Source organism: Pantoea sp. AS142, assembly GCF_037152305.1.
GTDB lineage: Bacteria > Pseudomonadota > Gammaproteobacteria > Enterobacterales > Enterobacteriaceae > Pantoea.
In genome coordinates, this window is the sequence record NZ_JBBCMO010000003.1 from 1 (window position 1) to 57,414 (window position 57,414).

Sequence of the window (57,414 nt, forward strand, 5' to 3'; positions counted from 1 at the left end):
ATATGCCTTCCGCAAAGACGCAAAAGACGGCATCCCTGCCGGCTCAGCACGGGCCATCCCTGGCCCGTGATGCTTTGCTCCAGGCATATGTCCCCCATCGCTTTGAGTTTGGGAGTGGCCTGTGGGTTGGGTGAGCGCCTGGAACTGATGGCATAGAGCAGGTTAGGTTGAAGTTGCTGGCAGGATGAGCGCAGGCTCAGGGGGCATATGCCTTCCGCAAAGACGCAAAAGATGGCATCCCTGCCGGCTCAGCACGGGCCATCCCTGGCCCGTGATGCTTTGCTCCAGGCATATGTCCCCATCGCTTTGAGTTTGGGAGTGGCCTGTGGGTTGGGTGAGTGCCTGGAACTGATGGCATAGAGCAGGTTAGGTTGAAGTTGCTGGCAGGATGAGCGCAGGCTCAGGGGGCATATGCCTTCCGCAAAGACGCAAAAGACGGCATCCCTGCCGGCTCAGCACGGGCCATCCCTGGCCCGTGATGCTTTGCTCCAGGCATATGTCCCCCATCGCTTTGAGTTTGAGAGTGGCCTGTGGGACGTTCTGGCGCGGTTTTAAATGCGGACTTTGTGGCGGGGGAATAGGGTTTGAGGGCAGGACGAGTCTATTTTCTGTGAATGCTCAGGAGCCAGTCCCCCTCGTTTTCGTTTATCAGTCGTGAGTGGCGGGCAGCAGCCCGCCTTTTTATTATCTGGAGGAGAACAACATGGTGAGTCTGAAATCGTTTAAGCAATATTTCAGTCGGCAGCCGCTGACGGCGGAAGAGGTTGAGATAGACAGTGCGCTGCTGGAGCGTCTTGTAGAGTGCTTTGGCGGGCGTGACAATATTCAGCAGGTGGACGCCTGTTTAACCCGGCTGCGGGTGAAGGTGACGTCGCTGAGGGCGGTGGATACGGCAGGATTACAGAAGGCGGGGGCGATTGGCGTGGTGATTCTGGGGCAGGAAGTTCATGCGATCTTTGGTACGCAATCCGACCAACTGCGTCAGTTGCTGGAAGCCCGATTCTTTAAGCCGCTTCAGCAGGAGTAAAAAAATGGATAACCGTCACCGGTTATCCAAATAAGCCCCTGCATAAGCGCTTAACAATGATCACAATGAGGGCCGCGACGGGTCACCACCAGGCTTCGACCTGTACGCCGAAGTTCCAGGTGTTGTTACTGGTGTTGTCTTTGAAGCTGTGTCCATCTTCTGAGTCATTCAGGTAAGAGGCAAACAGACGCAGTTCCGGGCGTGACATAAATTCGGGACCCGCTGCCAGACCCAGCGCCAGCGTATATTTCTGACCCGCCTGCTTGTAGTCACTGCCGACTTTGTTTTCATCTTTCTGCCAGAAGCTGCCGACTTCGCCGATGCCGCGGACATACTGTGTGAATTGATACTGACCCCGACCCACCAGCGACAGCAGGGTGCTTTTGCTGGTCTGCGCGGTGACGTCATCAGCTGAACCCCAGGTAAAGACTTGATTCAGTGAAAACTTGTCGGTAACTGGCAGCAAACCGGTGTTGATTATGCGATAGCCGGTGGCATTGCGGGTATCGTTCCACATGTCATACCAGCCGCCGCCCTGCGAAATCATGTTTTGTGCCAAACCTTTATTGGCGTACTGCAGGACCAGTTTCTGATAGCCGCCCCAGATATCCTGACTGATCTCACTGGTCAGCATTACGCCGTTTTCAGCGTCATAAAGACCACCATACGCTTCCTGCTTTTTGGTGGTGTTCGGCATAGCGTAATCCACACCGAATTCGGTCCAGGCACCATTCCAGGGTTTCCAGCCGGCATAACGGAGATCGAGGTAGTTAATATTGACGTCGTTATCGCCATCGACCCGGTAATCCACGTCATTGGCATCGCCACGGATCCAGGCAAATGAGATAGCGCCAGGGCCCAGCGTGTAGTTCTCAATACCGGCACCCGAGCCGGAGATGTTCCAGTATTTGGTATCAATAATGTGCAGGTCGTGACGCTGGTAGTAACGTTTACCGCCCCAGATCACGGCATCCTTGTCACCCGGTACCAGCCCTTTGATCTGCAGATTTAGCTGACGCAAGCCAAACTGTGCATCGTCGCCGAAGGTGGTTTCATTATCGTTAGACCCGTCGGAGAACATACTGACCATGGTGTCGACGTAGAAACTAACGTCATCCTTTTTATAGACCTCGCTGCCCAGCTCAATCTCGCCGTAGGTGTCGGCTTCGTTGCCGAGACGGCCTATCTTGTTCTTCTGATACTCTTCAATACCGCCATCCTGCGATACACCCACGCCACCACGCAGATAGCCATGGAAATCAATATTGTCGATGGCGGCATAGAGCGTCGGGGAGGTCAGGGCCGCAGCAAGCGCCACAGCAGCAGTACGTAACCTTGTTTCCATGTTATCCTCAATTTTATTTGTAATACGTTCACATGACAGCGGAAGTAAACGCTTTTTGTCAGAGGCGTGACAAATAAAATCGCGATAATGTGTGATGTACTGCAAATAAAATGGCGGTATTTGTAACGATTAGTGAATCCGATCACCAAATATTATTGTGTGAAGGTATTACTTTTTATTTTTATTTGTGCAATGTGACGGCGATAACCTGGTGACACAGCGGCTGTGGTACCATTCGCTCATCGGTAATCAGGGATGCGAATTATGAAATCAAAAAATGCCACCTTAGAGGATGTCGCCCGTCATGCTGGGGTGTCGTATCAGACGGTTTCGCGGGTTTTGAATAAGTCAGCAAACGTCTCAGAATCAACGCGGCGCAAGGTAGAACAGGCTATTGAGACCCTGCGCTACGTGCCCAACAGACTGGCACAGCAGCTGGTGGGTAAGCAGAGTACGACGCTGGGTCTGGTGACGACATCGCTGGCCTTGCATGCGCCCTCACAGGTGGCTGCTGCGGTTAAACGTTATGCCAATGCAGCTGACTACCAGGTACTGATTGCCATGATCGATGAGAACGTCAATCAAAGTCTGCAGGATTGTATTAATGAACTGAAGTCGCAGCGGGTCGATAAGGTGATTATCAACGTCCCGCTGGAGAGCCGGGATGCTGAGCAGGTCGTACAGGAGAACAACGATATTCTCTGTCTTTTTCTTGATGTCGATCCCTATAGCGCAGTGTTTAACGTTTCGTTTAATCCGGCTGATGGCACCCGTGCCAGCGTGAAATATCTTTATGAGCAGGGGCATCGGGAATTTGCCCTGCTGGCCGGGCCTGAGCAGTCGGTTTCCGCCAACCTGCGGTTAAAGAGCTGGCTGGATACGCTGGAAAGCTATCGGCTTAAACCGGTCAGCATCAGCCACGGTAACTGGGATGCCCAAAGTGGTTATAACGGCGTGCTGCAACTGCTGCGTGAAGCGCCGGAGTTCAGCGCCCTGCTGGTAGGCAACGATCAGATGGCGCTGGGTGTGTTGAGCGCACTGCACCAGCGCGGTGTGGCGGTGCCGGGGCAAATTTCGGTAATTGGCTACGATGACACCTATGAAAGTGCCTTCTTCCAGCCGGCGCTGACCACGGTATCGCTCGATCTTGATTTACAGGGCAAAGAAGCGGTCGCGCGTCTGCTGCTGGCCAGCGAGCAGGATGAGCAGCGCTCCTCTTCAATCCTGCCGGCAAAGCTGGTGTTGCGAAGCTCGACTGGCATCGCCGGGCAGCATCAGCGCGATTTGAAGCAGATTGCAGAACAGTTGCGGTTGATCGCCAGTCGCCTGGAGTAGCCCTGGCCCAGGTGAATATTTAAAAACGTAAGAATCTACTGCTGCTATGCTCAGATCAGGATAACTATTCAGAATGTCGGTGAAATTAGCCGATGATGAAAGGGCATTCTGTGAGCTGATGTTCTGAATCGTTGTTACGCAACCGACACGTTTAGTCCGATTTCTCTACCTTCAGGGAGTGACACTATGCTGTGGCTTGAACAGGGGCTATACCTCAGGGTTGAAGAGTTAGCGCATGGCCCCAGGCCGCTGCCGCTTTCCAGTGGCTTCACTATGCAGACGGCTTATCGTGCGCTGGGCTGTTTTAACCCCTCCGAAACGTCAGATGCTTATTACATTCTTTCAAATGACCGCGATGAAATATGGTTCATCTGTAACCGGCATCTGAGAACCGTTTTCCTTGATGCCAGTAACGCGGCCTTACGGGTGAAGATGCAGGAGCCAGCAGAGAATCTGCCGGTACTTTCTGCCGCACATGATGATCATATCGTATCCTTTTAACGTTTAGTCTGATCCTGTCCTTTACCGACTGTGTTCTGTTACGTTTCAGAGAGTAAGAAGGCCGCCATCGCTGGCGGCCCTGATTATGCATAAATAAGCGTTAGTGGCGATGCTGCCGGTGACGCTGACTTCCAAAAATCGCCTGTTATCGCATAAAATCTTTCTGTTCCAGGCACCTCCATGTCTTTCACTTGCGACAGGTATTTATGTACATAGCCAGTAATGACGTTTTCCCAGTCAAGTCTGCTGAGTTGACATAAAAGGCCTTGAGCCACGGCGCTTCTGGTGCTTTATCGCGCCTCTCGGGTTTGTCCGCTAATTAATCGGACGACACACAGGTGAGGGATGCTCATATCGATTCCCTGGCCTTACGGTCATCAACATAGATTGCCTGTGCCGCTTCCCTGGGGTGTTTTGTCCAGCTCGCCAGCTCGCCAGCGCGACAAAGGGATCCTGTGAGGTTCCGCACTGCGGGGTAATTTTAGGGCGGGGAATACCTAATCCCGGCTATGGCACCTATTCTGCGGGCAAGGCCGCAGTACGATCGCCCGGAGATTGAACCGCAAGCTGGCACCTCACGGCATCAGGGTTGATACCTTCAGCCCCGGCCCCCATTGATACGCCAGCGTTTGATCAGGCCAGCGATGATGTCAGGCAGACACTGCACGCACAGATACTGGCAAAGCGCTGGGGTAATGCCGATGACGTGGCGGCTGTACGGCCCTGTTCTGACCTCGGACGAAAGCAGTGACGTTAGCGGCGCCGGCCTGATGATTGATAGCGAGATGTCAGCATAACAACCTGCGCGGATGGACTTAACGCAGATCGCACAGGTCTGTGTGGGTCGATTTGTGGCTCATTCATCCACTCTCTGCCAGAAGTACACCGTGTCAGCCGTGATCTGGTCAGAGAGGGAATTTTGCTCGCCTGATAATTGGATTAATCCCCCCTGTTTTCGTGATGGCGGATCATCAGGCACGTGCGCCGCAGGAACATGAAATTTTATGCAGACAGGAAAATCTATCCTGCATCGTCAGCAATATGAGTGGATATTTCCGCTCATCCGAATACGGTGCAGGTCGCACTGGCGCACTGGCGCACTGGCGCACTGGCGCACTGGCGCACTGGCACACTGGCACACTGGCACACTGGCACACTGGCACACTGGCTGAGGTCTGGTATGAGCGGACGCTTCACCACAACCAGGCTTTGGCACACTGTGAGCAACGTAAAGTTGCTTTGTGTCATTCGTGCGTATTCTCTGCTTTATGGCAATCACCGCTTTACTCTATCGCTGAATAATCTCAACCCGGTGGTTTTGTCCGTCATCCACTAAAAGAATTTTGTCGTCAGGCAACCGAATGTCATCCACTGTGACCTGATACTCACTTTCACCACGGGAAATAGTGATGCGATACTGACTCTGCCCGTGTTGATAGGTCATGCTAAACGAAGGCCAGTCATCAGGTAACTGCGCATGGATAATAAGCGTTTCACCGTGACGTTTTATCCCGAGCAACTCTTCCGTTACCAGACGATAGGCCCAGCCCGCTGAACCGGTATACCAGCTCCAGCCCGCCCGCCCGGTATGAGGAGGAACGCTATACACGTCCGCACTCATGACATAAGGCTCTGCTTTGTATGTGTTAACGCCGTCAGGCTGCAGTGTATGGTTTATTGGGTTGATCATTGACCACAGTTGCCAGGCCCTCGTTTTTTCCCCCATACGGGCAAATGCCATAACAGCCCAGATTGCACCATGCGTGTACTGGCCGCCGTTCTCCCTTACGCCCGGCAGATAACCCTTTATGTAACCCGGGTCAGGACCATGGCCATCAAAGGGGGGCGTTAACAGTTTGATCAAACCTGCATCTTTATCTACCAGACAGTTGTCCAGCGACCGCATCGCCTCGGCACTGCGTGCAGGATCAGCCGCGCCGGAAAGAACGGACCAGCTTTGGGCAATTGCATCAATACAGCACTCCTGCGATCCTCGTGATCCCAGCGGCGCGCCATCGTCAAAATATCCGCGCAGGTACCACTCACCATCCCAGGCTGAAGATTCAAGATTTTTTTGCAAGTTAAGCGCTTCTGAATGGCATAAGGCCGCCACGTGTAGATCCTGGCGCTGTTCAGCCAGTGCCGCGAAATGCTGTAAAATATCGTAGAGGAAGAAGCCAAGCCAGACGCTTTCCCCTCGGCCTTCGATGCCGACCAGATTCATACCATCATTCCAGTCGCCAGCGCCCATCAGCGGCAGGCCATGCTGGCCGAAGTGTAATCCCCGTTCAACGGCTTTGACACAGTGCTGCCACAGCGTCTCTTCGATATGGCTTATAACCGGCGTTTCGTAAACAGATTCTTCGCCGGGTTTGGGCAGACGGCCTTCGAGATAGGGAATGCGCTGTTCCAGCACCCCGATATCCCCCGTTATATCCACGTAGTGACAAACCGCGAGCGGGAGCCACAGGTAATCATCCGAACACCGCGTGCGCACACCATTGCCGTGCGGAGGATGCCACCAGTGCTGAACATCCCCTTCAATAAACTGCCGTGAGGCACACAGCAGGATCTGGCTGCGCAGTCGCTCTGGTGCGACGTGGCTCAGTGCCAGCGTATCCTGCAACTGGTCACGGAAACCAAATGCACCGCCGGACTGGTAATACCCGCTGCGTGCCATGATGCGGCAGGCTACCGTCTGGTACAACAACCAGCCATTCACCAGCAAATCAACGCAGCTATCGGGTGTTTGCACCACGATTTTATCAAGAATCTTGTGCCAGAAATGATGAACCTGGTCCAGCGACTGGCGCGCGTGATCCTCATTCAGAAAATGGGCAAGCGTCTCCTGTGCCTGCACCGGGTTGCCTGCCACGCCGAGGACAAAAACAAAGGTTTTCTGGTCACCATCAATAATGGTGGCTGTTGACTGTAGCGCGGCACAGGGATCCAGACCGGCCCCTGTCTGGCCTGAGAGCCTGCGCATTTTGATGGCAGCCGGCGCATGCAGTGATCCATTACGTCCCAGAAATTCACGACGGTTTCCCGTTACCGTACTCAGGGGGTCATTGACGGCGAAAAAAGCGGTACGTTCACCGCCGTTAGAACCGTAAAAGTTATTCGCCATTACCGCGTTACCGCCAGCCAGGGTGTGCGAATGCGTAATGATATGCGCGGCAGAGTGCGTGCGTGTTGCCCCGAGTGTCCACTCCACGTAGCCGGTAACAGCTAATTTACGCGTGCGGCCCGAATGGTTACTGAGCTTCAGGATCGCAAGCTTAACGGGTGCCTGTTCGTCCACCAATATGGTCATTTCGCTGTCTACCCCGTTTTCACGGTGGGCAAATACGCTGTAACCAAAACCATGGCGCGTGAGATAGTCGCCTTGCCCGCGCACGGGCAAGGTCATGGGTGACCAGCACGCGCCGTTCTCTTCATCGCGCAGGTAAAACGCTTCGCCGCTTCTGTCACTTACCGGATCGTTTTCCCAGGGCGTTAAGCGGTATTCATGGGCGTTTTCAAACCAGCTGTAAGCCTGCCCGGCTTCAGACATTACGCTGCCAAAATTTTCGTTTGCCAGCACGTTTGACCAGGGCGCTGGCGTCGGTTCGTTTTCTCTTAAGAGGATCTGATACTCCCGTCCATCCTGAGAAAATCCGCCGTAGCCGTTGAAATGACGTAACGGGTCCAGATTCGGTATCCAGTCGGTATGGTGATTGTTAGCTGTTGTTATCTCCGGCACAAATGGCCTGGCGATTTTATTCGTCGCACCAATACGCTGGTTAAGTTGTTCTTTGATGCCGTCAGCACGATCATCCAGACTCAGACACGCTACGCTCATCAGCAACTGCTTATCCTCGACGCTCAAATGCTCGCCGTTACGTACAAAAATCCCGCCGGGTTTATCCAGCAGGCTGGCTTCTGAGCCCGCATAGATTAAATCCATAATCTGCGTCTGTAACACCTGCTGATAGCCGCCGGCGCTGTTATTCAGAATCACGAGATCCACCTCCAGCCCTTTCAGCCGCCAGTATCGATGCGCCTGAATCAGTGTGGCAACTGAGGCGATTCTTTCTTCACTGGTGATGATGAGCAGAACAATCGGCAAATCGCCTGAAATTCCCCAGCCCCATAAGCCAGACTGACCACGCCGGTTGCGACTGATAGTCTTTTCGTCACTGCGTAATTCCTGACAGGGATAAAGTACCGCGCTGGCGAGGCGGTTAAATAAGGTTGCGTCGTCTTCACTGGCATTCATCTGCCGTAATACGACCAGACTGTGGGACCATGCCAGTTCAAAAACACGATCGGTGATCGGATGATCGCGATATTTTTCCATCAACGCGAGGCTTTGCTGACGGTTTTCGCTAATGCCATAAACGATATCAATGGTGACCGGCTGTCCGGGCTGGAGCCTGACCGCATGACATATCGACAGTATCGGATCCAGCACGGCGCCGAAAGTATTGCTGAGCGGCCCGTCCGTATTGACTGCCTGGGCATCAGCCGGATTTCTTCCGCGGCCAAGAAATTTGGCTCTGTCGGTTTCAAACGATACGTTCCCGGAACATTCGCCATGTACCACCATCATATGAAACAGGTACGGGCTTTGTTCATCCGGCGAGCGTGAACGTCGGTGGCACAGGATGGCATCACGCGCGGGAACTGTCTCCGTCTGGATAAACAGGTTGCTGAATGCCGGATGCGCCTGATCGCTGGCGTCCGGTGCCAGCACCACTTCGGCATAGGTCGTCAGCTCTAACGTTCGCGGTGCCCGACCATGGTGCACCAGAGTGACGCGACGTAGTTCGATGTCATCTTCCGGGGAGACGACAACCTGGGTTTTAACGCTAATAGCGCCGAGCTCGCGTCTGAATTCAGCGCCCGCATCGGTAAAAATAATTTCATCATTGCTGATGTCCGCGCTGCCACCCATAGGTTGCCAGGTATTACTCCACACCTCATGGGTCAGCGGATCGCGGATATAGCAGAATGTTCCCCAGTTATCACGCGTAATATCGCTGCGCCAGCGCGTGAGAGCGATGTTTTTCCAGCGACTGTAACTTCCACCGCCGGTTGTTATCATCAGATGATAATGTCCGTTTGAGAGTAATTGTATTTCTGGTGTCGGACTGTCCACATGGCTGAAAATCCGCGGCTCATAACGTACCGGCTTAACCCTTCCTTCATGGGACTCAAAATGACGACGCGGACTATAGAGATCGACTGCATCGGGTACGCGTTCCTGTAATAGCAGGCTGGCCGACCTGAACGCAGGACTCGACATGAATCGCGTGGCCATCGGTGCATCAAGCAGCAGATGCCCCAGCGCCTGAAAGGCCATTCCCTGATGGTGCGCCATCCAGGACTGCACCACTAAAAAAAGCTGACCGGTTGCCAGACGCGATGGCGTATAGTCAAGCGCTTCATAAAAACCATACTCGCCGCGCGCACCGTTCTTTTCCAGAATGGACAGGTTTTCGCAGGCTTTCTGCGGGGAAACCAACAGCGCCAGCAGCGTGGCATACGGGGCTACCACCATATCGTCGGCGAGGCCGCGTCGGAGACCCAGACCGGGTACGCCAAATGCCTGATACTGATAATTGTGTTGAACATCAAACGCATGATAGCCAGACTCGGACACACCCCATGGCACACCACGCTCTTTGCCCCAGTTTATCTGCCGTATTACCGCGGATTTGCTCATCGTATCCAGCAGACTTCCGTGCCATGTCGGCATCACCAGATTCGGCATCAAATATTCAAACATTGAACCGCTCCATGACATCAGGGCGGTTTCTCGATCTATAGTGGTAAACAGTCGGCCGAGTGCATACCAGCTTTTAAGCGGAAGCTGATTCGTTGCAATAGCGACAAAACTGGTCAGGCGAATTTCAGAGGGCAGAAGATCGTAGTGGCTTTTGTCGAGCGTAGTGGTATCACAGTTGTAACCAACACTCAGCATGCTGGTAGCACTGTTGTAAAGAAACGCAAAATCCATTCGTGCATGGTCAGCTAACCGTTGTTCGAGTTCACTGATAATGTCCAGTCGTAGCCTGGCCTGCGTTATCACGGCAGCCGGAACGGGCACTCCATCAATGGTTATCGCGCGGGCCAGCTCACTCAGCGCTGGCAATGACTGTGCATGATACGTCGCGGGTAACCACCCAAGCAGCGTTGACCATTCATCGCAAAGTTGCTGCAGTTGAGTGACCAGATGCGCCGTCCAGCGCTCAATGATATTGCTCTCCTGATGACTCCGTTGAGTCAGATCGGTGCAATGCGCCTGCATTTTTCTTAGTTCACTGAACAGCTGGCCGGACGGTAATGCTGCTGCGCTTAAACACTGTATGCGCAGCAGTCGCAGACTGGCTGGGGCGTGAGGACGCCAGTATTTCTCCAGCACACTCAGGGTATCGTTCAGCCCCTCCACGATAAGCTCAGAGTTTAAGACCGGCTGACGGCGCATAGCTGTCAGTCCTTCACGCAGCGTCAGTAAATGACCGGCCATATTGCCGCTATCGACACTGGAAACATAACGCGGGCTGAGCGGAGCCAGCGTGCGGGTGTCATACCAGTTATACAAATGTCCCCGGTAGTGCTCCATCTTATCCAGCGAGTCAAGCGTCTGTGTGATGCGCTGCAATGCCTCCCCGCCAGGAAGGTAGCCAAAATCCCAGGCCGTAAGGTTAGCCAGCAGGGAAAGCCCGATGTTGGTGGGAGAAGTACGATGTGCAATTTTTGGCTCCGGGATTTCCTGATAATTGTCGGGAGGAAGCCAGTTTTCTTTTGCCGTCGCAAATGTCTCAAAAAAAGCCCAGATTTCCCGGCTGGTCTGACGCAAAAGTTGTTTTTGCTCCGGCGCGGGCAGGAAAGTTTTACGCGCAGGCGGGCGGCTCAGCCAACTCAGCAGCAGCGGCGCGAGGCACCACGACAGGCCGATGAGCAGGGCGATTGTCAGCCATTGTGGCGCAAAAACCAGGGTAAGCACCATGATTGCCACCCCACAAACCACATTCATCCACATAGCCCGATAAAAACGAAAAACAGAAAAGGGGATGAGGCTATCTGGCGTGTGGCTGGACCACTCTGTCAGATTGCGCTGGCTAATGCCAAGGCGCCAGAGTGTCACTGCGATTGCGTACAGCGAATAGCCCGCTTCATGCGGCAGTAAGACAAAATTGAGCCCAACACGGGAAATACGCTTCAACGCTCCGGCCATGACAAGCACCAGGTGCGGCTTCAGGGGACGACGAAACGGCTTTTTGACAAGATCAAGAATGATGCATAACGCGGCAGGCAGCAGCCAGATCAGGGTCAGGACGCCTGACCAGTAGAACGGATTGGGCACCCACAGCAGTCCGCAAAAAAGCAGCACCAGTAAAGAGGGCGCGACCAGACTGCGGCGCAGATTATCAAACAGCTTCCACCGGGACAGCGCGGACAATGGGTTTCTATCCTGTTTGCCATCCGCCTTTCTGACACGGAGTTTAAGCCAGTTAAGCAGTTGCCAGTCGCCACGGATCCAGCGCGTGCGGCGTGCAACATCGGACAAATAATTGTTCGGGTACTGCTCGTAAAGTAAGACCTCGCTCAGCAGCCCGGAACGGGCATAACATCCTTCAAGGAGATCGTGGCTGAGAACCAGATTGTCCGGGCAGGTGTTGGAGGTGGCCTGCGCAAAGATATCAAGGTCATAAATGCCTTTCCCAACAAAGGAGCCTTCTTCAAAAAGATCCTGATAGATATCAGAAGACATCATCGAATAAGGGTTATTACCCGGTACGCTGCTGCGCATTGCAGCATATCTGCCCTGGCCGTCCCGGGGCATTTCCTCTGCCAGTCCCGGTTGTAGAATACCGTAGCCTTTGACGACTCTCTGACGAACCGGATCATACTCTGGCTTGTTCAGTGGGTGCGCCATCGTTGCCACCAGTTTATGCGCCGTATCACGTGGCAGGAGGGTGTCACTATCCAGCGTGATGACATACCTGATGGTCCCAGGTAAGCGGTTCGCGGGCAAGTCCGCAACGCTGGAAAATTGTGTGTCAGGCTGGCGTAGCCAGCTGTTCAGCAACGCCAGTTTGCCCCGCTTGCGTTCATAACCCATCCAGATCTTCTGTGAAGCGTTCCACTCGGGCGAACGATGTAGCAAATAAAAACGCTGACGGCAGCAAGGGTAGCGCCTGTTAAGCGTTTGTATGTCTGACATCGCCTGACTTAACAGCGCGGATTGTTCTTCTGTATTTTCAGTTGTCGAGTCAGCGAAATCAGTAACCAGCGCAAAACAGAGATTATCATCCTGATTTCCAAGCCAGCACACTTCAAGACGGGTGAGGAGACTGTCAAACGTTTCCCGGCTCGTCAGCATGCAAGGGATGGCAACCAGGGTCGAAGACGTAACCGGAATTCCGCCGGAAAAATCCATTCTCGGCAGCGGCCGGGGAACGCGAAAACGGGTCGTCGCTTCACTCAGCACATCGCTTACCAACTGACTCACCGCAATAATCAGGGGTAAGGCCAGCGGTATCAACCACCAGGCCATTCCCGGACCCGCTGTTTTAAATAAGATTGCGGCCGTCATCGCCGTGGTCAACAGGCTCATGCTCCCCAACCAGGACAACAGGGGAAATCTGTTGAAATTGTGCCGCAAACGTTTGAGGCCAGAGGTATTGACTGACAGATGACGTTCCAGCTGAGGTCGTCCTTCGCCCATCAGATAGTAACCAATATGGTATTGCGGCATGCCGGGTTCTGTTTTGCCCGACAGCGCCAGTAGGCGGTTTGCCACTTCCGGCTCACTGAATTGACTCCCCCGGGCCAGAATCTCAATCACATGGCGATAATGATCGCGGGTATCAAAATGCATGCGGGAGTAAATGCCTGCGGGATCCTGACGTAACGTCTGCTCCACCACACTAATGCTCTCGGCGAAATCGGCCCAGTTGGTTTCATTGATCAAGCGTAAACCAGCAATACTGTTGCTGACAGAGAGCTGACTGGCCGCAAGCTGCTGGTTAAACCGATGTATCAGCGCCTGGGTAGTGAGGCTTTGTTCGGCAAGCCGTTGCTCAACCCAGCTAAGGGGTAGCGCCAGCGCATTTCCATGTCCGTGCAAACGACGAACCAGTTCAGCGACAAAGGCACTGCTCAATGGCGGGCGAGCACGCGCCATGTCAGCAATGACCATGATTAAGTCGGCTGGCGCCTTTTCCGCGCATTCGGTCATCCGAGTTACCCACATATCAGCAAGGCTGCGTTCTTGCTGAGCCTGAACCACCTCAATACTAACCCGGCGGAGATTTTCAATCAGCGCCAGGCGCAGCATGCCGGGTAAAGCCCAGACTTCTCCTAACATCAGCGGCGTCACCTGCTGGTAGGCGGTAATATAGCTGGTCAGGCTGGCGATATCCCAGCGCCCGTCACCATGCACCACGGCCTCCGTGGCAATATCATAGATACGCGGACAAAGGTGCGGCGAGGTGAGTGAGGGAAGACCCTTACCAAAGCTGGGCGGCAAATGCTGACGGACATTGCGTATTTGCTCCTCAATCAGATAGTAGTTGTCCAGCAGCCACTCGCCTGCAGGCATGATGCTCGACTTTTTACCCTCGTTAAGCGCGTAACAGTTTTGGGTAATTACGGCTTCGTTGTCACTGAGGCGTTTGAGCAGGTAGTACGGCATTTTTTCCGCGGACAGTTTGTGCGTATGCGCCAGTTTTTGGCCGTAGCGCTCAAGCTGAGGCGTTGAGAACAGATCTGGACGGGGAATGCTTTCACCCGTGTTATCGCTGGACGAAAAATCGGCGTATCCGGGCGCTGTTGCCGGGATACGGGAAGGGCGAAACCATGCCATGGGATTCATTTTCATAGTGTTGCTCTAGTGCGACATTAACGCGCAGAAGCAGTTGAAAAATCAGTTCAGAAACGTTCTCTCAGGATGTGCATCAGGCATCAGGGATTTATCAGCTGCTGGTCCAGGTATTCACTGCAGGATATTGAAGATCGTTAGTCACCCAAGTCGGGAGCTAGCATGGTGAGATAAACAGGGCTTTACACCCCGGACAAAGCATCGCCTGTTTCAGCCGCACTTTTGAGGCAGGCTGGTCTGAAGTTAAACCACAGGCAGGACAGACGATCCTGGACGTACCACTCATGAGCTTCCTTGCGTAACTGAGAAGAGACATGGTGATTAACCTTTCGAGGAATAAAACTCATACTATCATTAATGATTAAATTTTAGTCGATCTGTTTTATTTTATTGTTACTGGCCAGACGGTGGCCTGCTGGGAATAATTAACTGTTCTGAAGGCGTTAGTCTTCTCTCCCATTGATTAACGCCAACGGGTGTTGAAAACGTTCGCTACTGACACAAACCAGACATGCACTGACAGAACAGCTCAGGGATGAAAATCAGCGTTCGTCATCGTGAAGGCACCCGCATTGAGAATGTTTGCCTGGTTAACCTCAGTCGCATTAAACGAACATGGCCAGACGCGATGCTTTTGCATGACCACCTTATTCCTCTCACCCGCGAGGGTTAAACCTATCAATTTTAAAATTGAGTGGCGAAATCAGCCAGCGGAAATAAAAATACTAATGTTCTGGTTTATTTCGAAAAGCGGTCCGCGGCTAACAGATGCCGTTGCCCGTCATAAATTACCATCATCACGATCGTCTCAGAGGCTGGAGCTCCAGTCGCCAGCCTTAAGCGCAATCAGTTCACGCCTGACGGGTTTTGTGACCTTTGTCATCACAACACGCCGCCATCGGGCGGCGGGTTAATCGGGTTCGCTAGTGTTAAGAGTTCACGAAATTTTCTTTACCTGTCATGAAGTTAATCAGTCAGGTTTTATAAACATTGATTTACAGTGTGGGCAGAGCAAGGTTTGCTTTTTGCCTATTTTTTTTATCGACTGCTGCGACTCTTTTCGACATACCGGACAGATAGAGGAAGACGTTATTTCGGTAATTTGGTCCATAATTCGATTGAAGAAGGACATTATGTTTGGCCTTAAAAAAGAATGAGATCTACTCTACCACCTCTGGTTATTTTTTATACAACTAATAAACGTTTATGGGCTTGTGGTTAAATCTCAGCCCGACAGATAACCGATTCCCGCACAGTAATATCAGCAATGTCCACTTCAGGCACAGAGCGGACTGCATACTAAGCCGATGTTTGTCATGAATGAGAAGCAGAGTTGCCGACAATAATGTGTGCGTTAAGGGGCAGCAACAATGAAAGCCCTGCAACAATCCGTTGAAACGCCCATCCCCAATGCCGGTCAGCATGTCCCCCATCCGGCAAACCAGCTTAACTTATGCCATGAACACGGTTGCGGCCGTTGCGTTTCGCCTCGTATAGTGCTCTGTCAGCCTGCTTCTTAAGACGCTCAGCCTGATCCGCCTGACCGTTAGAAATTAGCGTGCTGTAACCGGCGCTTAGGGTGATTACACTTTGAGAAAGCCTGGCGCTTTCATGAGGTATCCCCGCGTTCATAACCGCTTTCACCGCGCGTCGGGCCACTTTTTCGGCATCGGCTTTGTCAGTAAAGGGCAAAATAATGGCAAACTCCTCGCCGCCGTAGCGTGCCACTACGTCGCCCGGCCGGTGAATGATCCCTTTCAGAATGGTGCCCACCTTTTGCAGGCACGCATCGCCACCCACGTGTCCGTACGTATCGTTGTAAAGCTTGAAAAAATCAATATCAAACATGATGAGGGAGACTGGGTTGCCTGACTTGCACGAGTGCTGCAGGGCCTGTTCCAGCATAGCGTCAAACTGACGGCGATTCGCCAACCCGGTCAGCCCGTCAATCAGCGCCAGATATTGCAGCGTATGGTTGATGGTGGTCAGTTCATCCCTTACCTGCGTCAGTTCAAGCTGGTTTCTGACATTAGCCTTTACCTGCCTGAGCACAAACATACCCATGCCGGTAATTAACATAAGCAATACCAGGTTCAGCACAACGTCGGCAGCGTTGGATGAGAGCCACTCCGTACGGATCGCATCACGGTCATATCCCGCCGTGACAATTAGGGGATATTGCTCAAGACGGGCGTAGCCATATACCCGCTCAACGCCATCCAGTGCTGAGCGCCACGTGGCGCTGCCGCTGACAGACGTTTTCAGGACCGTTGTGAACAGCGGGCTGGAGGAAAGGCTGCGGTTGATGGCCGTTTCCGGCAGAGGGCGGATATACAATACTGAAGTGTCAGCCAGTATCAGCGCCAGGACGTCTCGCTCACCCAGCGTATAGTAGCTGTAGAACTGCCGGAAGTAGTCAACCATTACCGTTGCCAGCGCAATGCCGGCAAAATGGCCCGCCTTATCGTTCAGGCGCACCGATACGGGAATGACCAGGTCGCCCGTAGAGCGGCTTCGGATAACGCGACCGATATGAACGCCGGTATCGGTGTGTGTCCGATGCCAGATAAAATACTCTCTGTCGGCATTGTTCCCTTTTGCAGGCATCGAATGACCCGACGTGGCAACCCATTTACCCTGCGCGTCATAAATAAACAGTCCATGCAGCTGTTGAAGTTTCCCCTGCTGCTCTTTCAGTTGCCGGGTAAAGGCGGGCGTTGCCGCATAGTTAAGCCCGTTAAGGCTAAGCTGCCTGACCGCGTCAGCCAGCGTAATATCCACCTGAAGAAAGGCGTCTTGGGCCTGTTTTGCCAGCGAAACCGAGAGGTTACGGGCATCATCCTCACGTACCTGTTCATTGTGCAGCCAGGAACTCCACAGCGTCCATATATTAACGCCCACGACGGCAAGTACGGTCATCAGCAGGAAAAAAGCCATGGTCCGGCCAAGGGAATTCTGGATAGAAGGGGTCATGAGGCCGTCAGTTTCTTTATTCACAATGTTTAAATTCCGACACAAACCGATACTGAAACATAATTTATGAATAAGGTAATCACAAGTGGGCCTGCCAGGATGCGCGGGTTAATCTTTGCCTTTAACATCCCAAAGACAACGTATTGCCTTGCCAGGCATATTTCTTTGCTCCATCTGAGGATGGGGCATAAACAATGCTTTCTGCTGCTGGCTTATAACAGGTCTCTGTGAATCTCAAACGCTGCTAAGCGCCAGTAAACGTTGTAAAGAGCTCGTCAGTAATTAATAAACAGATGAAGAATTCAGATTAAAACTGCACCTCACATTAAAGGGCAGCCAGGATTGCAGCTTCCATTTTTTCCGGGGGAGTCATCGGTGCAAAACGCCTGAGCGGCTTACCGTCGCGTCCGATCAGGAACTTAGTAAAGTTCCACTTGATACGCCCACCCAGCACGCCGGGCAGCGCGTTTTTTAGGTATTGAAAGACCGGGTGCGTGTCAGCGCCGTTGACCTCAACCTTCCCAAACATCGGGAAGCTCACGCCATAGTTGATGTGACATGTCTGCGCGATGTCATCGGTGTTGCCGGGCTCCTGCTTACCGAACTGGTTGCAGGGAAAACCCAGCACAACCAGCCCCCGGGCACCATATTTTTTGTAGAGACCTTCAAGGCCTGCGTACTGTGGTGTAAATCCACAATGGCTGGCAGTATTAACCACCAGAACCACCTTGCCTGCGTAGTCAGCCATAGGGATGAGCTGGCCCTGCAAACGGGTGGCAGTGAGTTGATAAAAAGGCATCATGTTGCAATCCTCAGAGCGGTACCCGGTTTACGTTAACATTGCCACACCGCGCGAAACGGCACAGGCATATATTGGGGCATGTAGAGCAGGCACTCAGTCCTGCCAGAATGCAGGAAAATTGATATCTCTGGGCTGGTACACACGCTTCATCCAGCGGGCCAATGAGCAAAATCATTCTTTACGCCGGGTTAAAGAATTTGCATGGATTTGACATTCAGACAACGATCTATTATTCAGCCATTATCGCGAAAACCAGGATAAAGGCTCATTCCACCATCGATAAAGAGCGTGGTGCCATGAACATAGTCAGACAGGTCACTGGCCAGCCAGACCACAGCATTCGCTACGTCTTCAGCCGCGCCGATGCGGCCATAAGGAATGAGCTTCAGCAGTTGTTTGCCAGCCTCACCCTGCGTACTCTCCTCGTTGATGGCAGTGGCAATGGCGCCGGGTGCGACGGCATTGACTCGAATACGCGCTTCACCCACTTCCTGAGCAAGCGATTTCATCAGCATGTCAACGCCGCCTTTAGACGCTGCATAGTTGACGTGTCCGGCCCAGGGGATTAGCTGATGAACTGAGCTCATATGAATAATCTTACCTGCGGCTCTGCTGATTTCCGGGCGATGCGCCTGGCGTTTAAATTGTCGCAATGCAGCCCGTGCGCAAAGGAATTGCCCGGTCAGGTTCACGTCCAGAACGGTGTTCCAGTCTTCAAGCGTCATCTCAATGGAAGGGGCATCTTTCTGAAGGCCAGAGTTGGCCACCAGGATATCCAGCCTGCCAAATTCAGCAATGGTCTGGTTAAAAAGATCTTCTACGTCCGCCTCTTTCGATACGTCTCCTTTAACGGCGATCGCACGGCCTCCATCTGCCCGGACTTTTTCAACCAACGCTTCAGCCGGTTTTGCCTGGCTGTGATAGTTAACGACGACACAGGCACCTTCTTTAGACAGTGCTTCTGCGCAGGCATAGCCAAGGCCGGAACTGGCGCCGGTAACCAGCGCAACCTGGTTTTTCAGGGAAAAGATCATAAGTTTTCCTTATTGTGTAAATGATAAGCTTCATTAACCCGGCCGGGATTCTCCAGGGATTGAATATTGATGAATCGCTGACATCAAGACATTCAGGCATCCATAGCCTGACGACTTAGCTATCAGGATGCGCATAGGGCCCTGAGTCACTGAATTATAGATGCGAAAGACGGTGTTATCCGTCCTTCTAATGGGTCGCGGTATTTGCGGAGGGTGAGTACCGGAAAATCATTGGCAAAGGGTTGTGGAGGTGGTGCGGTTACCGGGATAAGAGCTTATAAAGTGATCCGCACGCGATGGAAACCCTAATCAGAACGATACGTCACAGGGCGAGACTGAAACATTACTGGTATCGTTGCGACCTGAAACACCGTCACACCAGGTACTCAGCATCCCATCTGGGGGAAATGCATTTAGCATCATCACCTTCAATCCTTGTGGTTGTTATGAAAAAAGGAAATAAGCATGATAAAAATAGAAAAAGCAGATCCCTGTTCACCTGAGTCTCTGCTATTGGTAGCAAAACTATCAGCAGAGCTTGCGTCAATTACGGGTGACAATGGCAAAAGCAACTTCACAATGGACTCTATAAATAATGAGAGATCGCTATGGGTAGTTGCGATGAATAATCAGTGTGAGGCGATAGGATGCGCAGCTATCAGACCGATAACAGAAAATATAGCCGAACTCAAAAGGATGTTTTCCGATCGTAGCTGTCCCGGTATTGGTAATGCTTTGCTCACTTTTCTGGAAAAATCCGCTTTGGATATGGGATACAGCCAAATCTGGCTTGAAACCCGATATGTCAACCATAAGGCTATAAATTTTTATCAGAAAAAGGGTTACAAACGAATAGAAAATTATGAGCCTTATGTAAATCGCGAAGAGGCGGTATGTTTTGCGAAAATATTGACAGACGGAAATGATATTTATCGAGGATAAGTTCGCTATGCCCATTAGCAGAATTAACATCACGCCTGGCCTGGCCTGGCCTGGCACCCAGTAGCCAGACTGCTGCCATGGCGTGTGGTTCTTACCGATAAATAACCGTCAATATGGCCCTCACGTAATGCTTGCCAATTAAGGTCTTCTGGTTGAGGAATACAGCGATACGGATACACTGCTGATAAGGAGATTGTGCAAACTCGGATGTGTCGTCAGTTTTTCTCATGCTCATTCATGTCCAGCCTCTCATTTTTGAGAAAAATAAAAATGAGAGATTTCACGTGATTGATGGGGATTCTTACACATTTAATCTCTAATTAAATTGATGACTTGCTGAACACCCTTATCCCGCAATGTCTGGATTGACCGATCAATAAAATCATTAAAAATCATTATGATGAAATATAGTATTGAAAATTTTAAACGTAAAATTTGTTACGTTCTTTCATTTACGATCCGGCAAAGTACGTTTTTGGACGCCGGGAATGGGGTTTTATCCGAACATTTTTATTTCAGACAAACACTGATAAATATAATGTCGATAGGCGAGTGAAGGAATTGTGTCCGCTTTTAACGTCGATTTTTTATTCATCGTCGGATGATGTGAGCCCGGGCATTGTTTTGGCAGGGTAAGCCTTTCTTATTAATATCTCACTGGCATTGATTATTTATATTACTCCATAGGGCAGGGGCAGCCATGTCTAATTCTTCTTTTCAGTCCGAAATACCCAAGGCGCGTATTAATTAAAATTTGATTTGCATACGGATGGCGCGAGTAAGAAAACCGCTCTCCCCCTGAAATTACGGGTGGCGGGCGATTTCAGTAATGGTCATGAGTCTGCACCACTGTCTGAGCGCATAAAAGTAAATCTGAATAATAATGACTTTGACTCAGTGCGTTCCGAATATTCTCCTAAGGTCAATCATACCGTTAAAACACACTTACCGGTGACGGCCGTGAAGACAACATCAGTCTGACTTTCCAGAGCATGAATGATTTCTCCCCGGAGCAGACCTCCCGGCGAATATCTCAGCTGAAGGCCATGCTTTCCATGCGCTATTTACTTCGTGATTTAAAGGCCAGTCTGCCAGATAACCAGGCGTTCCGAAAATAGCGTGAAAAAATTCTGTTCGACTCAGCCTTAAACGCAGAACTCAGAGCCGAACTTTCAGCCCTGGCACCTAAACAGTCATAACGGTCACGATGTTTTAACGGATTACCAGGAAAGATGTTGATGTCGGTTAAAATGAGAATGCCGTGGGTGGCGAAAGTGTGGTGTCAGAACGTCCAGCAGCCGGGATTTATGCGTCCCTTTTTGAAAAAATCAATCTTGATCCGGTCTCTGAACTGATTGCGCTGGACATCTGGCAGGACGCACAGGCGATACCGCTGTTTGTTGAAGGTAACAAACCGCCCGCGGCGCTGGCATCCACCGGACCTGCTTCACACCTGCCGCATTCGAGGCGTGACAGCGTTATGTGCAAACTGAGCAAAGAGACAGTCTGCAATCTCTCTATAAAATCAGGCGCAGATAACGTGATGTGTGAGAATTTTTTTAAAATTTAGCTGCCACTCTTTGCGGTTATCAGGTTCGGTCAGTTGCTGCGCCCGTATGGGTCCATAAGGGTCTTCGGGCGGAAATCAATTGAATTCCGCTAACTGAATAACTGGACTTTTGACGTGCCCGATCGTGGAATAGGCAAGATAACAGCGCCTCTGATATCACCTGCTATAGCGCATGATCTTCCAGGCTGTTTAACATCCGTTTTTTACCTCGGACGCATGAAGGCGCGCTGCTTCATAAAAAACCTTTACTGCCGAACATGAATTTCCTTCATGTTCGTTGAGATTTAATCACTTTTTTTCAACCGGGTATTCAGGCATAAAGTAAGAATTGTTAATAACTTTGAGTCATATGAATGTTTGTTAAGGGATAGTAAAGTTGCATAACCCTGAAGCAACGAATCATATCAACGACCAGGATACCCGATAGCGATGAACAACGATTTAGCTTTTAACCTCAAGCGCATTCGTTTCGACGAAAACTATAACCCTTCTAAAAATACGCGGGCGACAACTAACTTTGCCAATTTAGCACGCGGCGAAAAGCGTCAGGAGAACCTGCGCAATGCCCTGGTGATGATCGATAATCGTTTTAACGCGCTGGCGCATTGGGACAACCCAAAGGGCGATCGGTATTCTGTGGAACTTGAAATTATTTCTGCTGAGCTGACTCTTCGTGCCGGTAGCAACGACGAGTCGTTCCCGGCGATTGAGATTTTAAAAACATATATCGTGGATCATCAAACCGGTCAGCGCATTGAGGGTATTGTCGGGAATAACTTCTCATCCTACGTGCGTGATTATGATTTTAGCGTTGTGCTGGCAGAGCATAACAAAGGGCAGACCGAATTCAACATGCCTGATGATTTTGGCCAGCTGCATGGCATCATTTTTAAAAGTTTTGTTAACTCAGCGGTTTACAAAGAAAACTTCAGTAAATCACCGGTTATATGCCTGAGTGTATCAAGTAAAAATACCTACGTGCGTACCGGTAATCAGCATCCGGTACTGGGTATTGAATATCAGCAAGATGAACCTTCGCTGACTGACTTTTACTTCGGGAAAATGGGCCTGAAAGTGCGTTTCTTTATGCCGCAGGGAAGTGTTGCGCCTCTGGCATTCTATTTCCATGGTGATCTGCTCAGCGATTACACCAATCTTGAACTGATCAGTACCATCAGCACCATGGAAACATTCCAGAAAATCTATCGCCCTGAAATTTATAATGCGAATTCTGCAGCCGGACACTGCTATCAGCCAACGCTGCAGCATCAGGATTATTCTTTAACCCGGATTGTTTACGATCGCGAAGAGCGCAGCCGACTGGCCGTTGAGCAGGGCAGGTTTACTGAGGCGCATTTCATTAAGCCTAATCAGACAATTCTCGCGCAATGGTCTGCTGAATCCGTTCTTTGATTAATTAAAAATAGAAGGTCACCTGCTATGAAAACCTTATTACCGACATCCACTGCGGGCAGCTTGCCTAAACCCTCGTGGATTGCGCAGCCAGAGGTACTCTGGTCACCCTGGAAGTTGCAGGCCGACGAGTTAATTGACGGCAAAAGAGATGCGCTGCGTCTGTGTCTGGACGATCAGGTACGGGCCGGTATTGATATTGTGAGTGATGGCGAGCAGACCCGTCAGCACTTTGTTACGACTTTTATCGAGCACCTCAGCGGCGTGGATTTTGAAAAGCGTGAAGTGGTTCGTATTCGTAATCGCTATGATGCGAGTGTCCCGACCGTGGTGGGAGAAGTATCACGTCAGAAGCCTGTTTTTGTTGAAGATGCAAAGATTTTACGTCAGCTGACCGATCGGCCGATTAAGTGGGCGTTACCGGGGCCGATGACAATGATCGATACCCTTTATGATAATCATTATAAAAGTCGCGAAAAGCTGGCCTGGGAATTCGCAAAAATTCTGAATCAGGAGGCCAAAGAATTAGAGGCAGCGGGCGTTGATATTATTCAGTTTGATGAGCCTGCCTTTAATGTCTTTTTCGATGAAGTGAATGACTGGGGTATTGCCGCGTTAGAGCGCGCCATCGAAGGTCTGAAATGTGAAACCGCCGTTCACATCTGCTACGGCTATGGCATTAAAGCGAATACCGACTGGAAGAAGACGCTGGGTACAGAGTGGCGTCAGTACGAAGAAGTTTTCCCAAAATTGCAGCGCTCGGCTATCGATATTGTCTCACTGGAGTGTCAGAACTCGCGGGTTCCGATGGATTTGATCGAGTTAATTCGCGGTAAAAAAGTGATGGTCGGTGCCATCGACGTGGCAACCCAGGCAATTGAGACACCTGAAGAAGTGGCAAGTACGCTGCGCAAGGCGTTGCAGTTTGTGGATGCTGAAAATCTCTATCCTTCTACCAACTGCGGCATGATTCCACTCCCCCGTCAGGTTGCGAATGGCAAACTGCATGCGTTAAGTGCTGGCGCAGAGATTGTCCGCAGAGAGATTCTGGGAAGATAATCTTTTCCAGAGCAGATTCAGTCCGGCTGGCGATTTGATTATCGAAATACGATCAAACGCCGGACTGAGTCAAAACCCCTCAGCCTGGCGTTAATGGGCAGAGCGATAAGTGCCGCTGCAGAGTCAACGCTCCATTACTCATCCCGAGAATTCTCCAGGGATCTGCTTTCCTCAGTTGCAGTCGCTTCACTCTTTTCCGCTATTGTGACCTATCTGTTCTCTCGCCTATCTCGCCAATTGCTGCTGAAAAAATTATCGACCATCCTGCTCTGCTGCCAGCAGTGTGGTGCTTTATCTGCCGTCGGATCGGGGCACAGTACTGCATAATCAGGCCGACCGGACGACAGGCGGTGAAGAGATCATCTGTGAGATTGATGAAGATGTCTCACACGGATTTATGCTGAAGACCGTCCTCAGACGGGCCGCAGTACAATAACCGCATATCGACAGGCATCATTCGTTTTATTTCTGAAGACGCAATCAGCCGGATCGCCCAGTTCCAGACAGTCACCCGCTGACATCTCGTAAGTAATTAAACCCGCCTCAAAGGTCAGTGCGCCGTCCAGCACCCATATCAGCTGACGTCTGGAAACATAGGAGATAGCAGGCATCGGCACAGCGGTATTTGCCGGTAGATCGACACTGACCAGATCGACCGGCATCTCTCCCGGTGAAACGTGGCGACGCAGATAGCCAGTTTCAGGATCCTGCCATACCGGCTGATTTTCGTGTCTGACCAGCGTCCCGGTTTGCACTTCGGTCTGGGCAAGCAGTTGTGAGATAGTCATGTCAAAAGAGCCTGAGAGGCGCGCTAACAGAACAGCTGTCGGGCTGCTCTCACCACGCTCAATCTTGTGGATCATCGCCCGAGACACACCTGAGTTATCAGCCAGCTCAGTGAGTGACCAGCCGCGTTTTTCTCTTTCCGCTTTCACCTTCTGACCGATACGCGTATTCAGGCTGTCTTCTTTGATGGACATTTCATCTAACATAATGGATAACTATCATAGTGTACAATTCATCTACTTTAGTAAATGTGCAAAGGGGTGTCCATCATGATTATTCGTGCGGCAAATGAAAGCGATGCTGAAATTATCGCGGAAATTTATAACGATGCAGTGCTTAACACTACAGCCATCTGGAATGAAAGCCGCGTCGACGTGGCTAACCGCATCGAATGGATAAACAGCCGTCAGCAGGCTGGTTTTCCTGTGATTGTGGCAGCAGACGATGATGATACCGTGCTGGGATATGCTTCATACGGTGACTGGCGTCCCTGGGATGGATACCGTCACACGGTTGAGCATTCTGTTTATGTTCATAAAAGTTCAAGAGGAAAAGGCATGGGAGACGCCCTGATGCGGACGCTAATCCAGCTTGCCTGTGAGGGCAAAAAGCACGTGATGGTGGCGGGTATTGAATCCGAAAATAGGGTCTCCATTGCACTGCATAAAAAACTGGGATTCACAGAAGCTGGCAGAATGACAGAGGTTGGAACTAAGTTCGGGCGCTGGCTGGATCTGACGTTTCTGCAGCTTCGTCTGGATGACCGCAAAGATCCCTGACCATTGGCTATTGAAAGCGATTGCTGTGCCGGGCAGCATGACGGCGTGAATTAAGCAGGACAGGGATGCTGGCTGCGTTGAATCGCAGCCTGTTATATCGATTTTTACGCAGATTACCTGAAATGCGTGAAGTAATAGTAAATTACTGCGCTAACCGATATAACTGGTTGATCATCCCTTATCGCAGAAATAAAAGATGGCGTTTTCGAACGAATTAGTCCTGATCTTCACCACCTATTTTGTCGCTACTGCCAGTCCTGGACCGAGTAATATGGCGATAATGGGGATGGCAATGAAAAAGGGCAGAGGTGCCGCCCTGGCGCTGGCTTCGGGTGTCGTAAGTGGTTCGATGCTCTGGGCGCTGCTCGCAGCGTGCGGCGTCCTGACTGTGCTGAACACCTTCGCACAGTTGCTGATTGTTTTGAAAATTGGCGGAGGATTTTATCTGCTATGGCTGGCGTTTAAAGCCGGGAAGTCTGCTTTACGACGGAGTGAGCGCAGCGATTTTAAAACCCGCGACGAGCGGGTCGCTTATGGCAGGCTGTTCGGTCAGGGTATCCTGATGCATATCGGCAATCCTAAAGCGATTCTTACCTGGGTGGCAATGATGTCGTTTGCGCTGAAGTCGAATGGGGCCGCCCCGACGCTACCTTTACTCATCGGCGGTTGTGCGGCGATTTGCGTGGTTGTGTTCGGCGGTTACGCTCTGCTGTTCTCAACCGCCGTGATGAGCGCGTTTTACCGTCGCATTCGACGCGGACTTGATGCGCTCTTAGCCTGCTGCTTTACGCTGGCAGGGCTGAAACTGATTTTCAGCCCTGCCAGGTTCGTTTAATGGGTACGGGGGGTTGTCTGCAAACGCAACCGATCCGGCAGGGAGCCAGCGTCGGGTTGTATTGATGCGGGCCCGATAGCCCTTCATCTGACCCTAAAGAAGTTAGCGCAACAAGCAGTCATGTTTCAGGCAATCTCTGAATTCGAACCAACAAGGCGATGAAATGAAAGGCACCTGTCTGTGTGAAACCGTTATTTTCGAAATATCAGTCACCCCTGCATTTTATTACCGCTGTCACTGCTCCCTTTGCAGAAAGCAGAGCGGGACCGGCTTTAACCTGGCAACGTTAGTAAAAGAGGGTGACTTTACCTGGATATCAGGTGAAAGCCAGATAAGCTCATGGCGTAAACCGACAGGTTATCGCAACGATTTTTGTGCCAGCTGTGGCTCTACAGTGCCTAACCGCTTGCGTGACAGGCCCTATGTGTGGCTTCCGGTTGGATTACTGAATGATTCTGCCGATATGCAGTGCATCGGGGATTATTGTACCGATGACGCCATGCCCTGGGACTCAACCCGTTCAGAGACAAATCATGCCGGACCCGTTCAGTCTCTGAAATCTCTTTTAACAAGCCTGAAGCTACTTGATTAATCGCAGCACTTTTCTTAGTGATGCGTCAGTTTTAAGCCCCAGTATTCAGAGCAGGCTTTAACATCGTCCGGAGAATGAAGCAGAAGTTTTGACAGGCTGGCCTGGTCGTAAAGCGTCTTATGGCGCTTTCGATTCTGCGGAGCAGTAAGGATAATATATTTCAGCATCGCCAGATTCACATGCTCGCTGCTCACCCCGAGACCGCCAATTCGGGGCCTGGATGAATAACACCTGCGGATATACCGTAGCAGTGCCACGGGCACTTTTACCTCAAGAAGAATCAATCCTGTGGCACGAGCGAGGCGCGCTTCAATGCATTTTGTGTAATTACCCTCCATAACCCACTTTTCCTGACGCACTGCCTCCGCGTGTAATTGAAAAAAATCTGCCTGTGCTCTGGGAATCCAGTGACTGCCCGGAAAATGGTGAAGTTGATCAAGATGAACCGCCGGTAAATCCGTTTTGCGCGAAATTGCATCAGCTAAGGTGGATTTTCCGCTGTTCGACGGGCCAATAATACAAATGCGTGGCCCAAGCGCCTCTAAAGAAAGTGCATGATTCACAACGTTTCCTCTGCATTATCCTTATAAAAATATGCGTGCGTTATGCTCTGCTGACTTTAACGCTATCCGACATAATCTGACATTCTAAGATGATGTGTTGCCACCCCAGTTCGGTTATCCACCGATAATTAACTTCATAGTCATCGCCGTCAGGCGTGTGATAAGCAGACAAAGTATCTGCGATTAAGATCAACCTGTGAATAAAAAACGCCAGCCTGATGAATCAGATATCGTCCGTAATGCTGCCAATAATATGGGCAACGAGGTCTGCTGCAGTGCCATCAGGATCCCGATCTGGATCATAAATGGTTACCGTGATGCCACCACAGCCAGAGTGTCCAAACAGCGTCTGGCAGAGAGAAATAAACTTTTCAGACGTCAAGCCCGCCGTTCCATGAGCGTTTTCGGTAAAGTTTGGTTACATCTTGCCGATTAATTGTTCAACCAAAAAAACCGTAGAGGGCATTATGGCTTTAATCAATGGACTTACCGATGGGGTGACAAGAGACTCTGTCGCTTCCAGCACAATCAAATTATCTCCAAACGTCAAAACCGAATCCATTACCGGGAAAACGCTGCCTGACACCGTAGTGGTGATCTCTCAGGAGGCGAGAGATCGCCTGATGCAGGTCGTGCCTGAGCCCATTTCAGCGGAACAGCAGACTGAAAACCTGCAAGATCTGAAAGATTTGGTGAGGGGCAAGTCAGCCAGCCAGGGGCCGACGTTCAACCTTGGCTATGCGCTGTTTAATGACCCCAATACCAGCTGGGATGCCAGGACATTCCGGCCGCTGCTGGACATGACGGCAGATAACACCCAGGTCAGCATGGATGACTTCGCGAGCGCGCTTCATCAGGTACTGGCTGAAGGTCAGGTGGGGCGTAATCAGTACGATGACAGTGATACCTCTGAAGCGATGGCAATGACGCTTACGCAGGTGAAACTGCACAAATTGATTGAGAAATATGTCCCGGAGGATAAGCGGGACCAGGCGACCGGTATTGTTGATGAGATGATCGACAGTAAAGTGGCATTCCGGGAAGAGAGATTGCTGCTTGGGGCGCAGCAGATGCTGGATATCGCGCATCAATATGGCACCAGCGAAATCGTGGCGGGTGCGCGTGATGACCTCGACCAGGTAAAAAGCGGCACTGCGCGGCCACAGATTGAATTGGCCAGAATGATGGAGGCGACAAAGTCGGGCAGTGACATGAATGCTGTATTTAACACCTTTGCCGACGTGATCCGTGCCACGCCTAACCCGCACAACAAAGCACAGCCCTCTATCGATGCCGCACTAAAGCAGTTGGCGGTTTATCGCCAGCAGTGGCAGGCGTTCACTGAAAAATACGCTTTATAATGTCGCTATAATCCTGCAAGTGACGGTACACTCGTGGCTAAGAAACGCGCCACAGAGCCGCATTTGCAGGATAGCCAGACTGACGTTATCCCCTCACGACCAGCAATTACTTATTGTTATTACAGTACTATTTAACGACCCAGCCTGAAACTGTCTTTCTGATCTCAACCATCCCAGGAAAAAAGGAGAGATTACACATTTACAAATTTAAATGTGTAAATATAATACCACCTCTTCACATATCAGAGGATTTTTAGTCATGTCGTCACTTTTTACCCCCCTGAATCTGGGTAATCTTCAACTTCGGAACCGCATAGTACTGCCGCCGCTGACGCGTTGCCGCAGCGAACAGCCGGGCAACATTCCCGGCGATATAATGGTGGAATATTACCGCCAGCGCGCCAGCGCGGGACTGATGATCACCGAAGGCACCCAGATTGAGCCTCGCGGGCAAGGCTATGCCTGGACGCCAGGGATCCACAGCGACGCGCAGATTGCCGGCTGGAAAAAGATCACAGAGGCGGTACATCAGGAAGGTGCCACGATTTTCTGTCAGCTCTGGCATGTTGGTCGCGTCTCGCACAATGAACTTCAGCCAGGCAAGCAGGCACCCGTTGCGCCTTCAGCCATGACAGCCGATAACGTCCGGGTATTTATTGAAACAGGGCCAGGAGCCGGGATATTAACTGCGCCCAGCGCACCACGGGAATTGACCACCGCTGAAGTTAAAGAGATCGTGGAACTCTACCGACGGGCAGCAGAGAATGCCAAAGCAGCCGGTTTCGACGGCGTGGAACTGCACTCCGCCAACGGTTACCTGATTAACCAGTTTATCTCTGAGCACACTAACTTCCGTACGGACGAATATGGTGGATCAGCTGAGAATCGTCTGCGTTTTCTGCGTGAAGTCGTTGAGGCGGTCAGCTCGGTATTTGGCAGCCACCGTGTTGGCGTCAGGTTTGCGCCGCTGTTTTCAAGTACCGACGAAGAGCGCGTCTATCTCGGACTGGTCGAAAGCGATCCCCACGCGACTTACATCCGTGCCGCGCAACTGCTCAACGAACTGGAAGTTTGCTATCTCTCAATAGCCGAAGCGGATTGGGATAACAGTCCGGATATGCCTGAGAGTTTCCGTATTGCGCTACGGGAAACGTTTCGCTCACCGATTATCTATTCAGGTCGTTACACGGCAGAAAAAGCACAGCATATGCTGGAAAAAGGCTGGGGCGACCTGTTTGGTTTTGGCCGCTCATTTATTGCTAATCCTGACCTGCCGGCGCGGATTAAATCAGGCTTTCCGCTGAATGATGTCGATCACGCCTCCCTGTATGGCGGCAGTGAGAAAGGCTATACTGACTATCCTGTTTACCTATCCTGATGTTCTGTGAGGCGGCATGTCCCCCGAAAATGCCCTGAAGCTACTGTCTAACCCAACCCGGGTGGCAGTGCTAAAGTGGCTTAAAAATCCTGACGAAGCGTTTGCGGGTTATTCCCAGCTCTATCCTTTCGATCAGTATGGCGTCTGTGCCAGTCTCATCCAGGACAAGGCGGGCTTATCACAGCCCGCCACCTCGTTATGCCTGAAAGCACTTCAGAGCGCAGGGCTGGTAGAAGCCAGTAAAGTGGGGAAATGGACCTACTATCGCCGCGTCGAACCACGTATTCGCAAAGTCACCGAAGCGGTGACGCAATCGCTGCAGGCGCTTTTGTAGCGACGGCATTTTCAATACCTTTGCCTGACCGGGCTGCCATTGCAGGTTTGCCCGGACAGCCAGACCCTGAACGTCTCCCCGATTTTCTGACTCTGTTCCATGCAGTCTGCTTGACGAAACTGCCTGCTTACCTTACAACTAAACCCGTCAGGGGAGTCTCGCCAGAGAGACTGAGAGGCTAATAGCGCACCGCGCGGCTTAGCGACCCTTAGAACCTGACCCAGTTGATACTGGCGTAGGAAGACGGGTATCTCATCAGATACTTGCCGCAAGGGTGCAGTCGCGCCGCTCTTGCCTTTTCCCTTCTGGTATCACGGGTCTTCGTTAACTGATAACGAGGCGAATGTGACCCACTTAATCCTGAATCTCTCTTCTGCTGTCTGGTGGACATTTTGAGCCGCTGGTCGGTGGTCGGCAGCGGCGTTGCCGGGCTTTGTGTCGCCACGCTGCTGGCGGAACAGGGAGAAACCGTTGAAATCATTACTCAGCCTGACTGCCGTGCGGCCTCGCACTGGGCAGGGGGCATGCTCGCGCCCTGGTGCGAAGCAGAAAGTGCACCTCCACAGGTGATCGAATGGGGCCAGCACGCTGCCAGCTGGTGGGCGAAACGTGTAGAGGGCGTGGAGCAGCAGGGCACGCTGGTGGTTGCGCCGCCGCGCGACAGCCGCGAACTGACGCGCTTCGCCAGCATGACGGAGCAGCATCAGTGGGTCGCGCCTGGTGAGGTTGAACCGGCGCTGGAAAACCGCTTTGCCCGCGGCCTGTTTTTCGCCGGCGAGGCGCATCTCGATCCGCGCCGCGCGTTGCAGCAACTGCACGATAAGCTGCAACAGGCGGGGGTGCCCATTCACAGTGGTAAACCCAGCGGGAAAATCATCGACTGCCGTGGCATCCACGCTGCTGACCAGCAGCCGTCACTGCGTGCAGTGCGTGGCGAAATGTTCATCCTGCACGCGCCCGAAATTCAGCTCTCCCGTCCTGTCCGGCTTCTCCACCCGCGCTTCCCCTGCTATCTGGTGCCCCGTGCCAGTGGCCACTTCATGCTGGGTGCGACCATGGTTGAAAGCCACGACAGCAGCCCGATCAGCGCCAGGGCAATGATGGAGCTGCTCAGCGCCGCCTATAGTCTGCATCCGGCGCTGGCAGAAGCTCGGATCACAGAGAGCGGCACCGGTCTCCGGCCCGCTTATCAGCAGAACCTGCCACAGGTCCGCTACGAAAATGGCCGTTTTTTCCTCAATGGGCTTTACCGCCACGGTTTTTTGCTGGCCCCGATTATGGCTGAAAAACTTATGCTGCAACTCACTCAGGAGATTAGTTATGCGAGTGGAACTTAATGGCCGCACGATTGAAACCGGTGCAAATACGCTGGCTGAGCTGTTGCAGGAGCAGCAGATTGATCCGCGCACGGTCGCCACCGCGCTGAACGGCGAGTTTGTGCCGCGCAGCTGTTATGCCAGCCAGCAGCTTGAGGCGGGAAACCAGTTGGAAATCCTGTCACCCATGCAGGGAGGTTGATCATGTTCTACCAGTTTGTTCCGCAATCCCGATTTCTGCTCGGTACCGCTGGCTATCCATCACCGGACATTCTGCATCAGGCGATAGACGCATCTGGTGCGGAGATTATTACCGTCAGCCTGCGACGGGAAGGCAGCGAGGGCGGGGCGTTCCGTACGCTACTGCAACGGCTCAATAAACGTATTCTGCCCAATACCGCGGGCTGTCACACAGTGAAAGAGGCAGTGACGACGGCACTGATGGCACGTGAACTGTTCGATACAACATGGATAAAGCTGGAAGTGATTGGCCATGCCGACACACTACAGCCCGATCCGTTTGCGCTGGTTGAAGCCGCGCGCATTCTCTGCGCTGACGGATTTCAGGTCTTTCCCTACACCACCGATGATCTGATTGTGGGCGAAAAATTGCTGGAAGCGGGCTGTGAAGTGCTGATGCCCTGGGGCGCGCCGATTGGTTCAGGCCAGGGGCTGCGCAATATCGAGGGGCTGCGCACTATGCGTGCATGGTTTAAAGATATACCGCTGATTATTGATGCAGGGATCGGCGCACCAGGCCAGGCGGCACAGGCTATGGAGATGGGTTTCGATGGCGTGCTGCTTAACACTGCGGTGGCAAAAGCGCGCGATCCAGTGAGAATGTCGGGTGCCTTTGCCGCCGCGATCTACGGGGGGCACGAGGCGTTTCAGGCAGGATTGATGGAGCAGCGCGATATGGCGTCAGCCTCCACGCCAGTTTTTGGCCTGGCACAATTCAGATAAGGAGTGGCAATGTCACGTTATCAGCGACAGACAATGTTGCCGGAAATGGGTGAAGCGGGCCAGCAACGGCTGAGCAGCGCAAGGGTGCTGGTGGTGGGGGCGGGCGGGCTTAGCGCGACGCTGCTGCCCTTACTGGCAGGCGCAGGCGTAGGTTTTATTCGCCTTTACGATGGCGATCGGGTTGAACTGCATAACCTGCATCGGCAGACGCTGTTTGGGGTGGACGATGTGGGGCAGCCGAAAGTGTTTTGCGTCCAGCGTGCGCTGGGGCAGCGAAATCCAGACTGTCAGGTGGAAGCGCATCCACAACAGCTGAACGCCAGTGAACTGCCACAGGTGCTGGAGGGGATCGATCTGGTGGTGGATGCGGCGGATAACTTTGCTATCACTTATCTGCTCTCCGACACCTGCTCTCCGCGAGGTTTGCCACTGATTTGCGCCTCGGTGCTGGGACGTAAAGGCTATGTCGGTGGATTCTGTGGCGGTGCGCCCAGCTATCGCGCGGTGTTTCCGCAGTTACCCGTGGTCTCGGGTAACTGCAACACCGCAGGCGTGATGGGACCTGCGGTGGCAACGCTGGGCGCAATGCAGGCGCAGATGGCGCTGAGTGTTTTATTAAAACTGACGCCATCGCCGCTAGGCTGCATGATTCATTGCGATTTTGTTGACTGGCACGTGCGGCCGTTCCGCTTTGACGATGCGCCCGAGCCGGACGTGCCGGGCACGCCTTTTATCGATCGACTCATGCTCACGGAGGAAGATTGCATTGTGGAGTTGCGTAGTCGGGAAGAGGCGCCGGTCAGTGTGGCCGATCGGGTGATACGGATTCTGCCGCAGCAGATAGCGTCCTGGCAGCCGCCTGCCGATCAGCGTGTAGTGCTGGTTTGCACCAGTGGAATGCGTGCGGCACAGGCGGCTGAAAACCTTGCCGCCCGTGGGATAACGCGGCTGGCGTTGATGGCGGCCAACATGCTTTAGCATGTCAGTTTAAATCACCTCCACCAGCTGAAATGTCTCGAAGATCAACTCCATTTCAGTGTGGAAATAGCCTGCGCGCTGAAAGTAGCGCTGATGTTCCTGCCGCCAGTAATCGAGGCTGAGATCGCCTTCGCCTTCCAGCATCGCCATCTCTGGCGTCACGCGATCAAAGCGCGTCAGGAACAGCCCGGTGGTGCGGAGCACGCAGACCGGCTGCTGTTCGCGATTCAGGATGATGCTGTAACCACCCGGTTGAGGCAACCTTTCCTGCTCCTGCCAGCTACGCAGTGAACCGCAGCTGGCGACTTTTTTGCCGGCAATGATCAGTGTGGTCAGCTCACTGGCGAGTTCAGGGGAGTCACCAAACGTGTCGACCATCGCGTCAGGGTATTTATCTCGCAGTTGTTCCAGCGTCATTGCCATCAGAAAGTCCTCGAATCAATGCGGGCGCGCCAGACATAACCTGAGGTTATCGCAACGCAGGCCAGCGGCATCGTTAGATAAATAGCAGCAGTCACCACGGCAGGTTACTCTCTGCCGTTGTTCTGCAAATAGTGGCACAGCTTAACCGGCCGCCCTGCCGGAAAACAGGCAAAATTATCAAAATAGTGAGGTCGTCCGAATCGCTGACGCTGAAAGCTACGCCTGCCACCGACACACACCAGAAATTAGCTAATCAAAAAACTCGCCCAGCGCTCAATGTCGTCCCCGCTGCTGATATCGGGCTGTACCAGGCCATTAACCATAAAGGTTGGTGACACATGAATGCCGTTCTGACGGGCATATTTGCAGTGCCATTTAATGGCGTTCTGCAAATCAGGCTGATCAAACGCGGCCAGGGCATCCACGCCACTGTACGCTTTCAGGCGGGCCAGAATCTGATTCGGCGTGGCATCGCGGTTAGGTCCGGTGCAATGATCGGTGAATTCAAACTCTTCACGATGATCGGCCACCGCCTGCATCACTTTCTTTGCCGCTGCTTTACTTTCGCATGCGGCGGCAAGGATATAGCGCACAATCAATCCTGAATAGAGGTGCCAGGGTTGTGACTGCAGACGGATCTTCAGCGTGATCTTCTCTTCACCCGCGTGCGCCAGTAAAGCGTCGAATTTATTGAATGCGCGGACCGAAAAAGGACAGGTAGGTTCCAGAAAGACTTCAAATATCATGGGGCCGTGGCCCCATACCAGTGCATCAGCGTGCTGACTCATTGGCAACTCCTTAGCGATTATCGGGGAGAAAAGGGTATTTACTCTGGCAAATCCTACTCACTTCAGCCAGTTAAGAATCAGCCGCAATTGTTACAAAATTCAGCAATCAGTTGCTGACCTGCGCGTAACAGGCGACAGGCAGTACCATTAATCGTTAGAATTATCGGCTTTGGCATTCTCAACAGCTGGCCCTGCATCGCCGCTGATGAGCAGCTATAGTTACCAGCAGAGTTTGCTTTCTCAAATTACCAGGGCATGTCTGCTACTTCCTTGCTGCCTGTCTGCCCTGAGTCGATGGGCGTTAGAAGAGGTTAATTTTGCATACCGGTCTCACCTGGAAAACTCTCCATCGCGTCATCAATCAGACGATCTCAGACATGCTGGATGAACAGCAGACCCTTGATGTGCTGTCACTTCGCGCCCGATTGCATGAACTGGCTGAAAATGAGGAGGATGAAGTCATGGTGCTCTGTTACTGGCAGGCGAGCAAAATTCTGTTGCGATTACCCACTTCCGTTACAGCCAGTCAGTTAATGGTTGCCGCACGTCACGCTTTTCGCACCCCGATGGATCACGATCTGCTTTAGGTCGCTGACTGGCTCGCGGCAGGATAAATCCTCACTTCGAAGAGCCTGTTGTGGCGGCGCTGGGTCAGCACGATGAATGATCGTTTCCCTCGATCAAAACAGTTACGCCCGCCTTGTTTGTCGATCTATCGCCAATTTATTGCCATTCTGGAATCAACAAATACTAACGTTAATGATAATTTTTTCAGGACTGAGGATAGTATTTCCTGAATGCTGTGAAAATTAACTCTGATCAGTAAACGTCGTGGATCTATTTTCTGTTTAGATAACTCAACGACTTTTTTATCATTCGAATAGATTATTTGCATCAATGTAGCATCAATATAATAAGACCATGTTGTGATGTTGTCGCATGGCTATAAATACATATCTCTCCCTCAGGTAGCTAATTTTAGCCAGTTTGTATGTTGTGAAAAGAGACAGGTTTAATGAATACCAGAAAACGACCTATGCCCGTGACGCTGGCTGGGCTTATGATTTCTGGTTCCGCATGAGCAACACTTGTAGAGGAATATCACCGATCACGATTAATCCGGGAGCATCAACGGGCACCCAGGGTGCCGGTGGTTGCGTGCCATTTACCGGTGAAACTACCGCTATCTCCTGTGCCATTTCGCGTACCCGTAAAAATCAGATCGTTAATTCAGGTAAATGGGCGAAAACTTATTTCGAAAAACGCAGTGAAACGACCGAAACGCCATTTACGATTTCTGTAAAGGATTGGCCTTCCTCGGTGAAAACCGTGGCTGAGCGGTTCGATGGTGATAAAGATGGGCCTGCAGAATCCATAAGGTCAGCGGGTACCGCTGAATGTCACGACCGATCAACTGCCGTTGCTGACGACGGTCTCATCACCTAATCAGGCGATGTCAATGGCGTTTAACACTCACTCTATTAAGACTGACGTGCAGGTTATGACGGGTAAAGCGGACAGCACCGTGACCTTCAACCCGGTTTATAACTAAGGTCTTCAGACTGTGCATCACGGGTTCGGGCCGTGTAATTCACGCGAACTAAGCCACACTTCACCGCTTAAGCGCTGACGTACCCTCAATCTGGTTCATCATCTGCAACAATCGTTAAAACCCGGCACACCCGACCCACTGTTTTGTCTAATCTCTGTTAAAATTGAACCTCTGCGCCACTTTGCAGGATGCGTGTTCGGGAGAAACTATGTTGTGGATTTGGAATGCCCTGATTGTTCTGGTCACCGTTATCGGAATGGAGATAACGGCTGCACTGGCACACAGATACGTTATGCATGGCTGGGGTTGGGGCTGGCATCTCTCACATCATGAACCGCATAAAGGCTGGTTTGAGGTTAACGACCTCTATGCTGTGGTGTTTGCCGGCCTGTCGATTTTGCTTATCTACCTGGGCAGCACGGGCGTATGGCCGCTGCAGTGGATCGGCGCGGGTATGACGCTCTACGGCCTGCTCTATTTTATTGTGCATGACGGCCTGGTTCATCAGCGCTGGCCATTTCGTTATGTTCCGCGCCGCGGTTATCTGCGCAGATTATATATGGCGCACCGCATGCATCATGCGGTGCGTGGCAAAGAGGGCTGTGTCTCGTTTGGTTTTCTCTATGCACCGCCTCTGTCAAAACTCCAGGCGACGCTGCGAGAACGTCACGGTGTTAAACGGGGCGCTGCCAGAGGCAAGCGGGGCGTGGAGCGTGACGCGCCATCCGGGAAGTAACCGCGAGACCCGATGCTGCCACCAGCAGTGCCAGTTTCTCTGGCGTGCTGGTGGACTGACGCTGATCCCACGCCTGTGAACCCGCCTGGACCACCTTCATACCGATTTTACGATAGACCTGTTTTGCGGTAGCAATCGCCCACGCTGAACGCAGCGGTAAACCCGGCAGGCCAGCCGACGCCGATCGATAATAGGGCTCTGCCGTTTCCACCAGCCGACGGGCAACGCGGCTAAGGGCCTGGCGATTTAGCGGGTCGGCCAGATTCTCTCGGGTCAGCCCCTCTTCAGCCAGCCACGCTGCGGGCAGATAGCAGCGTCCCGCTTCAGCATCTTCAACGATATCGCGCGCAATATTGGTTAGCTGAAACGCCAGACCAAGATCGCAGGCGCGATCCAGCGTGGCGTTGTCGCGTACGCCCATAATCTGCGCCATCATCAGGCCAACCACGCCCGCCACGTGGTAACAGTAGCGCAGCGTATCATCCAGGGTCTCATAGCGCGTCTCATGCACATCCATCGCAAAGCCTGCGAGATGATCAAAAGCATAAGCGGGCAGAATATCGTATGCCATTGCCACCTCCTGAAAGGCAGCAAAGGCGGGCTCATGCATCTGCGATCCCGCATAGGCCTGACGCGTTTTCATCTCCAGCTGCGCCAGGCGCTGTTCGGCAGATTGCTGCGACGGCGTATCGTTGCTGAATCCCAGCACCTGATCGTCAATCACATCATCACAATGACGGCACCAGGCGTAGAGCATCAGCACGCTGCGTCGGGTTTTGGCATCAAACAGCTTCGATGCGGTGGCGAAGCTTTTCGAGCCCACTTCCATGGTTTCTACGGCATGATTGAGCAGTGACGGACTATTCAAGCCAGATCCTCCAGCATCAAGCCTGCGGTAGCCTTGGCCGAGCCAATCACACCGGGAATACCCGCGCCAGGATGGGTACCTGCACCGACCAGATAGAGATTATTAATATGCTTATCGCGGTTGTGAGGCCGGAACCAGGCACTTTGTGTCAGGATTGGTTCCACCGAGAAAGCCGAGCCCTGATACGCATTCAGCTCATCGCGGAAATCAAACGGCGTGAAGATGCGATGCGTGACCAACTGGCTGCGCAGTCCTGGCATATAGTGCTGTTCCAGATAGTCGAAAATGCGATCGCGCAGGCGTGGACCCTCAACGGCCCAGTCGATATCGGCAGTACCGAGATGCGGCACCGGCGCCAGCACGTAGTAGCTGCCGCAGCCTTCCGGCGCCAGTGAGGGATCGGTAACGCAGGGCGCATGCAGATAGAGCGAGAAGTCCTCTGCCAGACCGTCTTTGTTAAAGATCTCATCAATCAACTCACGATAGCGTGGACCAAAGCAGACCGTGTGGTGCGCCAGCTGATCGTGATGATGATTCAGGCCAAAATAGATCACAAACAGCGAGTTGCTCATGCGTTTGTTCTGCAGTGACCGTCCCTGCGCCTGCGAAGCGGGATGCTGGCTCAGCAGTTTGCAGTAGGTGTGAACCACGTCAGCATTGGAGGCAACTGCGCGCGTCGGGAAGACCCGGCCATCTTTCAGGTGCACCGCGGTAATCCTGTTTTCCTGGGTCTCCAGCCGGGCAACGCTGGCATTAAGCTCCACTTCGCCGCCCAGATCTTCAAACAGTTTCACCATGCCCTGCACCAGCGCACCCGTGCCACCGCGCGGGAACCATACGCCCCATTCACGCTCCAGCGCATGAATCAGAGTGTAGATTGACGAGGTGGCAAACGGATTTCCGCCCACCAGCAGCGAGTGGAAAGAGAAAGCCTGACGCAGATGCTCATCTTCAATGTAACTTGCCACTTTGCTGTAAACACTGCGCCACGCCTGAAGTTTTGCCAGCTGAGGGGCGGCCCGCAGCATGTCGCGGAACGAGAGAAACGGCACGGTGCCCAGCTTCAGATAGCCTTCAGCAAAGACCGCTCGGGAATAGGCCAGAAAGCGACGATAGCCTTCAACGTCACGCGGATTAAACGCGGCAATCTGTGCTTCCAGCGCGGGCTGATCGTTGTCATAGCTGAATACTTTGCCGGATGCCCAGCAGAGGCGATAAAAAGGCTTCACCGGTATCAGCTCAACGTAATCAGAGAGCTTTTTACCCGCCAGGGTAAATAGCTCTTCGATAGCGCTGGGATCGGTGATCACCGTCGGGCCGGCATCAAACGTGAAGCCCTGATCCTGATAGACATAAGCCCGGCCGCCCGGCTTGTCACGCTGCTCCAGCAGTCGTGTGGGAATGCCTGACGCCTGAAGGCGAATTGCCAGGGCCAGACCACCAAAGCCTGCGCCAATTACTGTCGTTCTATTCATTGCATCGCCTGTTGACGGTGAGGAGTCATAATAGCCTGTAACGCCGCCAGAACGGGGACCGGGGGCTTGCCGCTTAAAATGCGCAGCCGATCAGGCAAAGTGAGTTTTCCCGCATAAAAACGGGCGATCAGATCTTCATTCAAGCCATAAAAACGTTGCATTACCTGCCAGCGCTGGTCAGCCGGACCCGCCAGAAACAGCATACGGTTCAGCATGCGGAAGAAGCGCTGTTGCTGCCAGGTATGACTGGCGAATTGTTGAATGGTAGCGTGCAGGGTCTCAGAGGTAAAAGTGTGCATCTGCGCCAGACGATCAGCCAGCGCCACCGCCAGCGGCAGTGAGTAGCCGGTGGTGGGATGGAATAACCCAGCACGCAATCCGCTGCAGGGGAGATCGCGTTTCTGCCAGAAGGCGGCCACGTCGCCGGTCAGCGTAATTGGCAACGCGCCTTGCTCTTCGCGCAGCAGTCGGTCTAACCGCCACCCCTGCTGCGCGGCATAGTCGCGGATATTCTGACGGGCGCGATCGCCTTCCAGCGTGGCGTTATCAATATAGTGGGTATCTTCAATCAGCAGAGTGTCTGCGGAAAAGGGCAGGCTGTAGACAAAGCGATAGCCTGCCTGCTGATCCACCGTAGCATCCATGATAATTGGTGCGGTCAGGCCGTGAGGCTCACTAAGTTGCCACTCCTGTCCGACAAACGACTGGAAGCCCATGCGCAGCGCACCATCGGGCTGGTAGCCACGGCCATCGATCACCGCGTCACTCTCCAGCACCCGGCCATCGTCCAGCGTGACCGCGCGTGAAGCGATGCTCGCAACCCGGGTATTCAGCAGCAGATCCGGCGCAAACCTATCGCGGATGACCTGCGCGAAGCGCTCCGCAGTCACGCAAAAATAGCCACTGTTCAGGGTACGGCTGCGTTGCGGAAAGCGGACCGCATAGCCAGGCCAGTGATGAACCACCAGCGGAGCGATCCAGCGATGCTGCGTTTCGGTGAGATCGTCCGCATGAAACGACCAGGTGTGATTGGCGCCCGGCTCACGTTCAGCATCAATCAGCAGAAGGCGCAGGGATGGCCTCTGCTGGCGCAGGCGCAGGGCGATCAACCCGTTAGCCAGCCCTGCGCCCACCAGAATCAGATCATACCGTGGCATAGTCTCTCCCGGTGCGCACCGGTCTGCGGCTCACCATAGCCTTCTCGACAATGTCCGCCGCCAGGGGGGTTCCGCCCGCCTGACGAAGTGCGGTGCGATGCGTTTTCATCTGCCGACGATAGCTATCATCAGACAGTAAGGTCTGGAGCTGTCGGGCCATCGAATGACGGGTGGTAAAGCGCGAGGCGCGACGTCCGATACCGTGCCAGACTACGCGTGCAGCCACACCCGGCTGATCAAAGGCCAGCGGGATCGTCAGCAGCGGCGTCAGATAGTTAATCGCATCCAGCACCGTATTCATGCCACCGTGAGTAATGGTCAGGTCGGCCTGCGCCAGTGCAGCAGACTGATCGGCAAAATCGACGACCTGAACATGGCTGGCCTGCGCCAGTTTCTCCGCCTGAAACGGCGACAGCCGACCGCAATGCGCGAGCAATAACTGTGCGTCGATCTCCTGGCTGGCGCGGACGATGGTTTTAAACAGGCCGTAGCGGTGCCCCTGCAGTGTGCCAAGTGAAGCAAAAATGCGGGGTCTGTCGCCATGCGGGAAGTAGCGTGGCTGTGAGGCGGCCGGTGCCGGCTCCGCTGCGCGCAGCGGGCCAACCGAATGGAAATGATCGGGCAGCGCCCGGCGGGGGAAATCCAGTTCCGGGATCAACTGGCTGATTTGTGCCAGTGGTGAAAAACAGTGATGCAGTTTTTCCCGAGGCGATAAACCCATCGCATGTGCGTTGCGGGCGATCACCCGATCGTGACGGCGCATCAGCCAGTCATAGATTTTTTCACTGGTGCGATAGCGTTCGCGCGCCTGATCGCTGCTGGCATAGTCAAATGGCATTACGGCCAGCGGGAAATCCGCTTCACGGTTAAGCGGCAGGGCACAGGCAACCGAAACATAAGGCAGGTTCAGTGCGTCTGCCGCCAGTGCACCGGCAGGCTCCATCTGATCGACGATCACACCATCAATCGCCAGGGCGCTCAGCACCACGGGCAGTTCGCGACAGAGCATATCGGTGCTGCTGGCCATCTCATTGATCAGTTTCAGCATTGAGGGGCCAAGAGGATGCGCCGCCAGTTTCAGCGTATGCGCCAGGCTCCCCGCCGGATGCGAGGCTAAACCCAGCGGGAAAAAGTCAATCCGGCTGTCGGTGAGGAGTGCGCTCACGTCGGTCTGCTGGATAAAAGTGATGTGATGTCCGCGTGCGATCAAGGCCTGGCTAAGATGCTGAAGTGCCTGCACATGGCTGTAGAAGGGCGGTGCAATGACCGCAAAGTGGCTCATGCAGCATCCTTAACTGACGGCAGCGAGTTTTTTCTCAAACCAGGCCTGAACAAAATGATGAGTGGCATAACCGTCCTGGCAGGCCGATAACAGATGTTCGCTGGCACAGCGCAGGTGATCGCGCAGTTGCGTTTCAACCGCCTGCGACCCCAGCAGATTCACCAGCGTCGATTTTCCATCATCCTGATGGGCATCTTTACCGGTATCGGCCATGCCGTCGGTGAGGTCGTCCAGCAACTGAAAAGCCTGGCCGAGATTAAGCGAGAACCGGTGCAACTGTTCACGTGCTTCCCGTGGGGCGTCAGCCACAATAGAGGCCATCTGCATAGAAGCGCAAAATAGGGTGCTGGTTTTATAGTGATTGGTCATCAAAATGGCGTCAGCGCTGCGTGGCTTATCGCCTTCTGAGAGATCCTTAAACTGCCCCTGCACCAGCCCCTGCAGGCCGACCGCGTGAGATAACTCCGCGACCGCGTCTGCTCTGGCCGTGGCCGATAAGCCTTCTGCCGCAGCGACCACGCCGAATGCCTTACTCAGCAGGGCCACCGCAGCCAGAATCGCAACGTGTTCACCATACTGGCAATGAATGGTCGGACGTCCGCGGCGCAGTTGCGCATCATCCATGCAGGGCATGTCATCCAGAATCAGTGATGCGGCATGTACCATCTCCACCGCGCAGGCGAGATCAAGCAGGCCGGCAGGCGTGGCGCTACAGCCCAGATCGCGCGCTGTCAGCAGCAGCAGCAGCGGACGAATACGCTTTCCCGGTGCCAGCGCACCGTCCCGCATCGCAGCGCCCACTAAGTCACGTTCACTGTCAACCGGTAACAACTGATCGAGCCGTTGCTCAATGTCGTTCAACAGGCTGGCTGCATCGCTGCGGTTGAAATTGACGTGTTGTTCTGCACAGACCGTCATCATGGCTGTCCTTATCTACAGAGGAAGTCACAGCAGGTCGAAATGATTCGATGCCATCTTCAATAATCGTCCCCGACTGCCTTAGCATAGTTGGCAGGTTTTCAAAAAACGGCGGGTAAATCTATTACTACTAAGAGTAGTTCACAGTGATAAAAATGTCGGAGAATTCAGCAGCATTCCGCGTTTACGGCGATAGCCAGACGGACATTTTGTTTGCATTAACTTAGCAACGCGCGTAGCTGTTTTATCACGCTGGCAACATCTTCAGCAGATAATGCGCCATCTTTCGCGAAGCGCACAATTCCTTCCGGATCAATAACCACCACGGACGCGCTTTCCGGCTTAAGATGCCAGCTGTGCGCGGTTACGCCACTGCTGTCGATAATGAATTGCTGCCACGGTGCCGCTTTTTTACTTGAGGCGATGCTGCGCACCACAAATAGGGCACTGCCGGGTAGGGCATCGTCAGTATTTACGATGGTGGTGGCCTGGAAACGGTCACGCGGCAAGCTGGCTTGCTGAATGGCTTCGATTAAGGGAGCACTCTGATCTTTTGCAGAAAGACGACCCGCGACATGAATGACCAGACGCACTTTTCCTGTCAGGGTCTGACTGTTCCAGCGCTGATAATTTATGTCGCCCTGATTGAGCACCATTTCGCCTTTATTGGCAATGGAGACCGGCGGTACAGGCTGACCCGGTGTCAGGGTGTGAGCAACAGCAAAGCGGGAAAACAGCAGGGCTATCATCAATCCATAATGGCGCACGGTTTCCTCACTTCTTTCTTGGTTTGCGGCAGGCGAGGCGAGCTTTTTCTCCAGCACGCAGATGATTAGTACCACATTTCTGTTTCAGATCAATAAAAGCATCAAAGATTTGGGCTGAAAATGCAGGGAAGAATTTGTTAACAAGAGGTGGAAAATGAGCACAGCATTGATGACATTACCTGAATTTGCCCGTTATATTGGCATTGCGACCCCGACGCTGGCGCGTGCCTTTTGCTGCCGCGGGTCGTTGGCGGGTGTGCCACTGCCACAGGCGCTGGATGATGCCCCGCTGACGCAGCGCCACTGGCTGCGGGACGATGTGCGCCAGTTCGATCAGGTCTATAAACGCGTTCAGGCAATGCAGCAACAAAGCACGCTTTAATCAACATTGATCCAGACAAAAGCGCGGGACTCTTCTCGCGTTTTTTATACGAAGTTATCGGGCTTTACCAGGAAGCAGACCAGATTCGCATCGCGTTCGCTGACAATCTCGACGCGGGTATCCAGGCCGCTAAGTGCATCACCGCGTCTAAGCCGCTGATCACCGACGCAAACAATCCCTTCAAGCACGGTGAGATAAGCGACAAAGCCTGGCAGCGATGGCACGTCCAGCGTATGGTTGCGCGCCAGTAGCGTATCGTAAATATAGACATCCTGGCGCAGTTCCAGCGGGGCGTCAGACTCTTCCGGCCCGGCCAGTTCGGTCCAGCCATTAGTCATAATACCCAGATCGCGCTCCAGCACCTGAGTCATCGCTTCACCGCCCGGCTGCGATGGCCGGATAACCGCCTGTAATAGCTCAGCGTCATACAGCGGCACCGACTCTTCATACTGAACGCCATCGCCCGCATTCACCACCATCACCCGTTTTGCAGAGAGCTGGGTACGTTCGCCATTACTGTCCTGATGCTGCATCGAACCGCGCCACAGGTAAGTGAAAACTTCTTCATTCTGATGCTGCTGCATCGGGATTCTGGCATCCACTTTCAGCGACATCAGGTCAACACTGAGCAGCGGGCTTAACGCAGCGCCAGGACGCTGGCGACGGACGGTAAAAGGTCCGTACTCAAACAGTTGTTCAGGATTAGCTCGCACAATGTTCATGATTTACTCTCAAATAAAGTGACTTATAACAACGATCATAGACCTCAGGCGGAGAATGAGAAGCCGGGAGTTTTGCCCGGCTTCGTCAGTTATTTTGAATAATAAACTGTTTGGTGTCTTGCCAGCCTACTTGCCCTGTTCGTCACTCTCACCAAGGAAGAAATACCAGAGTGGAATCGACAACAGCCCGGTAAAGACCGTGGAGTAGAGCAGGATCATCATCGCCTGGGTGATATACATGGTCAGCGACCAGTGGCTGAAGGGGATCTGATACTGATCAATCACTCCGCCAATCATCGCATTTGCCATCACCGTAATGACAATCAGCGCCAGCACTGTCACGCTGCGCAGAAAATAGCGCATCTCTTTGCGCTTCCCGGCAAAACGCGACTGGACGATGGCCAGCGGCGACTGTTTGTCCGGAGCGACATCCACGCGGACGACCGAGGCGCGCTGTGCGCTGTGCCAGCGTTGAATATCCAGCAGTACCAGCACCAGCAGGCTGATACCCATAACGGGAAGCGCATATCCCAGCGCCAGCATCACTATCAGGCTGGTGCCCTGCGCATAGCGCGGCAGCGCCAGCCAGGCGGACAACAGCGTCTGGGATGGGTTGAGCTGGGGAACAGCCGGTCGGCGAATCCACCACATGCGGTAGCCCAGTACAATCATTGTGCAGAGACCAACGCCAAACAGCGCCAGTATTAGCTGATTAGGCAGACCAAACAGCACGCCCATATGCGCATCTACACCCCAGCGGGTCAGTTTCGCCACCAACGGGAAGTTGGCGAACGCAACGCGGTCAACCACGCTGAAATTAACAGGATTGATGGAAACCGCATCAACCTGGCTCGGCCAGCTGCGATCAATCTCCGAAACCGTCCACGCCTGTTCAGCGCTCTTAGGCTGGCGAAGCTCCAGTTTCGCCGCATGCAGTCCGGCCTGACGTGCTGATGCCAGCGCCTGATCCCAGTTGGCATCCGGCTGATTGAGCATCAACGGCGTGGCAGTTCGGGCTGGCATGGTCATGCCTGACATGGTCATCCCTTCCATCGCACCGCGATGGTCAGCATGGGGATCGGCAGCTTCGGCGGGGGCATTACCGTTCAGTGCCGTATTAACCTGCGGCGTTTTCCAGCCGAAGTCGCTGCGCATCTTTTCAATGTTGTTGCCTGCCCACTGTGACCAGGTCAGCCCGGTTACTGAAAAGAACACCAGGCCGATTGCCAGCAACAGACCCAGCGTGACATGCCAGTGACGCATTGCCGCGAAGCCACTGTGTGTTTTTTTACGGGTGCGTGGTGGCCGGGTGCCGGACCATAAAACAATCCCACCGAGTGCGGCGACCCACAGCCACGAGGCCGCCAGCTCACTGTAGTTTCGGCCAAAATCACCCAGTAGCAAGCCGCGATGCAGTTGATCCAGCCACATGCGCAGCGGCAACACACCGCTGGTGCCATACACAGTCATGTCGCCTTTCACCTGCAGGGTGTAGGGATCGATAAACAGTGAGCGCGATTCAGATGGGCCAAGCTGCGGCTCGGCAAACTGCACCCGGGTCGTATCCAGCGGGCCCGGTGCAGGACGCACGGCGTAAATCCGTGCGGATTCGCCAGCACGGGCACGGGCGGCGGCAATCTGGGCTGACAGCGGTTGTACCACACCCTGCGCATTGGTGGTCAGGGCATCGTGGTAGATCGCCTGTTCCAGTTGCGGCGTCAGGACGTAGATCGTGCCAGTCAGGGCGGCGATAAAAATAAACGGCGCAATAAACAGGCCAATATAAAAATGCAGGCGGCGAAACAGATTAAATACGGTGCCGCGTGGCGCAGGGGACAGTTCCCAATGAGAGGACATAGCATTCCACACTTTTCAAAAGACAACGGCGATCAGGTGACGTTGTCACCCAATCGAATCAGAAAGCAGTGAGTGTTACGCGAAACAGGGTGGCGCACGCGGTCGATGGCGGCGCAACAACCGTCGCCATTGCGGCGGGTTAATGGCAGAAGGCGGCGGGGCACGGCTGCTCAGGCTCATCCACCAGAGGAATGGGATAAACACCCAGAGCATCAGCGGCACATGCACCAGTAAATCGCAGTAGCCACAGGCAAAGCCAGGACCCATCATCATTCCGTGGTCCGCCATCGACATTTCGCTGTGATGATGCATCGTCGGCATTTCCGCGCTTATGGCAGAGACGCGTTGCATCGTGGCGTGATGCTCAGCAAGATTCTTTGAGATCATCGGGGCAACAAACAACAGCAGCACGGCCAGTATCGCAATACCGGCAGTGAGTCGTTGTCTGATTGAGGATCTCGGCATTATTTTAACGGACGCAAGGGGTCAAATTTCAGGGCGGCAGTGTAACGCGAAGGGGATAAAAGGGTTAAATAAAGTGGCATCTGTTTCGAAAAAATTCGCACTCTTTGAACATATTCACTTTAATTTCAGCATCGCTTAACTTAGTTGTTACCCACCTGACACATACAAATAACATTAACGATTCAGGTATGTTAAACCTCACCCATTAAGGACTAAGAATGAAAATTGTAATGCTGGATGGTGACACGTTGCCAGACTCTCTGCCGACCGGGCAACAGCTGGCTGATTGGGAAATTCGTGCGCAGACGTCGGCTAAGGACATTGTATCTTCGCTTGCGGGCGCTACCGTCGCTATCACCAATAAGGTGCCGTTGCGTGCTGACATACTGGAACAGTTGCCCGAATTGCGCTTTATTTGTGTTGCGGCGACCGGTTATGACTGTATTGACCTCGACGCCTCGCGCGCATGCGGCATCGTGGTCAGTAATGTTCCTGGCTACTCCACCCAGAGCGTATCAGAGGCGGTAATCGCAGCCATTTTCGCCCTGCGTCGTCAGCTAATGGCTTATGCCAGCAATACCCGTAACGACTGGCCACAGGCTCAGCACTTCTGTCTGCATCGTCAACCGATAGGGGATATTGGCGGTGCCACGCTTGGTATCGCGGGCAAAGGCGACATTGGCCAGGCGGTCGGCAGGCTGGCTCAGGCGCTGGGCATCCAGGTGCAATATGCCGAACGCAAAGGCAGTGCCGGGGTGCGTGAGGGTTATGTCAGCTTTGAGCAGATGCTGGCGACCAGCGACATTATTTCACTGCACTGCCCATTAAGTGACAGTACCCCTCAGATGATAGATCGCGAGGCGCTGGGTAAGATGAAACCGAATGCGCTCCTGATCAATACCGCACGCGGTGGGCTGATTAACGAGGCCGATCTCGCTGCCGCATTAAAGCAGGGGCTAATTGGTGGCGCGGCGCTGGATGTGTTGAGCAGTGAACCGCCTACTCTGGATAACCCGCTGCTGGCAGAACTGCCAAATCTGTTGCTAACGCCGCACATCGCGTGGGCGAGTCGCAGTGGCGTAGATAAGCTGGTGGCTGGCGTGATGGCAAATATCGCGGCCTATATCCAAGGTAAGCCGATTAATGTGGTGAGCTGAGTTATGCTGCCCGGTTTTTGATTTGCATCGACAGTGCGGGACTGGCCGGGCAACCAGACCCCCTGTTGGATTCTGGTGACCGGTCGGCGCTGTTCATCTGATCTCACCTGATCATTGCGCCGCAAAGTGCAAAAATCGACCGATTGGAGTGGGCAAAAACCCCGACGCTTTTCAGCATCCTGGCCTGAATAACCGCGAATCCTGGCTCAGAATATCGAGCGGCCCAGCTTTTCACTCAGTGATTCCAGCGCAGCAGTACCCGCCAACGAGTTACCCGCGCTGTCCAGCCCTGGAGACCAGACGGCAATGCTCATCTCGCCGGGGATAATGGCAATGATCCCGCCACCCACGCCTGACTTTGCGGGCATCCCGACCCGCCACGCGAACTCACCTGCGCCATCATACATCCCGCTGGTGATCATCAGCGCATTAATCTGCCGTGCCTGACGCGGTGTAATCATCTGGCTACCCTCCAGCGTTTTGCCCTGGTTCGCCAGATAGACGAAGGTTCGCGCCAGTTCAATGCAGTTCATCGACAGTGAACAATAGTGAAAATAGGTCTGCATCACGCTGGTGACATCGTTGTCGAAATTACCAAACGATTTCATCAGCCAGGCGATCGCTGCATTGCGGGCAGAGTGTTCAAACTCAGAGCGGGCGACATGGCGATCATAATTGATATCGGGCTGCTGACTGAGCTGGCGCACAATTTCCAGCATTCGCTGACGCGGGGCCGTCAGTCGGGTTTCCAGTAGATCACAAATCACCAGCGCACCGGCATTAATAAAAGGATTGCGCGGCTTGCCCTGTTCCAGCTCCAGCTGGACCAGCGAGTTAAAAGGCTGGCCTGAAGGCTCTTTGCCCACCCGCTGCCAGATTTCGCTGTCGTCATAGCGGGTCAGGGCCACCGTCAGCGATAGTGCCTTGGCGATCGACTGAATCGAAAAGCGCGTCTCAGCATCGCCCGCCTGAAAGAGGGTGCCGTCACGCAGGCAAACTGCAATCGCCAGATTGTCGGCAGCAACATCGGCCAGCGCAGGGATATAGTTCGCGACTTTTCCCTGATAGACCAGCGGACGCACCTGTTCCAGTACTTCCTGAAGCAGAGCATTATTCAGTTCAGACACACTTTTCTCCCGTCGATTCTCGCTGAGCCGCGAGGCTATGCATCCGCGGTCGGTGAATCATTTATTTTTAGCGGCAGAGCCGCATTTTTAGCTGATGGGTTTTGACTGTGCTGCCAGCGGAGCCAGCAGCATCTGTAACAGGCTCAGCATCGCCAGCACGCTTAAGGGCAGCGTCCAGTTTCCACTCTGCTCATGAAGCACGCCAAAGAACAATGGGCCAAGCGCCGCCAGCGCATAACCGACACACTGTGCCATACCTGACAATTGTGAGGCTTGACGATGATGAGTGGCTCGCAGATTAAATAGCGAGAGGCAGAGCACCAGTGATGCGCCTGCGCCCAGTCCGGCCAGTGTTAGCCAGATGACGGCCCACTGCGGATTGAACATTAAGCCCAGCATGCCAAGGAAAATAGCCGCTGACGCAATGAATGCGGTGAGCCGGGCATCTTGTACCCGCTTCAGCACCTCCATACAGCCCAGGTTCGCCACAATTGCGATCGCCTGATACCAGAACAGCAGCCAGCCTGCGTGGGCCTGACTGAAGCCATTATTCTGGGCAAAGATGGTAAACCAGTCGATCAGGGTATAAAACGCCAATGACTGCAGCGCCATAAAGAGTGCAATCTGCCAGCCGCCGGCTGTTCGCCACGGGTGACGATAGGCAACAGGTGCATTGGCAGGCGATGAGGTTGACCGCCGCTGACGTAGCAGCGGTAGCCAGGCGAGCATTGCAACCAGCCCCGGCAGTGACCACACCACCAGCGAGAGTCGCCAGCCCGCCGCTGAAAGCTGGCTGAGTGGCACGGCAATGCCGGATGCCAGGCTGGCAGTAATCGACATGGTGGCGGCATAAAGGCCAATATATTTGGCGGTGTGGGCTGTGAAATCACGTTTAATCAGAGGTGGCAGTAGCACATTGGCGGCGGCAATGCCTGCGCTGAGCAGCACCGTCCCGCCCCACAATGCCGCTTCAGCGGGCTGCCAGCGCAGCAGCGAACCGGCGGTAATCAGGCAAAGCGCACCCCATAAACTCCGCTCCAGCCCGATGCGGTTTCCCAGCCAGGCGGCTGGCGGGGCGAGCAGGGCAAACAACATCAGGGGAATAAAGTTAAACAGACCTGCTTCACCGGCACTGAGTCCAAAGGAGTGCCGGATATCCTGCAATACCGGGCCGGCAACGGTAATGGGTGCACGGAGGTTAGCCGCGGTGAGCAGCAGGACGAACAAAAAAAAGCTGGCGCTGGAAAATGCAGCGAGAGGTTTGGCTGGGTGTTTTACAGGCATCATGGCAGGGATCATCACAGGCAGCAGTGCTGCGGGGGCGTTGGTTGACGTTAACGCTTACGCATCAGAATTGATGTCTGGACGCTACTTTACTGACCGGTTATCGGAGTGTAAAGCCATGTTATGCGATGAAATAGCGCAAGAGTGATCTTGCAGCAGGGATGGCCGTTTAGGGAACAGTAGAATTCAGGTTCTGGAAAATGATCGCGGCCGTTCTGGCTGTGATGAGATCCTGGCGGGCAGGTTTGCTGTCGGGTTTTGGCCGCCGGAACCGGTTTTTCAGCGTGCCACGGCGCAGCACACGAAGAAAAGTAGCCAGAATCATTGCATTGACCACACGCATATCCGCTCCTTATTTACCGCCATGAGCAAGGCCACGTGGGTGATCGGCGGTTTGCAGGTCAGGAACATCTTCCCTGAGTGGGGTCGCTAAAGGGTTAATGACAATTAAAACAGCGCAAACATCAGCGCGACGGGAAAACTCATCGGCCAGGTCGCACCGACTAAAAAGGCGCTAAGCAGTTTGATGCTCAGCTTATCTTTGGCGATGAAGAACGTGATCAGCGTAGCGACCAATGCAACAACGGCATAGAAAATTAGCATACCCTGGTACAGTGTCATTAATATCTCCGCTGCGTCATTAAGGTTTTCGCTGCGCATGATGCGGATTTTTGTGATCCAGATCAAGTGGAACCGGGTTTAGCATCTAAAGAAATCAGGGGTGCAGGTGGATGATTTTCTCTCAGACATCCCACATGCCAACAGGCGATTTCAGGCTGAAACCGGCACGAAAAAATGCTTCTGAAACCTTTCCTGCGGCCACTGTTACCTGTGAAGACTCTCTGGCGAATGCTCCCATATCAGCCAGTGTTATGACGCAGAAAAGCCCGCCAGGATGGGCGGGCCTGACATCGGCAACGCAGAAAAAAGTGATGCGGCTTAACTTTGACGGTAGAGCGCCATCACCTCTTCCAGGTCAGGCGTGCGCGGGTTGCCGCCGGTACAGACATCATCCAGTGCCGCTTGTGCCAGGGCAGGGATATCCGCCTCCTGTAAGCCCACCTCACGCAGTGAGCGGGGAATATCTACATCGCGACAGAGCTGATGAACCGCGGCAACCGCCGCTTCCCGCGCCTGCTCCAGTGACAGCGTATCGACCATTTTCACTCCCATTGCGCGGGCGATGTCGCGATATTTTTTGCCTGTGCAGGGTGCATTCCACGCCATGACCTGCGGCAGCAGAATGGCGTTCGCTATGCCGTGAGGGACATTATAAAAGGCACCCAGTGGGTGGGCCATGCCATGCACCAGACCGAGTCCGACATTGGAGAAACCCATACCGGCAACATATTGGCCCAGCGCCATCTGCTCGACTGCCTCACTATTTCCCGCTACTGATTCGCGCAGCGACTGGCTGATAATCTCAATGGCTTTGAGATGCAGCATATCGGTCAGGGTCCAGGCACCGCGTGTAATATAGCCCTCAATCGCATGGGTCAGGGCATCAATACCGGTCGCAGCCTTTAGCGATGCGGGCATGCTTGCCATCATCTCTGCATCAATGATCGCCACTTTTGGAATGTCGTGCGGGTCGACACAGACAAACTTACGGCGATTCTCTTCATCGGTAATAACGTAATTAATCGTCACTTCTGCGGCAGTACCGGCAGTGGTTGGAATGGCGATGATCGGCACACACGGACGGCGAGTGGGAGTGACGCCTTCCAGACTGCGTACATCTTCAAATTCGGGGTTATTAATAATAATGCCGATCGCCTTGCTGGTGTCCTGTGGTGAGCCGCCACCGATGGCGATCAGGTAGTCAGCTCCAGATGCTCTGAACATGGCAACGCCCTGCTGTACAACCCGGATGGTAGGATTTGGCACCACCTCATCATAAATTGCCCAGTCAAGCTGGTGTTTCATCAGCAGATCGGTTACCCGCTTTAGCGCACCTACCGCGGCCAGCGCTTTGTCAGTGACGATGAGCGCTTTACGCATCCCGCGACGCTGTACTTCTTCGGGTAAATGACGCAAAGCACCGGCACCAAACCAGGCGGTTTCATTCAGAATCATACGTTGGGTCATTAAAACATCCTCTGTTAACAAATGTATTTTTACCCTCCTTGATCCCCTGTTCAGATTCTGCTCAGAACCTCTCAATTTGACGTTAAGACATTTGATTAAAATCAATGGATTAGCAAAAATCATTGTGACTGCGCTAGCCAGCCTCGGTACCGGATGCTCAGCCTGCTCACATTAAATGCCGTGACTGACGGTGCCGTTATCTCCATCGCCGGTTGCATGAAACACTTTTTCATCACTGAACCCGCACGCCTATGAGGTACGAAAACATGACCCGATTTGTAATGAATAAAAAGGATAGCCTTGTCGACAATGCATTAGATGGCATGATTTATGCCAGTCCGTGGCGCAATCTGGTGCGGCTTCAGGTCGACCCGCGCATTCGCATCGTAATGCGTAATGACTGGCAGAAACAGCAGGTGGCGCTAATCTCCGGTGGCGGTTCCGGCCATGAACCCGCGCATGTCGGCTTTATTGGCAAAGGGATGCTGACGGCTGCAGTCTGTGGCGATGTGTTTGCCTCTCCCAGTGTCGACGCGGTTTATAACGCCATTATCAACATTACCGGTGAGGCGGGATGTCTGCTGATTGTGAAGAATTACACGGGCGATCGTCTCAACTTTGGTCTGGCAGCAGAAAAAGCCCGTAAAGCAGGGTTCAGCGTCAACATGGTCATTGTCGGTGATGATGTTGCGCTGCCCGATAATCCTCAGCCACGCGGTGTAGCCGGCACGTTACTGGTGCATAAAGTGGCAGGATTCGTTGCTGAACGTGGCGATGCCCTGGCTGCGGTGACTGAAGCAGCAGAGGCAGCCAGTCGTGCTATCACCACCATGGGCGTTGCGCTCTCAAGCTGCCATTTGCCGGATGAGCAGAAGACTACCCAGCGGGTGCCAGACGGTAGCGTTGAACTGGGACTGGGGATTCACGGCGAGCCGGGTGTTGACCTAATGCAGACGCAAAACAGCCAGCAGATTGTGCAGCATCTACTGGAGAAAGTGATGGCGGAAAACGACCAGCCACATGCTCTGCTAGTTAATAATCTTGGCGGTATGTCTGCCCTGGAGATGAGTCAGGTCACGCGTGACCTGATTGAGTCGCCGCTCAGCCGGGGCAGTAAGTATCTGATTGGCCCGGCACCGCTGATGACCGCGCTGGACATGAAAGGTTTCTCAGTCACCTGCATGACACTGACGCCGTTATTCGAAGAAGCGATCTGTGCCCCGGTAGAGGTGGCCGGCTGGGTTCGGGCGGTAAAAATCGCGCCTTTGCAGCCGGTTACCGCAGCCAGAGCTGCTTCAGCGCATCCGGTGCAACCGTCGGCGAATCCGGTGGTAGCGGCCGTTGTTAGCACCATCTGTGAAACCCTGATCACCAGTGAAAGCGAGCTGAACAGGCTGGATGCGCAGGTGGGTGATGGCGATACCGGTTCAACCTTTGCTGCCGGTGCCCGCCAGATCCAGCGCGAATGTGCAGATAACCAGCTGCCATTGAATGCCCTGGCCGACCTGTTCGCGGTAACAGGCGAACGACTGGCGACGGTGATGGGTGGTTCCAGTGGCGTGCTGATGGCGATCTTCTTTACCGCTGCCGCGCAGCAGTTGGCTGAAGGTGATGCGTTACCTGCGGCCTTGCAGCAGGGGATGGAAAAGATGAAACAGTATGGCGGGGCTAAACCAGGCGATCGCACGCTGATTGATGCGCTGCAACCGGCAATAGAGGCGCTGGTGGCAGGTAAACCGCTGGCAGCCGCGGCGGATGCGGCGCAGCAGGGCAGTGACGCGACCGCCAGCATAGGGAAAGCAAAGGCAGGCCGATCATCCTATCTCAACAGCGCTAACCTTAACGGCGTGCCCGATCCGGGTGCCGTTGCGGTCGCCAGAGTTTTTGCGGCATTAAAAACACTTTAGGCTATCTGGCTCAATGACGGCACTAAACGCGCCTGTAAAAAGGCCAGCAACCGGCGGTTGACTTCGCGGCGCTGACGGTGCTGCGGGTAAACCGCGTGCAGTGAGAGCGGCGTCGGCAAATAGCCGTCCATTACCGCCCCCTTCGCTGCGCAACGCATCTGGCTACTGCTCTGGCACCGCCAGTGGTTTCCTGTACCACATCCAGAATACGCTGAGCATGTTGCGCAAATAGCAGACCCGCCTCCGTCACTGACAGTTTAGGACGCTTGCGGGTCAGCCGTCGTCTCCGCAGTGACGTTTCCATCGCGGGCCTGCGGCGACTGGCTTACTGTTTCGATACATCAGGTGTTCAGCGGCTGCAGTAAAGTTGTCAGCCTGTATCACGGAAACATACATCCGGAAATCTTCAATCGGTATAGTGTCTGATTATCGGTGACAGTGACGATGATTCAGGTAAAACGTTAATTGCAGGCGTTAACCTATATCGGCTAAATAGCCCCTGGCACCCCGTCAGCCGCCTCGGTCAACGCGACGAAGATCATAGATTTGCCGTTTCGCCCCCCCTTAACGGGCGGTTAACCAGGTCATTCGCGCTAAAGCCGTTATAGTAAGCAGGCAGTGACGCAATTCGTCTGGGAAATAATGTCCGGGTTAATCTGATAAGGAGTGGCTGGTGAAAAAATTACTCTGCGCGACAGTGTTGGCAGTTCTGCCGATGACCACGCTGGCGGCATCGGTGTTTACGCTGCAATCACAAGACTTCAGCGATAATGCGCTGCTGGATAAAAAGTTTGCGGGTGCCAACAAAAGTAATCCTTCCTGTACCGGTGAGAATATCTCTCCCGAGCTTAACTGGTCTGCCATTCCGGCAGGCACCCGCAGTCTGGCCCTGCTGATGACCGATCCGGTCGGGGCAAAAGGACTCGGCGTTACGCACATGGTGGCCTATAACATTCCCGCCAGCCGCTCGTCGTTCGCACAGGGTGCACTGACGCAGGGCAAGGATTATACCGGCGGGAAAAATACACCGGGAACGCCGCACTATTACGGGCCTTGCCCACCCGCTGGCAGCGGGCTGCATCACTATAACTTTGTGCTGATCGCCACCGATTTGCCGGTAGGTCAACTGAAAGCGGGGTTAACCCAGGCAGAGCTGGTGGCACAGCTTAAAGGCCATGCGCTGGGCGCGGCCAGTACGGTCGGGCGCTTTAGCAATGAGTAACCTGGCTCCGGACGTTTGCAGAGGCAGCGGCAGATAGCCTGCTTCTGTGCGTATCGGGTCAGTCACCACTGAACATCTGACGGATGCGCGAAGCAATAAGATCGGTATGGGTCTCCAGCGCGAAGTGCCCGCTATCCAGCATCTCGACCACCGCCTGCGGATTATCGCGCTGCCAGGCCACGGCGCCGGGTGGAATAAAGAAAGGGTCGTGCTTGCCCCAGATAACCAGGGTTGGCACTTGTTGCTGGCGGAAGAACGCCTGAAATTCCGGATAGCGTTTCAGATTACTGGCGTAATTGAGAAACAGCGCCTGCTGGATGTCTTTGTTGCCAGGGCGCTCCATCAGCAGCGTGTCCAGAGTATAACTCTCAGGGGCGATCAAATGCGGATCGCTGACGCCATGCAGATACTGCCATTTCACCCCTTCCGGCGTCAGGATGGCGTCGCGGATCACCTGACCCTTTGCTTCGCTGGGGTCGTCCCAGTAGGCGCGAACCGGTGCCCAGGCGTCTCCTAATCCCTCCAGATATGCGTTACCATTTTGTGATATCAGTCCGCTGACACGATCGGGGTAAGCCAGCGCCAGTCGCAGACCGGCGGGTGCGCCATAGTCAAAAACATACATCGCATAACGCTTCAGTCCCAGTGCATCGACAAACGCGGTCAGCGTCTGGCCGAGCGCGTCAAAAGTCCATGAATAGTTGCGCTCAGCGGGAACTTCCGTGAAACCAAAACCCGGAAGATCGGGCGCAATAAGGTGAAATTTATCAGCCAGTAGCGGCATCAGATTGCGGAATTGATGTGAAGAGGTGGGAAAGCCATGCAACAGCAGCATGACCGGCAAAGAAGGATCACCCGCTTCACGATAGAAAATGTTTACGCCGTCGGCCTGCTGATAACGATACGAAATGGACTGAGCACACATGCTGAACTCCTGTAACTGGTTAAATGTCATTTATGGGGTTACGGAGAGCTATTATGCAGCGATGAAGTAACCTGTCAAATTAATTTATACAGGTTACAGTGAGTGAGGTGTAACTATTAAAATAATATTTTATAGGTTACATTGGTGTCAGCAGATTTTCACAAGAGAGGCAATATCATGGCGCAAACGCAACCACATACCGCCCAGGGGCCGTGGTTTCTGGCCGATCATCCGGCGCTGGATTTCATTAATACCGTGGCTAACGTGGAGGGCCAGCCGCACGATTTCTGGCAAACCGATCAGGATGTTGAAGCCTGGCTAGACCAGGCCGGACTGGCACCAGGCGATGCATCGCCACAATATGCGTCGGGTGCGCTGTTGCAGGCCGCCCGGCAGCTGCGACAGATTATTCGTGACAATGTTCAGCAGCATAAAGCGGGTGACGGCGTTGATATTCAGGCGCTGAACACCTGGCTGGGCGAAACGACCAGCCATCTGCTTTTGACCGGGGAACGGGGTGCGCTGCAGTTCAGGCGGGTCTACGCGGGCCAGACC

54 protein-coding genes, 2 pseudogenes and 1 riboswitch (1 of these 57 only partly in view) are annotated in these 57,414 nt (G+C 53.5%); of the genes and pseudogenes, 28 read left to right on the top strand and 28 right to left on the bottom strand.

Features of this window, described 5'->3' with window-relative positions; translation table 11 throughout:
• Positions 1-703 precede the first annotated feature (703 nt).
• Positions 704-1,027, top strand: a complete 324-nt coding sequence (locus WFO64_RS08005; RefSeq protein WP_337010537.1) for a glucose PTS transporter subunit EIIB — start codon at positions 704-706, stop codon at positions 1,025-1,027.
• An 82-nt stretch (positions 1,028-1,109) separates the two neighbouring features.
• Here WFO64_RS08005 and WFO64_RS08010 read toward each other — a convergent pair whose 3' ends face one another.
• Positions 1,110-2,372 (bottom strand): maltoporin, encoded by a 1,263-nt coding sequence (locus tag WFO64_RS08010; protein ID WP_337010539.1) that lies wholly within the window; start codon positions 2,370-2,372, stop codon positions 1,110-1,112.
• A gap of 264 nt (positions 2,373-2,636) precedes the next feature.
• Here WFO64_RS08010 and WFO64_RS08015 point away from each other — a divergent pair, with 264 nt between their 5' ends.
• From WFO64_RS08015 to WFO64_RS08025, 3 genes are all read left to right on the top strand, one after another.
• The gene (locus WFO64_RS08015; RefSeq protein ID WP_337010541.1) at positions 2,637-3,707 is read left to right on the top strand and encodes a LacI family DNA-binding transcriptional regulator; all 1,071 of its coding nucleotides are present in this window, start codon (positions 2,637-2,639) and stop codon (positions 3,705-3,707) included.
• 186 nt (positions 3,708-3,893) lie between these two features.
• Entirely contained in the window at positions 3,894-4,208 is a 315-nt protein-coding gene (locus tag WFO64_RS08020; RefSeq protein ID WP_337010543.1) for a hypothetical protein, read from the top strand.
• A 1,041-nt stretch (positions 4,209-5,249) separates the two neighbouring features.
• Complete coding sequence (locus WFO64_RS08025; RefSeq protein WP_337010545.1) at positions 5,250-5,510, top strand: hypothetical protein; 261 nt, start codon at positions 5,250-5,252, stop codon at positions 5,508-5,510.
• On the opposite strand, the gene WFO64_RS08030 is transcribed toward WFO64_RS08025, so the two are convergent.
• From WFO64_RS08030 to WFO64_RS08050, 6 genes are all read right to left on the bottom strand, one after another.
• The gene (locus WFO64_RS08030; protein WP_337010547.1) at positions 5,497-14,079 is read right to left on the bottom strand and encodes a GH36-type glycosyl hydrolase domain-containing protein; all 8,583 of its coding nucleotides are present in this window, start codon (positions 14,077-14,079) and stop codon (positions 5,497-5,499) included. The genes WFO64_RS08025 and WFO64_RS08030 overlap by 14 nt on opposite strands.
• Before the next feature lie 157 nt (positions 14,080-14,236).
• Complete coding sequence (locus WFO64_RS08035) at positions 14,237-14,395, bottom strand: YnfU family zinc-binding protein (protein ID WP_337010549.1); 159 nt, start codon at positions 14,393-14,395, stop codon at positions 14,237-14,239.
• 654 nt (positions 14,396-15,049) lie between these two features.
• Positions 15,050-15,211 (bottom strand): YnfU family zinc-binding protein, encoded by a 162-nt coding sequence (locus WFO64_RS22540; RefSeq protein WP_442956136.1) that lies wholly within the window; start codon positions 15,209-15,211, stop codon positions 15,050-15,052.
• A gap of 314 nt (positions 15,212-15,525) precedes the next feature.
• Complete coding sequence (locus WFO64_RS08040; RefSeq protein WP_337010551.1) at positions 15,526-17,052, bottom strand: sensor domain-containing diguanylate cyclase; 1,527 nt, start codon at positions 17,050-17,052, stop codon at positions 15,526-15,528.
• 325 nt (positions 17,053-17,377) lie between these two features.
• Complete coding sequence (locus WFO64_RS08045) at positions 17,378-17,854, bottom strand: glutathione peroxidase (RefSeq protein ID WP_337010552.1); 477 nt, start codon at positions 17,852-17,854, stop codon at positions 17,378-17,380.
• Positions 17,855-18,087: 233 nt separating this feature from the next.
• Positions 18,088-18,888 (bottom strand): SDR family oxidoreductase, encoded by an 801-nt coding sequence (locus WFO64_RS08050; protein WP_337010554.1) that lies wholly within the window; start codon positions 18,886-18,888, stop codon positions 18,088-18,090.
• 465 nt (positions 18,889-19,353) lie between these two features.
• On the opposite strand from WFO64_RS08050, the gene WFO64_RS08055 reads away from it, so the two are divergent.
• The 5 genes and pseudogenes from WFO64_RS08055 (at position 19,354) to WFO64_RS08075 (ending at position 23,872) form a co-directional block, all read left to right on the top strand.
• The gene (locus tag WFO64_RS08055; protein ID WP_337010556.1) at positions 19,354-19,830 is read left to right on the top strand and encodes a GNAT family N-acetyltransferase; all 477 of its coding nucleotides are present in this window, start codon (positions 19,354-19,356) and stop codon (positions 19,828-19,830) included.
• A gap of 700 nt (positions 19,831-20,530) precedes the next feature.
• A pseudogene (gene tssB, locus WFO64_RS08060) lies at positions 20,531-21,029 on the top strand (type VI secretion system contractile sheath small subunit).
• Between the two features lie 33 nt (positions 21,030-21,062).
• Positions 21,063-21,220, top strand: a pseudogene (locus tag WFO64_RS08065) (type VI secretion system contractile sheath large subunit); the annotation flags it as partial.
• 609 nt (positions 21,221-21,829) lie between these two features.
• Complete coding sequence (locus WFO64_RS08070; RefSeq protein ID WP_337010558.1) at positions 21,830-22,813, top strand: DUF1852 domain-containing protein; 984 nt, start codon at positions 21,830-21,832, stop codon at positions 22,811-22,813.
• A gap of 27 nt (positions 22,814-22,840) precedes the next feature.
• Positions 22,841-23,872, top strand: a complete 1,032-nt coding sequence (locus WFO64_RS08075; protein ID WP_337010560.1) for a methionine synthase — start codon at positions 22,841-22,843, stop codon at positions 23,870-23,872.
• Between the two features lie 413 nt (positions 23,873-24,285).
• On the opposite strand, the gene WFO64_RS08080 is transcribed toward WFO64_RS08075, so the two are convergent.
• Complete coding sequence (locus WFO64_RS08080) at positions 24,286-24,864, bottom strand: helix-turn-helix domain-containing protein (RefSeq protein WP_337010562.1); 579 nt, start codon at positions 24,862-24,864, stop codon at positions 24,286-24,288.
• 63 nt (positions 24,865-24,927) lie between these two features.
• Here WFO64_RS08080 and WFO64_RS08085 point away from each other — a divergent pair, with 63 nt between their 5' ends.
• The 3 genes from WFO64_RS08085 (at position 24,928) to WFO64_RS08095 (ending at position 26,864) form a co-directional block, all read left to right on the top strand.
• Positions 24,928-25,437 carry a GNAT family N-acetyltransferase gene (locus WFO64_RS08085; RefSeq protein ID WP_337010564.1) on the top strand — a complete coding sequence of 170 codons (510 nt, stop codon included), beginning with the start codon at positions 24,928-24,930 and terminating at the stop codon, positions 25,435-25,437.
• Positions 25,438-25,633: 196 nt separating this feature from the next.
• On the top strand, positions 25,634-26,272 hold the full coding sequence (locus WFO64_RS08090) for a LysE family translocator (RefSeq protein WP_337010566.1): 639 nt from the start codon (positions 25,634-25,636) through the stop codon (positions 26,270-26,272).
• A 163-nt stretch (positions 26,273-26,435) separates the two neighbouring features.
• The gene (locus WFO64_RS08095) at positions 26,436-26,864 is read left to right on the top strand and encodes a GFA family protein (RefSeq protein WP_337010568.1); all 429 of its coding nucleotides are present in this window, start codon (positions 26,436-26,438) and stop codon (positions 26,862-26,864) included.
• 14 nt (positions 26,865-26,878) lie between these two features.
• Here WFO64_RS08095 and WFO64_RS08100 read toward each other — a convergent pair whose 3' ends face one another.
• Positions 26,879-27,427 (bottom strand): AAA family ATPase, encoded by a 549-nt coding sequence (locus WFO64_RS08100; protein ID WP_337010570.1) that lies wholly within the window; start codon positions 27,425-27,427, stop codon positions 26,879-26,881.
• Between the two features lie 196 nt (positions 27,428-27,623).
• Here WFO64_RS08100 and WFO64_RS08105 point away from each other — a divergent pair, with 196 nt between their 5' ends.
• The 8 genes from WFO64_RS08105 (at position 27,624) to WFO64_RS08140 (ending at position 33,757) form a co-directional block, all read left to right on the top strand.
• Entirely contained in the window at positions 27,624-27,863 is a 240-nt protein-coding gene (locus WFO64_RS08105; RefSeq protein WP_337010572.1) for a hypothetical protein, read from the top strand.
• Positions 27,864-27,894: 31 nt separating this feature from the next.
• Positions 27,895-28,788, top strand: coding sequence for a hypothetical protein (locus tag WFO64_RS08110; RefSeq protein WP_337010574.1), 894 nt, complete (start codon positions 27,895-27,897; stop codon positions 28,786-28,788).
• A 259-nt stretch (positions 28,789-29,047) separates the two neighbouring features.
• Positions 29,048-30,166 (top strand): alkene reductase, encoded by a 1,119-nt coding sequence (locus tag WFO64_RS08115; RefSeq protein WP_337010576.1) that lies wholly within the window; start codon positions 29,048-29,050, stop codon positions 30,164-30,166.
• Positions 30,167-30,182: 16 nt separating this feature from the next.
• Positions 30,183-30,500 carry an ArsR/SmtB family transcription factor gene (locus WFO64_RS08120; protein WP_337010578.1) on the top strand — a complete coding sequence of 106 codons (318 nt, stop codon included), beginning with the start codon at positions 30,183-30,185 and terminating at the stop codon, positions 30,498-30,500.
• A gap of 139 nt (positions 30,501-30,639) precedes the next feature.
• A riboswitch (TPP riboswitch) is annotated at positions 30,640-30,759 on the top strand.
• Between the two features lie 133 nt (positions 30,760-30,892).
• Positions 30,893-31,837, top strand: a complete 945-nt coding sequence (locus tag WFO64_RS08125; protein ID WP_337010580.1) for an FAD-dependent oxidoreductase — start codon at positions 30,893-30,895, stop codon at positions 31,835-31,837.
• Positions 31,821-32,018 (top strand): sulfur carrier protein ThiS, encoded by a 198-nt coding sequence (thiS, locus tag WFO64_RS08130; RefSeq protein WP_337010582.1) that lies wholly within the window; start codon positions 31,821-31,823, stop codon positions 32,016-32,018. Before WFO64_RS08125 ends, thiS begins: the two co-directional genes overlap by 17 nt.
• Before the next feature lie 2 nt (positions 32,019-32,020).
• Entirely contained in the window at positions 32,021-32,779 is a 759-nt protein-coding gene (locus WFO64_RS08135) for a thiazole synthase (protein ID WP_337010585.1), read from the top strand.
• Between the two features lie 9 nt (positions 32,780-32,788).
• The gene (locus tag WFO64_RS08140) at positions 32,789-33,757 is read left to right on the top strand and encodes a HesA/MoeB/ThiF family protein (protein WP_337010587.1); all 969 of its coding nucleotides are present in this window, start codon (positions 32,789-32,791) and stop codon (positions 33,755-33,757) included.
• 9 nt (positions 33,758-33,766) lie between these two features.
• Here the strand turns inward: WFO64_RS08140 and WFO64_RS08145 are convergent, their stop codons facing one another.
• Together WFO64_RS08145 and WFO64_RS08150 are read right to left on the bottom strand one after the other, a co-directional pair.
• A complete protein-coding gene (locus tag WFO64_RS08145) occupies positions 33,767-34,180 on the bottom strand; it encodes an ASCH domain-containing protein (protein ID WP_337010589.1) in 414 nt (137 codons plus the stop codon).
• A 245-nt stretch (positions 34,181-34,425) separates the two neighbouring features.
• Entirely contained in the window at positions 34,426-34,968 is a 543-nt protein-coding gene (locus tag WFO64_RS08150) for a DsbA family protein (RefSeq protein ID WP_337010591.1), read from the bottom strand.
• Positions 34,969-35,285: 317 nt separating this feature from the next.
• On the opposite strand from WFO64_RS08150, the gene WFO64_RS08155 reads away from it, so the two are divergent.
• From WFO64_RS08155 to WFO64_RS08165, 3 genes are all read left to right on the top strand, one after another.
• Positions 35,286-35,555 carry a hypothetical protein gene (locus tag WFO64_RS08155; protein WP_337010593.1) on the top strand — a complete coding sequence of 90 codons (270 nt, stop codon included), beginning with the start codon at positions 35,286-35,288 and terminating at the stop codon, positions 35,553-35,555.
• A gap of 409 nt (positions 35,556-35,964) precedes the next feature.
• Positions 35,965-36,414 carry a fimbrial protein gene (locus WFO64_RS08160; protein ID WP_337010595.1) on the top strand — a complete coding sequence of 150 codons (450 nt, stop codon included), beginning with the start codon at positions 35,965-35,967 and terminating at the stop codon, positions 36,412-36,414.
• 314 nt (positions 36,415-36,728) lie between these two features.
• Positions 36,729-37,256 carry a sterol desaturase family protein gene (locus WFO64_RS08165; protein WP_337010597.1) on the top strand — a complete coding sequence of 176 codons (528 nt, stop codon included), beginning with the start codon at positions 36,729-36,731 and terminating at the stop codon, positions 37,254-37,256.
• Here the strand turns inward: WFO64_RS08165 and crtB are convergent.
• The 6 genes from crtB to WFO64_RS08195 all read right to left on the bottom strand — a co-directional run bounded on the left by crtB (position 37,195) and on the right by WFO64_RS08195 (position 43,705).
• Positions 37,195-38,124, bottom strand: a complete 930-nt coding sequence (gene crtB / locus WFO64_RS08170; RefSeq protein WP_337010599.1) for a 15-cis-phytoene synthase CrtB — start codon at positions 38,122-38,124, stop codon at positions 37,195-37,197. The two genes, WFO64_RS08165 and crtB, sit on opposite strands and share 62 nt — an antisense overlap.
• On the bottom strand, positions 38,121-39,599 hold the full coding sequence (locus tag WFO64_RS08175) for a phytoene desaturase (protein WP_337010600.1): 1,479 nt from the start codon (positions 39,597-39,599) through the stop codon (positions 38,121-38,123). The genes crtB and WFO64_RS08175 overlap by 4 nt, the downstream gene beginning before the upstream one ends.
• Positions 39,596-40,756 (bottom strand): lycopene beta-cyclase CrtY, encoded by a 1,161-nt coding sequence (gene crtY / locus WFO64_RS08180; protein ID WP_337010602.1) that lies wholly within the window; start codon positions 40,754-40,756, stop codon positions 39,596-39,598. The genes WFO64_RS08175 and crtY overlap by 4 nt, the downstream gene beginning before the upstream one ends.
• Positions 40,743-42,038, bottom strand: a complete 1,296-nt coding sequence (locus WFO64_RS08185; protein ID WP_337010604.1) for a glycosyltransferase — start codon at positions 42,036-42,038, stop codon at positions 40,743-40,745. The genes crtY and WFO64_RS08185 overlap by 14 nt, the downstream gene beginning before the upstream one ends.
• Positions 42,039-42,047: 9 nt before the next feature.
• A complete protein-coding gene (locus WFO64_RS08190; RefSeq protein WP_337011025.1) occupies positions 42,048-42,956 on the bottom strand; it encodes a polyprenyl synthetase family protein in 909 nt (302 codons plus the stop codon).
• A gap of 218 nt (positions 42,957-43,174) precedes the next feature.
• On the bottom strand, positions 43,175-43,705 hold the full coding sequence (locus tag WFO64_RS08195; protein WP_337011027.1) for a YtfJ family protein: 531 nt from the start codon (positions 43,703-43,705) through the stop codon (positions 43,175-43,177).
• Positions 43,706-43,877: 172 nt separating this feature from the next.
• On the opposite strand from WFO64_RS08195, the gene WFO64_RS08200 reads away from it, so the two are divergent.
• Positions 43,878-44,105, top strand: a complete 228-nt coding sequence (locus tag WFO64_RS08200; RefSeq protein ID WP_337010606.1) for a hypothetical protein — start codon at positions 43,878-43,880, stop codon at positions 44,103-44,105.
• A 44-nt stretch (positions 44,106-44,149) separates the two neighbouring features.
• Here the strand turns inward: WFO64_RS08200 and WFO64_RS08205 are convergent, their stop codons facing one another.
• The 3 genes from WFO64_RS08205 to WFO64_RS08215 all read right to left on the bottom strand — a co-directional run bounded on the left by WFO64_RS08205 (position 44,150) and on the right by WFO64_RS08215 (position 47,149).
• Positions 44,150-44,827 (bottom strand): pirin family protein, encoded by a 678-nt coding sequence (locus WFO64_RS08205; RefSeq protein ID WP_337010608.1) that lies wholly within the window; start codon positions 44,825-44,827, stop codon positions 44,150-44,152.
• 126 nt (positions 44,828-44,953) lie between these two features.
• Entirely contained in the window at positions 44,954-46,684 is a 1,731-nt protein-coding gene (locus WFO64_RS08210) for a DUF2534 family protein (RefSeq protein WP_337010610.1), read from the bottom strand.
• A 75-nt stretch (positions 46,685-46,759) separates the two neighbouring features.
• Positions 46,760-47,149 (bottom strand): DUF2946 domain-containing protein, encoded by a 390-nt coding sequence (locus WFO64_RS08215; RefSeq protein ID WP_337010612.1) that lies wholly within the window; start codon positions 47,147-47,149, stop codon positions 46,760-46,762.
• Between the two features lie 218 nt (positions 47,150-47,367).
• Here WFO64_RS08215 and WFO64_RS08220 point away from each other — a divergent pair, with 218 nt between their 5' ends.
• Entirely contained in the window at positions 47,368-48,306 is a 939-nt protein-coding gene (locus WFO64_RS08220; RefSeq protein ID WP_337010614.1) for a D-2-hydroxyacid dehydrogenase, read from the top strand.
• A gap of 206 nt (positions 48,307-48,512) precedes the next feature.
• Here WFO64_RS08220 and glsB read toward each other — a convergent pair whose 3' ends face one another.
• From glsB to fucO, 5 genes are all read right to left on the bottom strand, one after another.
• The gene (gene glsB, locus WFO64_RS08225; RefSeq protein WP_337010615.1) at positions 48,513-49,433 is read right to left on the bottom strand and encodes a glutaminase B; all 921 of its coding nucleotides are present in this window, start codon (positions 49,431-49,433) and stop codon (positions 48,513-48,515) included.
• A gap of 87 nt (positions 49,434-49,520) precedes the next feature.
• Positions 49,521-50,720 carry a CynX/NimT family MFS transporter gene (locus WFO64_RS08230; RefSeq protein WP_337010617.1) on the bottom strand — a complete coding sequence of 400 codons (1,200 nt, stop codon included), beginning with the start codon at positions 50,718-50,720 and terminating at the stop codon, positions 49,521-49,523.
• 166 nt (positions 50,721-50,886) lie between these two features.
• Positions 50,887-51,060: a hypothetical protein gene (locus WFO64_RS08235; RefSeq protein ID WP_337010619.1), complete on the bottom strand. Its 174-nt coding sequence runs from the start codon at positions 51,058-51,060 to the stop codon at positions 50,887-50,889.
• A gap of 104 nt (positions 51,061-51,164) precedes the next feature.
• Positions 51,165-51,338, bottom strand: coding sequence for a GhoT/OrtT family toxin (locus WFO64_RS08240; RefSeq protein WP_008924737.1), 174 nt, complete (start codon positions 51,336-51,338; stop codon positions 51,165-51,167).
• A 318-nt stretch (positions 51,339-51,656) separates the two neighbouring features.
• The gene (gene fucO / locus WFO64_RS08245; RefSeq protein WP_337010621.1) at positions 51,657-52,805 is read right to left on the bottom strand and encodes a lactaldehyde reductase; all 1,149 of its coding nucleotides are present in this window, start codon (positions 52,803-52,805) and stop codon (positions 51,657-51,659) included.
• A gap of 266 nt (positions 52,806-53,071) precedes the next feature.
• On the opposite strand from fucO, the gene WFO64_RS08250 reads away from it, so the two are divergent.
• Positions 53,072-54,712, top strand: a complete 1,641-nt coding sequence (locus tag WFO64_RS08250; RefSeq protein ID WP_337010623.1) for a dihydroxyacetone kinase subunit DhaK — start codon at positions 53,072-53,074, stop codon at positions 54,710-54,712.
• Here the strand turns inward: WFO64_RS08250 and WFO64_RS08255 are convergent.
• Together WFO64_RS08255 and WFO64_RS08260 are read right to left on the bottom strand one after the other, a co-directional pair.
• Positions 54,709-54,843, bottom strand: coding sequence for a hypothetical protein (locus WFO64_RS08255; RefSeq protein WP_337010625.1), 135 nt, complete (start codon positions 54,841-54,843; stop codon positions 54,709-54,711). The genes WFO64_RS08250 and WFO64_RS08255 overlap by 4 nt on opposite strands.
• Positions 54,843-55,016, bottom strand: a complete 174-nt coding sequence (locus WFO64_RS08260; RefSeq protein WP_337010627.1) for a hypothetical protein — start codon at positions 55,014-55,016, stop codon at positions 54,843-54,845. Before WFO64_RS08260 ends, WFO64_RS08255 begins: the two co-directional genes overlap by 1 nt.
• A gap of 369 nt (positions 55,017-55,385) precedes the next feature.
• Between WFO64_RS08260 and WFO64_RS08265 the strand changes: the two genes are divergently transcribed.
• Positions 55,386-55,934 carry a YbhB/YbcL family Raf kinase inhibitor-like protein gene (locus WFO64_RS08265; protein WP_337010629.1) on the top strand — a complete coding sequence of 183 codons (549 nt, stop codon included), beginning with the start codon at positions 55,386-55,388 and terminating at the stop codon, positions 55,932-55,934.
• 58 nt (positions 55,935-55,992) lie between these two features.
• Here WFO64_RS08265 and WFO64_RS08270 read toward each other — a convergent pair whose 3' ends face one another.
• Entirely contained in the window at positions 55,993-56,859 is an 867-nt protein-coding gene (locus WFO64_RS08270) for an alpha/beta fold hydrolase (RefSeq protein WP_337010631.1), read from the bottom strand.
• 177 nt (positions 56,860-57,036) lie between these two features.
• Here WFO64_RS08270 and WFO64_RS08275 point away from each other — a divergent pair, with 177 nt between their 5' ends.
• Positions 57,037-57,414: the 5' portion of a CGNR zinc finger domain-containing protein gene (locus WFO64_RS08275; RefSeq protein ID WP_337010633.1), read on the top strand. It continues 210 nt past the right edge of the window; the window shows 378 of its 588 coding nt (coding positions 1-378); its start codon is at positions 57,037-57,039; its stop codon lies off the right edge, out of view.

Bases quoted from the DNA above. Each gene is read 5' to 3' on its own strand.
- WFO64_RS08005 (WP_337010537.1), top strand. From the start codon at position 704: ATGGTGAGTCTGAAATCGTTTAAGCAATATTTCAGTCGGCAGCCGCTG.
- WFO64_RS08010 (WP_337010539.1), bottom strand. From the start codon at position 2,372: ATGGAAACAAGGTTACGTACTGCTGCTGTGGCGCTTGCTGCGGCCCTG.
- WFO64_RS08015 (WP_337010541.1), top strand. From the start codon at position 2,637: ATGAAATCAAAAAATGCCACCTTAGAGGATGTCGCCCGTCATGCTGGG.
- WFO64_RS08020 (WP_337010543.1), top strand. From the start codon at position 3,894: ATGCTGTGGCTTGAACAGGGGCTATACCTCAGGGTTGAAGAGTTAGCG.
- WFO64_RS08025 (WP_337010545.1), top strand. From the start codon at position 5,250: ATGAGTGGATATTTCCGCTCATCCGAATACGGTGCAGGTCGCACTGGC.
- WFO64_RS08030 (WP_337010547.1), bottom strand. From the start codon at position 14,079: ATGAAAATGAATCCCATGGCATGGTTTCGCCCTTCCCGTATCCCGGCA.
- WFO64_RS08035 (WP_337010549.1), bottom strand. From the start codon at position 14,395: ATGTCTCTTCTCAGTTACGCAAGGAAGCTCATGAGTGGTACGTCCAGG.
- WFO64_RS22540 (WP_442956136.1), bottom strand. From the start codon at position 15,211: ATGTCCTTCTTCAATCGAATTATGGACCAAATTACCGAAATAACGTCT.
- WFO64_RS08040 (WP_337010551.1), bottom strand. From the start codon at position 17,052: ATGACCCCTTCTATCCAGAATTCCCTTGGCCGGACCATGGCTTTTTTC.
- WFO64_RS08045 (WP_337010552.1), bottom strand. From the start codon at position 17,854: ATGATGCCTTTTTATCAACTCACTGCCACCCGTTTGCAGGGCCAGCTC.
- WFO64_RS08050 (WP_337010554.1), bottom strand. From the start codon at position 18,888: ATGATCTTTTCCCTGAAAAACCAGGTTGCGCTGGTTACCGGCGCCAGT.
- WFO64_RS08055 (WP_337010556.1), top strand. From the start codon at position 19,354: ATGATAAAAATAGAAAAAGCAGATCCCTGTTCACCTGAGTCTCTGCTA.
- WFO64_RS08070 (WP_337010558.1), top strand. From the start codon at position 21,830: ATGAACAACGATTTAGCTTTTAACCTCAAGCGCATTCGTTTCGACGAA.
- WFO64_RS08075 (WP_337010560.1), top strand. From the start codon at position 22,841: ATGAAAACCTTATTACCGACATCCACTGCGGGCAGCTTGCCTAAACCC.
- WFO64_RS08080 (WP_337010562.1), bottom strand. From the start codon at position 24,864: ATGTTAGATGAAATGTCCATCAAAGAAGACAGCCTGAATACGCGTATC.
- WFO64_RS08085 (WP_337010564.1), top strand. From the start codon at position 24,928: ATGATTATTCGTGCGGCAAATGAAAGCGATGCTGAAATTATCGCGGAA.
- WFO64_RS08090 (WP_337010566.1), top strand. From the start codon at position 25,634: ATGGCGTTTTCGAACGAATTAGTCCTGATCTTCACCACCTATTTTGTC.
- WFO64_RS08095 (WP_337010568.1), top strand. From the start codon at position 26,436: ATGAAAGGCACCTGTCTGTGTGAAACCGTTATTTTCGAAATATCAGTC.
- WFO64_RS08110 (WP_337010574.1), top strand. From the start codon at position 27,895: ATGGCTTTAATCAATGGACTTACCGATGGGGTGACAAGAGACTCTGTC.
- WFO64_RS08115 (WP_337010576.1), top strand. From the start codon at position 29,048: ATGTCGTCACTTTTTACCCCCCTGAATCTGGGTAATCTTCAACTTCGG.
- WFO64_RS08120 (WP_337010578.1), top strand. From the start codon at position 30,183: ATGTCCCCCGAAAATGCCCTGAAGCTACTGTCTAACCCAACCCGGGTG.
- thiS (WP_337010582.1), top strand. From the start codon at position 31,821: ATGCGAGTGGAACTTAATGGCCGCACGATTGAAACCGGTGCAAATACG.
- WFO64_RS08135 (WP_337010585.1), top strand. From the start codon at position 32,021: ATGTTCTACCAGTTTGTTCCGCAATCCCGATTTCTGCTCGGTACCGCT.
- WFO64_RS08140 (WP_337010587.1), top strand. From the start codon at position 32,789: ATGTCACGTTATCAGCGACAGACAATGTTGCCGGAAATGGGTGAAGCG.
- WFO64_RS08145 (WP_337010589.1), bottom strand. From the start codon at position 34,180: ATGGCAATGACGCTGGAACAACTGCGAGATAAATACCCTGACGCGATG.
- WFO64_RS08150 (WP_337010591.1), bottom strand. From the start codon at position 34,968: ATGAGTCAGCACGCTGATGCACTGGTATGGGGCCACGGCCCCATGATA.
- WFO64_RS08165 (WP_337010597.1), top strand. From the start codon at position 36,729: ATGTTGTGGATTTGGAATGCCCTGATTGTTCTGGTCACCGTTATCGGA.
- WFO64_RS08175 (WP_337010600.1), bottom strand. From the start codon at position 39,599: ATGAATAGAACGACAGTAATTGGCGCAGGCTTTGGTGGTCTGGCCCTG.
- crtY (WP_337010602.1), bottom strand. From the start codon at position 40,756: ATGCCACGGTATGATCTGATTCTGGTGGGCGCAGGGCTGGCTAACGGG.
- WFO64_RS08185 (WP_337010604.1), bottom strand. From the start codon at position 42,038: ATGAGCCACTTTGCGGTCATTGCACCGCCCTTCTACAGCCATGTGCAG.
- WFO64_RS08190 (WP_337011025.1), bottom strand. From the start codon at position 42,956: ATGACGGTCTGTGCAGAACAACACGTCAATTTCAACCGCAGCGATGCA.
- WFO64_RS08195 (WP_337011027.1), bottom strand. From the start codon at position 43,705: ATGATAGCCCTGCTGTTTTCCCGCTTTGCTGTTGCTCACACCCTGACA.
- WFO64_RS08200 (WP_337010606.1), top strand. From the start codon at position 43,878: ATGAGCACAGCATTGATGACATTACCTGAATTTGCCCGTTATATTGGC.
- WFO64_RS08205 (WP_337010608.1), bottom strand. From the start codon at position 44,827: ATGAACATTGTGCGAGCTAATCCTGAACAACTGTTTGAGTACGGACCT.
- WFO64_RS08210 (WP_337010610.1), bottom strand. From the start codon at position 46,684: ATGTCCTCTCATTGGGAACTGTCCCCTGCGCCACGCGGCACCGTATTT.
- WFO64_RS08215 (WP_337010612.1), bottom strand. From the start codon at position 47,149: ATGCCGAGATCCTCAATCAGACAACGACTCACTGCCGGTATTGCGATA.
- WFO64_RS08220 (WP_337010614.1), top strand. From the start codon at position 47,368: ATGAAAATTGTAATGCTGGATGGTGACACGTTGCCAGACTCTCTGCCG.
- WFO64_RS08230 (WP_337010617.1), bottom strand. From the start codon at position 50,720: ATGATGCCTGTAAAACACCCAGCCAAACCTCTCGCTGCATTTTCCAGC.
- WFO64_RS08235 (WP_337010619.1), bottom strand. From the start codon at position 51,060: ATGCGTGTGGTCAATGCAATGATTCTGGCTACTTTTCTTCGTGTGCTG.
- WFO64_RS08240 (WP_008924737.1), bottom strand. From the start codon at position 51,338: ATGACACTGTACCAGGGTATGCTAATTTTCTATGCCGTTGTTGCATTG.
- fucO (WP_337010621.1), bottom strand. From the start codon at position 52,805: ATGACCCAACGTATGATTCTGAATGAAACCGCCTGGTTTGGTGCCGGT.
- WFO64_RS08250 (WP_337010623.1), top strand. From the start codon at position 53,072: ATGACCCGATTTGTAATGAATAAAAAGGATAGCCTTGTCGACAATGCA.
- WFO64_RS08255 (WP_337010625.1), bottom strand. From the start codon at position 54,843: ATGGACGGCTATTTGCCGACGCCGCTCTCACTGCACGCGGTTTACCCG.
- WFO64_RS08260 (WP_337010627.1), bottom strand. From the start codon at position 55,016: ATGGAAACGTCACTGCGGAGACGACGGCTGACCCGCAAGCGTCCTAAA.
- WFO64_RS08270 (WP_337010631.1), bottom strand. From the start codon at position 56,859: ATGTGTGCTCAGTCCATTTCGTATCGTTATCAGCAGGCCGACGGCGTA.